Genomic DNA, 46,539 nt, shown 5'->3' on the forward strand with positions numbered 1-46,539 from the left:
CGCCAGCCTGGTGTCACCCATCCATCCAGGAGAGCGACCCAGGACCAGCCACGTCAGGCGAACCCCAAAACCTGAAACAGAACACGACTCACGAGGCGAGCCAAGACCTCAAAACCAGATCACTAGTCCGAGAGGCCCGCCAGGTCGCGGAGGCGGCGGGACTGGGCCGCGCGCTCGGCGGCCCGCTGGTCGTCGTACGTGCGTGAGCCCGCTCCGCGCAGCAGCGCCTTCGTCTCGATCACCGCATCCCGCGGCGGAGCCAGCAGTGCGGTGGCGAGGTCCTGGACGGCCGCGTCGAGGTCGGCGGCGGGGACGACCAGGTTCGCGAGCCCGATCCGTTCCGCCTCCTCGGCATGCACGAAGCGGCCCGTCGCGCAGATTTCGAGCGCGCGGGCGTAGCCGACCGCCGAGGTCAGCGGTTGGGTGCCGCCGAGGTCGGGCACCAGGCCGAGCCCGGTCTCGCGCATGGCGAACTGCACGTCGTCCGCGACGACGCGCAGATCGCACGCGAGGGCAAGCTGGAAACCGGCACCGATCGCGTGCCCCTGGACGGCAGCGACGGAGATGATGTCGTTACGCCGCCACCAGGTGAACGCCTCCTGGTACTCGGCGATGGTGGAGTCGAGCAGTTCCGCCGAACCGCGCGCCAGGTCAAGGAACGACGGCTCGCCCTCGAAGCCTTCAGGGGTGAATGCCTGCCGGTCGAGCCCTGCGGAGAAGGACTGCCCTTCGCCGCGCAGCACGACGACCCGGACGGTGCCCGGCAATGACCGTCCAGCCTCCGTCAACGCCCGCCAGAGCGCGGGGGATTGAGCGTTTCGCTTGGCCGGATTGGTCAGTGTCACCGTGGCGACCGTGTCGTCGACGGTGAGCCGTACGCCGTCCTTGTCGAGCAGAGCCATCTGTGTGCCTCCGGTGGTTGTGCGGTCGTTCGGCCGTGATCTCGGCCTAAGTGACTGCACAGTAACCACCCAGCCGGCCATGGAGCCGGCCGGGGGTCACCGAAGGACGGTGGAACTGGAACAGGTGAAGCTGAATACGGAAAACCGTTGGAACCAAGTGGAACCAGATGGTCAGGCCGTAGCCGCCTTTTTGCCACGTGTCGCGCCACCGCGACCTCGCAGCGTGACTCCGGACTCGCTGAGCATCCGATGGACGAATCCGTAGGACCGGCCTGTCGATTCGGCCAGCGCCCGGATACTCGCACCGGAGTCGTATTGCTTCTTCAGGTCTGCCGCGAGCTTGTCGCGCGCGGCGCCGGTTACCCGGCTGCCCTTCTTCAGAGTTTCGGCCACCCGTGCCTCCTCATGGGAAGTGCGCTCTGGACTTCTCATGATCACCCCTCCCCGGCTTCCTGGCCACCCATTCAGCAAGGTCGGTACGGCGGCATTTCTTCAGCCGTCGACACCCGAGCAGAACGGAATCTCCTCTTCCGCTGCATGACCTCCGTCACATTTCCGCTCGGCGGGTATGAATCACCAGGTCAGGGGCCGGAGCGGGAAAGCGGAAGGCCCCGGCCGCGCATCTTGGGAGATGCGGCCGGGGCCTTCGCCGAGCACGGAGCGGTATGAGACCGTCTCACTCAGATGATGGATCACGTCTGAGCCGAATGATCCATAAGCGGCTGGATCACGTAAGCGGAGGCTCAGGCGAGCGACACGAGGTCCCGGTAGTCCGGGCCCCAGAGGTCCTCGACACCGTCCGGGAGCAGGATGATCCGCTCCGGCTCCAGCGCCTCGACGGCGCCCTCGTCGTGCGTGACGAGGATGACGGCGCCCTTGTACGTGCGCAGGGCGCCCAGGATCTCCTCGCGGCTGGCGGGGTCGAGGTTGTTCGTGGGCTCGTCGAGGAGCAGCACGTTCGCCGAGGAGACGACCAGGGTCGCCAGGGCCAGACGGGTCTTCTCACCGCCGGACAGGACGCCGGCGGGCTTGTCCACGTCGTCGCCGGAGAAGAGGAACGAGCCGAGAGTCTTGCGTACGGAGACCAGGTCCAGGTCCGGTGCCGAGGAGCGCATGTTCTCCAGGACCGAGCGCTCCGGGTCCAGGGTCTCGTGCTCCTGGGCGTAGTAGCCGAGCTTGAGGCCGTGGCCGGGGACGACCGAGCCGGTGTCGGGCTTCTCGGTGCCCGACAGCAGGCGCAGCAGCGTGGTCTTGCCCGCGCCGTTGAGGCCGAGGATGACCACGCGGGAGCCCTTGTCGATGGCCAGGTCGACGTCGGTGAAGATCTCCAGCGAGCCGTACGACTTCGACAGGCCCTCGGCGGTCAGCGGGGTCTTGCCGCAGGGCGCCGGGTCCGGGAAGCGCAGCTTGGCGACCTTGTCGGAGACGCGGACGGCGTCCAGGCCGGCGAGCAGCCGGTCGGCGCGCTTGGCCATGTTCTGGGCGGCGACCGTCTTGGTGGCCTTGGCGCGCATCTTGTCGGCCTGCGAGTTCAGCGCCGCGGCCTTCTTCTCGGCGTTCTGGCGCTCGCGCTTGCGGCGCTTCTCGTCGGCCTCGCGCTGCTGCTGGTAGAGCTTCCAGCCCATGTTGTAGACGTCGATCTGGGCGCGGTTGGCGTCCAGGTAGAAGACCTTGTTGACGACCGTCTCGACGAGGTCGACGTCGTGGGAGATCACGATGAAGCCGCCGCGGTAGTTCTTCAGGTAGTCGCGCAGCCACACGATCGAGTCGGCGTCGAGGTGGTTGGTCGGCTCGTCGAGGAGCAGGGTGTCGGCGTCCGAGAAGAGGATGCGAGCGAGCTCGACGCGGCGGCGCTGACCGCCGGAGAGGGTGTGCAGCGGCTGGCCGAGGACCCGGTCGGGCAGGCCGAGGGCGGCGGAGATGGTCGCGGCCTCGGACTCGGCGGCGTAACCGCCCTTGGTGAGGAACTCGGTCTCCTGGCGCTCGTACTGGCGCATCGCCTTGTCGCGGGTGGCGCCGGCGCCGGAGGAGATGCGCTCCTCGTTCATCCGCATCTTCTTGAGCAGTACGTCGAGTCCGCGCGCGGACAGGATCCGGTCGCTGGCCAGCACGTCGAGGTCGCCGGTGCGCGGGTCCTGCGGGAGGTAGCCGACCTCGCCGGAGCGGGCGATGGAGCCGGCGGCCGGCGTCCCCTCGCCCGCGAGGCACTTGGTGAGGGTGGTCTTGCCGGCTCCGTTGCGGCCCACGAGGCCGATGCGGTCGCCCTTGGCGATACGGAAGGACGCGTTCTCGATGAGGATGCGGGCGCCGGCGCGCAGCTCGATGCCGGTGGCGGTGATCACGGAAATACTCCAGGGCGGGTCGGGACGGCGGAAGGGGGGCAGGACGCGATGCTTCGACGCCGCTAATCCGCGAGGAGATTTGCCATGGGAGTCATTCTACCGGGGGTCCGCAACTACTTTCGGGCCCGGCCGCCCCCCGCGGAACCAGCCCCTCCCCCGTCGCCGCGTCCCCCGTTCGGCCCACGGAACACGCCTCGCGGCCGGAGGGCGTACGACGATGAACGGGTTGATACTCGCCGCAGGGGCGGACACGTACCCCCCTTGGTCAGGAATGGAGGGCGGTGCGGGATGCAGTTCGACGACGACGCCAATCTGGACACTTCCGAGGTCAAGGACGTACGCGGCAGCCGCGTCCCCGGCGGGAGGGCCACGATCGGCGGCGGCATCATCGGGTTCATCGCGCTGGTCATGGGCCTGCTCTTCGGGGTCGGCCCGGAGCAGCTGGGCCTGTCCGACGGAAGCCCGGATCCCGCGGCCACCTCCTCTTCCGCCGCCCAGGTGCAGCAGAGCTGCAAGACCGGGCAGGACGCGAACACCAAGGAGGACTGCCGGCTCGTGGCGGTGATCAACAGCACCCAGGACTTCTGGAAGCAGGAGTTCGCGCGGCGCGGCGCCCAGTACACCCCGGCACAGACGGTGTTCTTCACCGGCAAGGTGGGTACCGCCTGCGGGGCGGCCACCTCGGCGGTCGGCCCCTTCTACTGCCCCGGCGACCGGCAGGTCTATCTGGACCTGGGCTTCTTCAACGAGCTCCGCACCAAGTTCGGCGCGAGCGGCGGCCCCTTCGCCCAGGCGTACGTGGTGGCCCACGAGTACGGGCACCACATCCAGAACCTGACCGGCACCCTACAGAAGGCCCAGGACGGCCGGCAGGGCGCGAACAGCAATGCGGTACGGGTCGAGCTGCAGGCCGACTGCTACGCCGGGGTCTGGGCCCACAACGCGACGAAGACCCCGGACGAGTCCACGGGCAAGCCCCTGATCACCAGCCTCACCGACCAGGACATCAAGGACGGCCTGGACGCGGCGGCCGCGGTCGGCGACGACCGGATCCAGGAGAAGTTCCAGGGCCGGGTGAGCCCTGAGTCCTGGACGCACGGCTCGGCCGAGCAGCGCCAGCAGTGGTTCTACCAGGGCTACCGCACGGGCGACATGGCCCAGTGCAACACCTTCCGCTGACTTCTCGTGGCGCCTGCCATGCTGTGACGTGGCTCACCGTCCATCCGCGGTACGAGAGGGAGTGATCGTCATGGCAGGCGTTCCGTCCATCTGCCCGACCCTGCTGTACACCGATGCCAAGGCCGCCATCCAGTTGCTCACCGAGGCCTTCGGCTTCACCCAGATCGCGGCGTACGAGGGTGAGGACGGCGCCGTGATGCACGCCGAGCTGTCCTACGGGAACGGCATGGTGATGCTCGGCAGCAAGGGCCGCGGCGGCGCCTTCGACAAGGCCATGGAGGCGGCCGGCCCGGCCGGGGTCTACGTACTCGTCGACGACGTGGACGCCCACCACCGCCGGGCCGTCGATCACGGTGTGGAGATCCTGATGGAGCCGACCGACCAGGACTACGGCTCGCGGGACTACATGGCGCGCGACGCCGAGGGCAACGTGTGGAGCTTCGGGACGTACGCGCCGCAGGTCTGAGCCCCGCGGCGCGTACGCACTCAGCCGTACGGGGCGCTACGCGCCGCCGGTGTGCACCTGGAAGGCGGCCCGGCGCACCGCCTTGGCCAGGGCGGGATCGGGATGGGCGGCGGCCAGTGCGACCAGCACCTGGACCGTGCGCGGGTGCCCTACCGCGCGGACCTCGTCCAGCAGCCGCGGAACCGTGGTCCGTACGGCCGAGTCCAGGTGACGGGCCAGCAGCTCGGCCTCGCCGTGGTCCGCGATGGCGGCTGCGGTGTCCACCCAGAGCCAGGTCTGCTCCTCGGCGGTGAGCACGTCCTGCGCCTCGTCGGGGTCCACCCCGTCGTGCTCGGCGAGCCAGAGCAGGGCGTAGGGGCGCAGCGCGGCCTCGCGGGAGGCCCCCCGCACCTCCGGCTCGGCGGGGGCTCCGACCACGCGCAGGGCTTCGAAGGCGAGCCCGCGCAGCAGGGCGTCCTCGCCCCGGGCGGCGTGCAGCAGTTCGGACACCGCGTGGCCGACGGGCCGGGCGGCCAGCCAGGCCTGGTACTCGGCGCGGGCCGGGCCGGGGGTGAGCCGGGCGCAGCCGTGGAGCATGGCGGCGGCGGACTGCTCGATGTTCCCGGCGGGGCTCTGCGCGGCGACGCAGATCTGCTCGAGCTTGACCCAGACGGCCCAGCTTCCGAGCGGGGTGAGGGTGGCCCGGGCGGGGCCGAGGGTGACTGCGTCCACGGCGGCGAGCCCGCCGAGCGCCCAGCGCAGCAGCCGGGCGAGCGGGACGGGCGGCGCGGCCGGCGCGGGGCCGGTGTGCGGAGCCCCGGCGGTCCCGGCGGCTCGGGGGGCCTCCACCGAGTCCGCGGCCTGCGCCGTGGTCTCGTAGGGGACCTCGCACCGCTCGTCGCGCAGTTCGTCGACGCGCTGTCCGAGCAGGTCCAGCAGGTCGGGGACGGTCACGGGACCGGCGGAGAGCTGGAGCAGGGAGAGCAGCTGGGGCATGGCCTCGACCACCTCGGCGACGGCCGCGGGGGCGATGTCGGCGGGGGCCGGGTGGACCAGTGACCAGGCGTCGAAGAGGGCGACCCAGCCGCGCAGTACGGCGGCGTCGTCCCGGTTCCAGGCGCGCAGGCGCCAGCCGGGGCGGGCGTGTCCGCCGTGCATCTCGATCAGGCCGGCGAGCCGGGCGCGGTCCCAGCCGACCCGGATCTGGCCCGGCGTCAGGCTCAGCTGGGTGGCGGCGCGTTCGGCTTCGGCGGCGGGCAGCGCGCCCCCCGGGGTGGGCCCGGCGTCGTCCGCGACGCCGAGGTGGAGCTCGGCCCAGCGGGCGAGCCGTACCGCGTCGGAGAGGGAGGCGCGGGCCCTGTTCGCCAGGTCGGCCGTGGCGGGGGTGCCCGCCGGAGGCCGCGGGGCGGTCCGGGTGCGCCGGTCGGTCACCGCCTTGCGGGCCGTGGCGACGGACCGCGGGGCGACGAGTCGGAGTCTGGAGTCGCGAGCCAACTGCTCATCAGGCTTTCGGGACGTCACGGGAGCAGTCTCGCCCGTCACTGGCCGAAAGCCCAAACGGAACCAGCCATTGCCACAAGGCCCGGTAAGGACAGAACGGGACAACCCGCCCCTCCGCCCTGCCAGTCCGGCATTCTTCGGACAACTCGTCCGACGGCCCGTCACACGGTCTGTCACATGAGCGGGGTCAGGAAGCGGCGCAGCGCCTCTTCGTACGCGGCTGGGTCGGCGTTCCACATCGCCCCGTGGGCGGCGTCGGAAGCGGAGTGCAGGGTGACGAGGTCGGGGCGAGCCGCGGCGAGCCTGCGGGAGGGGGCCCAGGGGGCGATCGTGTCGTCGGGGCCGTGGAAGATCAGCACGGGGACCTTCAGCGCGGCCGGATCCGACCCCGGTGCCCGCCTGCCCGCGCGCAGGCCCGCGCGGCCTTCGGCGGCCTTGACGGCGAACGGGAGCAGGGGCGCCGGGGTGCGGCGCGCGGCGGCGAGGGCGCGCAGGGTGGCGTGCCAGTCCAGTACGGGCGAGTCGAGGACCAGCCCGGCGATCCGGTCGGCCAGCGCCGAGCGCTCGGCGGCGTGCAGAGCCATGGTGGCGCCGGTCGACCACCCGTGCAGGACCACGCGGCGGGCTCCGTAGCGCAGGGCGTAGCGGATGGCGGCGTCGAGATCGCGCCATTCGGACTCGCCGAGGTGGCCGAGGCCGTCCGGGGACCCGGGGGCGCCGAGGTCGCCCCGGTACCCGAGGTCCAGGACGGGGACCTTGTTGCGGTGGAGGAAGGGCATGACCACCATCGGGTGCTCGCGGGTGGCGCCGAGCCCGTGGACGGTGATGACCCAGGTGTCGCGGGCCGCGGGCACGAACCAGGCGGGCAGGGCGCCGAGCTCCCCGGGGATGTCCACGTCGGCGTGGTCCAGCCCGAGAGCGGCGCCCGGGTTGCCCAGGTGGATCTGGGGGGTGAGGGTGACGCGGGTCCCGGGGTCGAGGCTGCCGTGGGTGACGGCGACGAGCCGGCGCACCACGGTGTCGGGGCCGTGCGGGGCGTCCGGGAGGACGGGCCCGACCACGGCGTGCACGCCCGGCGCGGTGAGCCCGTAGGTGCCGGGGCGCAGGGAGGCGAGCGACCTGGTCAGCTCGACCCGGCCGGCCGCGGTGGAGTGGACGACGAGCCGGGGCCCGCCGGGCAGTGGGCGGCCGGGCTCGGTCCGCAGGGCCGCGTCGGCGGCGTACCGGCCGGCGAGCGCGGCGGCGGTGACGGCGGCCGCGCCGGCGCCGAGCAGGGTCGTAGTGACGGCCACTGCCGTCGCTGTAGCGGTACGCACCGCTCCAGTGTCGAGGCGGATGGGCGGGCGGGCCACCGGAGGGAACGATTCCGGGCGGCGGCCCGGCGAGGCGACCCCAGGGGTGATCTAGGTCTCTTCGGGGTTCCGCTCGTATGCAACGGCCTACCGGAAGTCCCGTCCCGGAGGGCGCGGCCACCCGGCCGTGACGTGCACCAATCGCTGTATTCGCACCCCTCTCGGGACGAAGGTCCCGATCGGGTGCCGCATCGATACACCGGACGACCCCTGCCAGTTCACCTTCCGTTCATCCAGATTGCCTACGGTCCACGAACCACTGACGTCAAACAGAAGCCTGGGTAAATGGAGCACATAACGCTTCTCCTCGGGATCGTGATCATCACCGCTCTCGTGTTCGATTTCACGAACGGTTTTCACGACACGGCCAACGCGATGGCCACCACCATCTCGACGGGCGCCCTCAAGCCCAAGACCGCGGTGGCCATGTCCGCCGTACTCAACCTCGTCGGCGCTTTCATGTCCGTGGAGGTCGCCAAGACGATCTCCAAGGGCCTGGTCAACGAGGAAGGCATCCAGCCGGAGGTCATCTTCGCCGCCTTGGTCGGCGCGATCCTCTGGAACCTCGTCACCTGGCTCGTCGGACTGCCCTCCAGCTCCTCGCACGCCCTCATGGGCGGACTGATCGGTGCGGCCGTGGCCTCCGCCGGCATGGGCGCGGTCAACGGCAGCGTCGTCGTCACCAAGGTGCTGATCCCCGCGATCGCCGCGCCGCTGGTCGCCGGCATCGCCGCGTACCTGGCCACGAAGGTCACGTACAAGGTCGGCCGCGGCATGGGTGAGAAGACCTCCGCCAAGGGCTACCGCGCGGGCCAGATCGCTTCCGCGGGCCTCGTCTCGCTGGCGCACGGCACCAACGACGCGCAGAAGACGATGGGCATCATCACCCTGGCGCTCATCGCCGGGAACGCCCTGCCGGCCGGCGCCAACCCGCCGGTCTGGGTCATCGGCTCCGCCGGTATGGCCATCGCGATGGGCACCTACCTGGGCGGCTGGCGCATCATCCGCACCATGGGCAGGGGCCTGACCGACCTGCAGCCGCAGCAGGGCTTCGCCGCCCAGACCTCGGCCGCCAGCGTCATCCTGGCCTCCTCCTCCCTGGGCTTCTCCCTCTCCACCACCCACGCGTGCTCCGGCGCGGTCATGGGTTCGGGTCTGGGACGCAAGGGCGGCGTGGTCCGCTGGTCCACCGCCTCCCGCATGTTCATCGCCTGGGGCCTGACCCTCCCGGCCGCCGCTCTCGTCTCCGCCGGCGCCGAGCTGGTCATGCGCACCGGAGGCATCGGCGTCGTCTGCGTCGCAGTCTTCCTGGTCGCCTCCTGCGTCGCCATCTACCTGATCTCACGCCGTCAGGTCGTCGACCACACCAACGTCAACGAGGTCCAGGCGGCCGACGCCGAGGAGCCTGGTGTGGTCACCACGGCCATCGCGGCCGTCACCGTCCCGCCGACCTCCGCCGCCACGGGCAGCACCGCCGCGGTGACGGACGAGGAGCTCAAGGCCACCATCCTGGCCGCGGCTCCGGCCGCCGCGGTCTGACCCCGAGAACGACAGAGGATTCAGCGGTATGAAGATCGACTGGGAAGCCCTCGGCTCCGTCTTCGGAGTCAGCCTCTCCGCCACCGTCGCCCTCGTGACCCTGTTCACCCTGGGTCTGATGGGGCTCTCCAAGCACGAGGCCGCCACCGAGCAGGGCGGCGCGGCCACCCTGGCCCGCAGCGGCGCGTACGCCTGCTTCGCGGTCTGCACGGCGGCCGTGACCTACGGGATCTACCTGATCGTCGCCTGAGGCGCCGGACAACACGCACGAAACAGCACGCACGAAGGCTCCCTCCGGGTCCGTCCCGGAGGGAGCTTTCGCATGCCCAGGACCCACCACCCCACCGCAGGTCAACGGCGAGTTGACGGGCCTTCGCGCTGCGTGGTGGACTGCCCGAGCCATTACGGCGGCATGGAGAGGAAGTCCGGTGCGAATCCGGCGCGGTCCCGCCACTGTCACCGGCGCACGCGGACCCCAGGGCCGCGCGCGGCCGGGAGCCAGGAACTCTCGCCGCCGGACACGTCGAACCAGGGCGCGGACCCTGAGTGAGGACATACCTGCCACCATGCGTGCCGATCGCGTCTTCGCGTACGGCGTCACGGCGGGCCTGATCGGCGACCGGATCCTCGGGGATCCGCGCCGAGGGCACCCCGTGGCCGCCTTCGGACGAGCCGCCGCCGCCGTCGAACGCGCCCTGTGGCGCGACGACCGCGCGCGGGGCGCCCTGCACACCCTGCTGTGCGCCGGAGGCGCGGCCGCCGTCGGCGCGCTGGGCGCCCGCGCCGTGCGCTCCCGGCCCGCGGCCGCCCGTATAGCCCTGACCGCCGCCGCCACCTGGGCCGTCGTGGGCGGCACCTCGCTGGGCCGGGAGGCCCGCGCCATCGGCGGCGCGCTCGCCGCCGGGGACGCCGACGTGGCCCGCGAACGGCTGCCCCACCTGTGCGGTCGCGACCCGCAGGCACTGGACGAGCAGCAGATGGCCCGGGCGGTCGTCGAATCGGTCGCCGAGAACACCTCCGACGCGGTGGTCGGGGCCCTGGTGTGGGGCGCCGTCGCGGGCGTCCCCGGCCTGCTGGCCTTCCGCGCCGTGAACACCCTGGACGCGATGGTCGGCCACAAGTCCCCCCGCCACCTGCGCTACGGCTGGGCCTCGGCCCGGCTCGACGACGTGGCCGGCTGGCCGGGCGCCCGGCTGACGGCCCTGGCCGCCGTACTGGCCGGTCCCGACCGACGGGGAGCCGTACGGGCCTGGCGCGCGGACGCCGCCAAGCATCCGAGCCCCAACGCGGGGCCGGTGGAATCCTCCTTCGCCGGGGCGCTCGGCGTACGGCTGGGCGGGACCCTGGCGTACGGGGGGCGGGTCGAACACCGGGCCGTGCTCAACGGAGCGGCCGGGCGGCCCGTGGAGGTCGCCGACATCGAACGGGCGGTACGGCTGTCGCGCCGGGTGACGTGGGTGGCGCTGGGAGCCTGTGTGGCCGCGCGCACGCTGGTCTCGCGGACAGCACGTACGCGTACATCACGAAGGGGACGCGCATGAGCGGCGCGAGGCGCGGCGGGGGACTCCTCGTCGCCGGTACGACATCCGACGCGGGCAAGAGCGTGGTCACGGCGGGCATCTGCCGGTGGCTGGCCCGGCAGGGCGTGAAGGTGGCGCCCTTCAAGGCCCAGAACATGTCGCTGAACTCCTTCGTCACCCGGGAGGGCGCCGAGATCGGCCGCGCCCAGGCCATGCAGGCCCAGGCGGCCCGGGTGGAGCCGACCGCGCTGATGAACCCGGTGCTGCTCAAGCCCGGCAGCGACCGGAGCAGCCAGGTGGTGCTGCTGGGCAAGCCGGTGGGCGAGATGAGCGCCCGCGGCTACCACGGGGGCCGCCAGGAACAACTGCTCGGCATCGTCACGGACTGCCTCGAGCAGTTGCGGGGCACGTATGACGCCGTGATCTGCGAAGGGGCGGGCAGCCCGGCCGAGATCAACCTGCGCCGGACCGACATAGTGAACATGGGCATCGCGCGGGCCGCGCGGTTCCCCGTGGTCGTCGTCGGCGACATCGACCGGGGCGGGGTCTTCGCCTCGTTCTTCGGTACGACGGCGCTGCTCTCGCCCGAGGACCAGTCGCTGATCGCGGGCTACCTGGTGAACAAGTTCCGCGGTGACGTCACGCTGCTGGAACCGGGCATGGAGATGCTGCGGGGTCTGACCGGGCGGGCGACGTACGGCGTGCTCCCCTTCCAGCACGGTCTGGGCATCGACGAGGAGGACGGCCTGCGGGTCTCCCTGCGGGGCGCGGTACGGGAATCCGTGGTCGCCCCGCCCGTGGGCGAGGACGTGCTGCGGGTCGCGGTCTGCGCGGTGCCGCTGATGTCGAACTTCACGGACGTCGACGCGCTGGCGGCGGAACCCGGCGTGGTGGTGCGGTTCGTGGACCGGGCCGAGGAACTGGCCGACGCGGACCTGGTCGTCGTCCCGGGTACCCGGGGCACGGTCAAGGCCCTCGCCTGGCTGCGCGAACGCGGGCTGGCGGACGCGCTGGTGCGGCGGGCCACCGAGGGCCGGCCGGTGCTGGGCATCTGCGGCGGGTTCCAGGTCCTGGGCGAACACATCGAGGACGAGGTCGAGTCGAAGGCCGGCTCCGTGCCGGGGCTCGGGCTCCTTCCCGTACGGGTCCGCTTCGAGCGGGAGAAGACCCTGGCCCGGCCCGTCGGCTCGGCACTGGGCGAGCCCGTCGAGGGCTACGAGATCCACCACGGGGTGGCCGAGGTCCTGGGCGGCGTCCCCTTCCTGGACGGCTGCCGGTCCGGATCGGTGTGGGGCACGCACTGGCACGGCTCGCTGGAGTCGGACGGCTTCCGCCGGGCCTTCCTGCGCGAGGTCGCGGCCGCCGCCGGGCGCCGCTTCGTCCCGGCCCCGGACACGTCCTTCGCCACCCTGCGGGAGGACCAACTGGACCTGCTCGGCGACCTGATCGAGGAACACGCGGACACCGGCGCGCTGCTTCGGCTGATCGAGTCCGGCCCCCCGCCGGGCCTCCCGTTCCTGCCGCCGGGCGCGCCGTGACGGCCCGCGCCACGCACGACCGCCCGCGCACGCGTACCCGTACCCGTACCCGTACCCACGCAGAAGGAGGGGCCACCGCATGAGCACGCCCTACCCGTTCACCGCACTGGTCGGCCAGACCGACCTGCGCCTCGCGCTGCTGCTCAACGCCGTGAGCCCCGCGGTCGGCGGCGTCCTCGTGCGCGGTGAGAAGGGGACCGCCAAGTCCACCGCCGTCCGCGCCCTGTCGGCCCTGCTGCCGCAGGTGGACGTGGTCCCCGGCTGCCGGTTCAGCTGCGCGCCCGCCGCCCCGGACCCGGTCTGCCCCGACGGCCCCCACGAATCCGGTCCGGCCACCGCGCGCCCCGCCCGCATGGTGGAGCTGCCCGTCGGCGCCTCCGAGGACCGTCTCGTCGGCGCCCTCGACATCGAACGCGCCCTCTCCGAGGGCGTGAAGGCCTTCGAGCCCGGTCTGCTCGCCGACGCGCACCGCGGCATCCTGTACGTCGACGAGGTCAACCTGCTCCACGACCACCTCATCGACCTCCTCCTCGACGCCGCAGCGATGGGCGCCTCCTACGTGGAGCGCGAGGGCGTCTCCGTACGGCACGCCGCCCGGTTCCTCCTCGTCGGCACGATGAACCCCGAGGAGGGCGAGCTGCGCCCGCAGTTGCTCGACCGGTTCGGGCTGACCGTCGAGGTCGCCGCCTCCCGGGAGCCCCTCCAGCGGGTCGAGGTGGTCCGTCGCCGGCTCGCCTACGAGGACGACCCCGCGGGCTTCGCGGGCCGCTGGTCCGGGGACGAGGAACAGGTGCGCGCCCGCGTGGTGGCCGCACGGGCGCTGCTCCCCCGGGTGGTCCTCAACGACATCTCGCTGCTGCGGATCGCCGCGACCTGCGCCGGTTTCGAGGTCGACGGCATGCGCGCCGACATCGTGATGGCCCGCACCGCGACCGCGCTGGCCGCCTGGGCCGGACGGACCGAGGTGCTCAAGGAGGACGTGCGTCAGGCCGCCCTGCTGGCGCTCCCCCACCGCCGCCGCCGCAACCCCTTCGACGCGCCCGGCCTCGACGAGGAGAAGCTGGACCAGATCCTGGACGGGTTCCCGGACGACGAGCCGGAGCCCGAGCCCGAGCCGGAGCCCGAGGGCCCGGGCGAGGGACCGCAGGACGACGGCCCGGACGGCGGGGGCCCCGACGGCGGGGGCGGCGTACCCCCGCAGGGCTCCGGACCGGACGCGCCCGAGGCCGAGGCGCCCGCCGACCCCGGGCCCGAGGCGCCGGCCGAGCCCGAACAGCGGCCCGAGACGCAGCCCTCCGCCCAGGACAGCGGGGCGGCCGGTCCGGCCGAGCAGGCACCCGTACGGGCCGCCGAGCCGTTCCGAACCAAGATGCTCAGCGTCCCTGGGCTGGGTGAGGGCGCATCCGGCCGGCGTTCGCGCGCCCGTACCGCGCACGGCCGTACCACCGGCGCCCAGCGCCCCCGCGGCCAGCTGACGAAGCTGCACCTGACGGCGACCGTCCAGGCCGCGGCCCCGCACCAGAAGGCGCGCGGGCGCACCGGGCGCGGGCTGGTCGTCCGCAAGGACGATCTGCGGCAGGCGACCCGTGAGGGCCGCGAGGGCAACCTCGTGCTGTTCCTCGTGGACGCGTCCGGCTCGATGGCCGCCCGGCAGCGCATGAGCGCGGTCAAGGGGGCGGTGCTGTCCCTGCTGCTCGACGCCTACCAGCGCCGGGACAAGGTCGGCCTGATCACCTTCCGGGGCGCCTCGGCCGAGCTCGCCCTGCCGCCCACCTCCTCCGTCGACGCCGCCGCGGCCCGGCTGGAGAACCTGCCGACCGGCGGCCGCACCCCGCTCGCCGCCGGGCTGCTCAAGGCCCACGAGGTGCTGCGGATCGAACGGCTGCGGGACCCGAGCCGACGGCCGCTGCTCGTGGTCGTCACCGACGGGCGGGCCACCTCGGCCGGCGCCCTGGGCGGGGATCCGCGTGCGCTCTCGACGCGCAGCGCCCGGCTGCTGGCGGCCGGCGGGGTCGCCTCCGTCGTCGTGGACTGCGAGTCGGGGCCGGTCCGGCTGGGGCTGGCCGCAGTACTGGCCACCGATCTGGGCGGCCCGGCCGTCACCCTCGACGGGCTGCGGGCCGATTCGCTGGCCGGGCTCGTGAAGAACGTACGTACCCCATCCCCGACCCTCAGGAGGGCCGCGTAATGCCGCAGGGACAGCCGTCCGTCGTTCCGGACGACGGACTCACGACGCGTCAGCGCCGCAACCGCCCGCTCGTCTTCGTCCACACGGGGCCGGGCAAGGGCAAGTCGACGGCGGCCTTCGGTCTGGCGCTGCGCGCCTGGAACCAGGGCTGGCCGATCGGGGTGTTCCAGTTCGTCAAGTCGGCGAAGTGGAAGGTCGGCGAGGAGAACGCGCTGAAGGTGCTCGGCGCCTCCGGCGAGGGCGGCTCCGTCGTCTGGCACAAGATGGGCGAGGGCTGGTCCTGGGTCCAGCGCGACGCGCAGCTCGACAACGAGCAGGCGGCCAAGGAGGGCTGGGAGCAGGTCAAGCGCGATCTGGCCGCCGAGACGCACAAGCTGTACGTGCTGGACGAGTTCGCGTACCCGATGCACTGGGGCTGGATCGACGTCGACGAGGTCGTCGAGGTGCTGCGCAGTCGTCCCGGTACCCAGCACGTGGTGATCACCGGCCGCAACGCGCCGGAGAAGCTGGTGGAGTTCGCGGACCTCGTCACCGAGATGACCAAGGTCAAGCACCCGATGGACGCCGGCCAGAAGGGCCAGAAGGGCATCGAGTGGTGACCTCGATCAACGTACCGAGACTGGTCGTCGCCGCGCCGTCCTCCGGCAGCGGCAAGACGACCGTCGCGACGGGCCTGATGGCGGCCTTCTCGGAGCGCGGCCTCGCCGTGTCCCCGCACAAGGCCGGGCCCGACTACATCGACCCCGGCTACCACGCACTGGCCACGGGCCGCCCGGGGCGCAACCTGGACGCCTTCATGTGCGGGCCGGACCTGGTGGCCCCGCTGTTCGCGCACGGGGCGGCCGGGTGCGACCTGGCCGTCGTCGAAGGCGTGATGGGGCTCTACGACGGGGCCGCGGGGCGGGGCGAACTGGCGTCGACGGCGCAGGTCGCGAAGCTGCTCCGGGCGCCGGTGGTGCTGGTCGTCGACGCGTCCTCGCAGTCGCGGTCGGTGGCGGCGCTGGTGCACGGTTTCGCCTCCTTCGACCCGCAGGTGCGCCTCGGCGGCGTGATCCTGAACAAGGTCGGCTCCGACCGGCACGAGGCGATGCTGCGGGAGGCACTGGAGGAAGCGGGGATGCCGGTGCTCGGCGTCCTGCGGCGGGTTCCCCAGGTGGCCGCGCCGTCGCGGCACCTGGGGCTGGTGCCGGTGGCCGAGCGGCGGGCGGACGCGGTGTCCTCCGTGGCCGCCCTGGCCGACCAGGTCCGGGCCGGCTGCGATCTGGAAGCCCTGATGGCGCTGGCCCGTTCCGCGCCGCCGCTGGCCTGCGAGGCCTGGGCTCCGGAACATGCGCTGCTCCCCCACCCCGCCCCTGCCCGAAACCGGCCCCTGTCCGGGCCCGCGCCGGCGTTCGAGGCTCAGGGGTCCGGGAGCGCAGCCCCCGGCAGCGGCGCCGCACCGGTCATCGCCGTCGCGGGCGGGCCGGCGTTCACGTTCTCCTACGCCGAGCACGCGGAGTTGCTCACCGCGGCCGGGGCGCAGGTGGTCACCTTCGACCCGCTACGGGACGAGGCGCTGCCCGAAGGAACCACCGGCCTGGTGATCGGTGGCGGCTTCCCCGAGGTGTACGCCCCGGAGCTGTCCGCGAACGAGCCGCTGCGCAAGGCCGTCGCGGCCTTCGCCGCGGCCGGCCGGCCGGTGGCCGCCGAGTGCGCGGGGCTGCTCTACCTCGCCCGTTCGCTGGACGGGAAGCCCATGTGCGGGGTGCTCGACGCCGACGCGCGGATGTCGGAGCGGCTCACGCTCGGATACCGCGAGGCGGTCGCCGTCTCCGACAGCGTCCTGGCCGTGGCCGGGACCCGGCTGCGCGGGCACGAGTTCCACCGGACGGTGATCGAGCCGGGCGCCGGCGCAGCGCCCGCATGGGGCTTCACCCATCCGGAACGCCGGGTCGAGGGCTTCGTGGCGGGCGGTGTGCACGCCAGCTACCTGCACACGCACTGGGCGGCGGAGCCCTCCGTGGCCCTGCGGTTCGCCGAGGCCGCGGCGGCGCGTCCGGCAGCTCTTCGGTGAACCACAGACCTCCGGGGCGCCACCGCTCCGCCCGGCCCCTCCGGCCGGTCCGGTCCCACCGGCCGGTCCGGCCCCACCGGGCGGTCCGGCCTCTCCGGTCGCTCCAACCGGTCCGGTCACTCCGCCAGGCCCACGACCAGCCAGATCCCCGCCACCCCGCCCACGGTGCACATCAGGGTGGACAGCGCGGGGTGCTTGTGGTGGGCCTCGGGCAGGATCTCGGCGGCGGCCAGGTACAGCAGGACGCCGCCGAAGAAGCCGAGGTAGGCCCCGAGCGGTTCCTCCGGAAGGGTGAACAGCAGAGTGGACGCGGCGCCCACGACCGGGGCGGCCGCGTCCGCGAAGAGCATGAGCAGGGCCTTGCGGCGGGCGTTCCCGTACAGCCGGGTGAGGGTGTACGTGTTGAACCCGTCGGCGAAGTCGTGGGTGACGACGGCCAGCGCCACGGCCACGCCCATCCCCCCGCCGACCTGGAACGCGGCGCCGAGGGCCACCCCGTCGGCGAGGCTGTGGGCGACCATGGCCGCGGCGGCCGTCAGGCCGACCTGGGGGACCCTGCCCTCGTGGTCCGCGTGCCCGTCGCCGTTCCGGCCCCCGTGGGAGGCCTGGCGGACGGCCAGCAGGCGTTCCACGCAGTGCGCGGCGAGGAACCCGCCGACGAACAGCAGCAGGGCGAGGGGGACTCCGAAGAGTTCGTCGCCGGCCGCGTGCATGGCCTCCGGCAGCAGGTCGAGGCCGACGACGCCCAGCATCAGCCCGCCGGCCAGGCCCAGCACGAGGTGGCGGCGGTCGGTGACGCGCTGCGCCGTCCATCCGCCTGCCAGGGTCATCAGGAACGCGCCCAGCGCCACGATCACGGCCATGTGCCCCTGCATACCGACTCCGCGCCGCCCGCGCACTTCCGCAAGCGGGTGGCGGACCACGGAGGGTTGACGGGCCCGCCGCACACGGAGTCCGCGAGCGCGGCCGTCTGTGCGGGCACGACCACGAGCGGCACCACGAACACGACGACGGAGAACGGGTGAATCTGTTGGACGAGTACGCGACGCAACTGGTCGTCGGGGTCGGCGGCCGCGCGGGTGTGTCCGTGGCGGAGGTGTGCGCTCTGGTGGAGGAGACCCTGCGCGGCGCCGGGCTGACGGTGGAGGCCGTGACGGCCCTGGCCACCGTGGAGGCGAAGGCGGTGGAGGCGGGGATCGCGGGTGCGGCGGAACGTTTCGGCGTGCCCTTGCTGAGCTACCCGGCCGAGCTGCTGGCCGCGATGGCGGTGCCGCACCCCTCGGACGCCGTACGGGATGCCGCCGGCACCCCGTCGGTGGCGGAGGCCGCAGCGCTCGCCGGGGGCGGGGAACTCCTCGTACCCAAGCGGCGTTCGATGGCGGCGACCTGCGCCGTCGCCACGGCCCATACGCACGACCTGCGCCACCACGGGGACGCGGAGGTGTCGGACGGGGGTGCGGGGCTGGTCGACCTCGCCGTGAACGTACGGTCCAACACCCCTCCGCAGTGGCTGAAGGACCGGATCGCGGCTTCGCTCGACGTTCTGTCCGCCTACCCCGACGGCCGCGCCGCCCGCGCGGCCGTGGCCCTTCGGCACGGGCTGCCTGTCGAGCGGGTGCTGCTGACGGCGGGGGCCGCGGAGGCGTTCGTACTGATCGCGCGGGCGCTGGGCGCCGTACGGCCGGTGGTGGTGCACCCGCAGTTCACCGAGCCGGAGGCGGCCCTGCGCGACGCGGGCCACCGGGTGGAGCGCGTGGTGCTGCGGGCCGCGGACGGCTTCCGGCTGAACCCGGCGGCGGTACCGGAGGAGGCCGACCTCGTGGTGGTCGGGAACCCGACCAACCCGACCTCGGTGCTGCACCCGGCGGCGACCCTGACCGCGCTGGCCCGGCCCGGGCGGATCCTGGTGGTGGACGAGGCGTTCATGGACGCCGTACCCGGCGAACGCGAGGCGCTGGCCGGGCGGACGGACGTACCGGGCCTGGTGGTGCTGCGGAGCCTGACCAAGACCTGGGGCCTGGCCGGGCTGCGCATCGGCTACGTACTGGCCGAGCCGGGGGTGATCGCGAAGCTGTCGGCGGCGCAACCGCTGTGGCCGGTGTCCACGCCCGCGCTGGTGGCGGCCGAGGCGTGCGTGACCCCCGCGGCGCTGGCCGAGGCCGAGGCCGCGGCACGGCAGATCGTGGTGGACCGGGAGCACCTCCTGGCGGGGCTCGCGGAGTTCGAGGAGATCTCGGTGGCGGGCACGGCCGAGGGGCCGTTCGTCCTGATCCGGATCGAGGGCGCCGCTGAGATCCGCACCCGCCTGCGCGCGCTGGGCTTCGCCGTGCGGCGCGGCGACACCTTCCCGGGCCTGGACGACTCCTGGCTCCGGCTGGCTGTCCGCGACCGGGCGACGACGGGCCGCCTCCTCCAGGCCCTCGACCTGGCCCTCGCGGCGCGCTGAGACTCGCGGACGGGAGCGGCCCGCAAGCCGCGAGTCTCACTCCGATGGCGCGTTTGCGCGGGTCGCGTATGGCGGCGCCCACACCGGTGCGGGACTATTTCCGCAGGTAGTGACCATGCGATGGCGGGGGTACGGGGATGAAGGCAGTCGGCAGGACAGGTGTGGCCGTGGCCGCGCTGGCCGTGGTGGGGGGCGCCGCGTACGGCGTGACGCACCTGCCCGGCGAGGACGGCGGCGCAGTGGCCGAGCAGCGGCTGCGGGCGAAGCCGGAGGCGGCGGCGAGTCCGAGTCGGAGCGCCGCCGCCGAAGCCGCGGCCGTGGCCGGCGGGAAGCCGTTCACCCTCGTCGGGACCGGCGACATCATCCCGTACCCGTCGATCATCCAGCGGGCCGCCGACGACTCCGCGGAAGGGGGCGGCTACGACTTCCGGAAGATATTCGCCGGGGTCAAGCCCCTCGTCTCCGCCGCCGACCTGGCGATATGCCACCACGAGATACCGTACGGCCGGCCCGGCGGCCCCTACACCGGATACCCCCTCTTCAAGGCCCCGCACCAACTGGCCGACGCCCTCGCGGACTCCGGCTACGACAGCTGCTCGACCGCCTCGAACCACACCTTGGACGACGGGTACGACGGTCTCGTCCGCGTCCTCGACAACCTCGACCGCGTCGGCATCCGCCACGTCGGTTCGGGCCGCAGCGCCGAGGAGGCCAAGGCCCCGGCCCTGCTCGAGGCCGGCGGGGCCAAGGTCGCACAGCTGGATTACACCTACGGCACGAACGGCGTCCCGCTCCCCGCCGGCAAGCCCTGGGCCGTGAACCTGATCGACCAGGAGCGGATCGTCTCCGACGCCCGCGCCGCGCGCGCGGCCGGCGCGAACGTCGTCGTCCTCAGCGTCCACTGGGGCTCCGAGTGGCAGACGGCGCCGGACAAGCAGCAACTGGACCTGGCCCAGGCCCTGACCGCGTCGCGCGGGGCGGACGGCCTCCCCGACATCGATCTGATCCTCGGCACCCACAACCACGTGCCGCAGCCGTACGAGAAGGTCAACGGCACCTGGGTGGTCTACGGCATGGGCGACCAGGTGGCCAGCTTCTACGAGGCCCAGAAGGCCCGCGGCAACATGTCCTCGGTCCCCCGCTTCACCTTCGCCCCGGCGGCCGCCCATCCGGGGCGCTGGGAGGTGGTGAAGGCCGAATACCTCACGCAGTACTCGGACATGCGGCCGCCGTTCCGCGTCGTCTGCACCTCGTGCGAGGCCTCCACCGCCTCCGCCGACAGCACGTACGCCGCCGCCGACCGCGAGGTCACGCGGGCCGTGATGTCACGTGGCGCCGGGGAGCAGGGGCTGACCCGCGCGACGAAGTAGGCGCACGGCCTACGAGGCCTTGCCGCGCCGGGTCATGACCAGCGCGGCGGCGCCGAAGCCGAGCAGGATCAGCGCACCGCCCGTCACGAACGGGGTGAGCGAGCCGCCGCCGGTCTCGGCGAGGTCGGCCGGGGTCTGCGAATCGCCCGCGGTACCGGTCTGGGGTTTAATGTCGGGCAGCTTCGAGGGGCTGGGGGCGGGGGCGGCCGGGGACTCGCAGCGGGCCTCGGCGAGCACGATCTCCCCTTCGACCTGGGCGACGTTCAGGTCGAGCGGGTTGACCGACACCTTGAGCCGCAGCGCGGCCGCGGCGGCCGTGGTGGAGGTGGTCTCGGTGGCGGAGAGCTCCAGGCTCACCCGGCCGACCATGGGGACCTCGACCTTGGTGGGGCCGCCGGCCGAGAGGGTGACCTTCTTGCCGAGGACGGTCACGGCGCCCAGGACGTTCGAGGTGGCGACCGGCTTCCTGCCCGCCTCGCAGACGGCCTTGGAGCTGACCTTCTCCACCTCGATCAGGGAGAGCAGCGGCAGGCCCGGTACGTGGATCCGGGCCTTGGCGAGGTTGGCCTCCGCCGCGGCCCGGTCGGTGTCGGCGGTGGCCTTGGAGGTGGCGACGTCGGCGCGCAGGATGCTCACCGGCTTCCCGCTCTCGACCCCGTCGAGGGTGACGGTCAGCGCCGTCTTCGCGGCGTCCGCCGGGGCGCTGACCTCGTTGAGGGTCGCCTTCAGCGGGATGTGCACGGTCTTGTTGAGCAGGCCCACGTCCAGCGTGGTGCGCAGGACGACGGCGCCGGCCTTGCCTCCGCCCGGGTGGGAGCCGGTGGGACCGGTGGAGCCGGTGGCGAAGGCGGGCGGTGCGGCGAGCAGGGCAACCGCTCCCGTGGCGACGAGTGCGGCCACGGGCATGCGGAAGGTGTTGCTGTTCAAGGTGGTGGAACCCCCAGGGAGATGGGAGCCGTCGCGCCGCCAATGGGGGACATTGCGCGCGCCGACGGCCTCGACCCCGGAATCTTTACGCACTGAGAGTGAACGGGGGCCTACCTGACGTGAGTTCACCCCAAAGGGTGGTTTCCAGGCATAGGTTCGAATAAATACGCCCCACCCGGAACGGGAGTTCCCTCCCATCACGGAAATCTCGCCTCCCGGCCCCGCGCAGGGCGTACACAACGACCGTGCGGCCGCCGGCGTCACGCCCCGTCAACTCCCCCGCGCTCCTGGGGCGCTCACGCCCTCAGGCCACCACCGTCCCGTTCACCACCACCCTCAGCGGCTGCGCCAGCGCCCGTACGTCGGCCCGCGGGTCGCTCCCGTAGACCACGAGGTCGGCCGGCGCCCCCTCGGTGAGGCCGGGCCTGCCCAGCCATTCGCGTGCGCCCCAGGCCGTCGCCGAGAGGGCCTCCAGCACCGGGATCCCGGCCTTGACGAGCTCGGCGACCTCGGCGGCGACCAGGCCGTGCGGCAGGGAACCTCCCGCGTCCGTGCCGACGTAGACCCCGATGCCCGCGTCGTAGGCGGCGCGGACGGTGTCGTAGCGCCGCTCGTGCAGTCTGCGCATGTGCGCCGACCACCGCGGGAACTTGGCCTCGCCGCCCGCGGCCATCTTCGGGAAGGTCGCGATGTTCACGAGGGTGGGGACGATGGCCACCCCGCGCTCCGCGAACAGCGGGATGGTGTCCTCGGTGAGGCCCGTGGCGTGCTCGACGCAGTCGATGCCCGCCTCGACCAGGTCCCGCAGGGAGTCCTCGGCGAAGCAGTGGGCGGTGACGCGCGCCCCGAGGCGGTGGGCCTCGGCGATGGCCGCCTCGACCTCGGCGCGCGGCCAGCAGGCGGTCAGGTCCCCGGCCTCGCGGTCGATCCAGTCCCCGACCAGCTTGACCCAGCCGTCGCCGCGCCTCGCCTCGCGGCCCACGTACTCGACGAGGTCGGCGGGCTCGATCTCGTGGGCGAAGTTGCGGATGTAACGGCGGGTGCGGGCGATGTGCCGGCCGGCCCGGATGATCTTCGGCAGGTCCTCGCGGCCGTCGATCCAGCGGGTGTCGGACGGGGATCCGGCATCGCGGATGAGGAGGGTGCCGGCATCCCGGTCGGTCAGGGCTTGGCGCTCCGCGGTGTCCGCGTCCACCGGCCCGTGGGCGTCGAGTCCCACGTGACAGTGCGCGTCGACCAGCCCGGGCAGCACCCACCCGGAGACCTCGGTGACCTCCCGGGCGCCGCGCGGGCGCTCGTAGGAGATCCGGCCGCCGACCACCCAGAGCTCGTCGCGGACGTCATCGGGCCCGACCAGCACCCGCCCCTTCACATGCAGAATCCCCGACCTTGCCCTGTCGCCGTTGACGTCGTCACTCATGGCGGCACTCTATGTGCGGGCTCGGTAGGCTCTCCAGACCGGTCCGGACGATTCCGGACGAACGACCCCGGGCGACCGGCCTGTACGACCGGCCCCGGACGACCCCGGACAAGAGAACGAAGAGAGCGGCGCCGTGAACCACCCCCTCCTGGACCTTCCGCCCCTGACCGCCGCGCGGTTCGCGTCGATCGAGCGGGGGGTCGCGGAGCTGCTCGGGACCCGGGCCGACGTGGTGATCACCCAGGGCGAGGCGCTGCTTCCGCTGGAGGGGTGCATCCGGTCGGGCGCGCGGCCCGGTTCGACCGCGCTGAACGTGGTCACCGGCCCCTACGGCACCACCTTCGGCAACTGGCTGCGCGACTGCGGGGCGAGCGTCGTGGACCTGGAGGTCCCCTTCGACACGGCCGTGTCCGCCACCCAGGTGGACCGGGCCCTGTCCGCGCACCCGGAGATCGACTTCGTCTCCCTGGTCCACGCGGAGGCGGCCACCGGGAACACCAACCCGGTGGCGGAGATCGGCGAGGCCGTACGGGCCCACGGGGCGCTGTTCATGCTGGACGCGGTGGCCTCGGTGGGCGCGGAACAGCTGTTGCCGGACGCGTGGGGCGTGGACCTGTGCGTGATCGGCGCGCAGAAGGCGATGGGCGGGCCGGCGGGGGTCTCGGCCGTGTCGGTCTCCGACCGGGCGTGGGCCCGCTTCGCGGAGAACGCCGCCGCGCCGCGCCGCTCGTACCTCTCCCTGCTGGACTGGAAGGAGCGCTGGATCGACGGCGGGCGCACTGCCCTGCCGCACGCGCCGGCGCAGCTGGAGATGCTGGCGCTGGAGGCCTGCCTGGACCGCATCGCGGCCGAGGGGCTGACGGCGGTGACGGCCCGTCACGCGGCCGCGGCGGCCGCGACCCGCGCGGGCGCGGTGGCGCTGGGCATCGCCCCGTACGTCGGCGCGGCCGCCGCGGCGGCCCCGGTGGCCACCACCCTGCGGGTCCCGGAGGCCTCGCTCGTGGTGGCGAAGGCTCTCGCGGCGGACCCGGCGGCCCCCCTCGCGGCGGGCGGCGGCGCGCTGGCCCGGGAGATGGTCCGGGTCAACCACTACGGCACGGCGGCCTCCCTGGACACCGTCGGATCCTGCCTGACGGCCCTGGCGGCGGCGCTTTCGGTGGACCCGGCCGCGGCGCTCGCGGCGGCCGGCTCGGCCTGGTCGGCGGCGCTGCCGGGCTGACCGGGGCGGCGGGGTCAGTCCTCCAGGACGTTCAGCAGCCGGTCCACGTCCGCCTCCGTGTTGTAGAGGTGGAAGGAGGCCCGCAGGTGGCCGGCGCGGGCAGCAGTGGCGATGCCCGCCGCGATCAAGGCGCTTTGGCGGCCGGCCAGTCCCGGGACGGAGACGATCGGGGATCCGCCCGCGACGGGCTCGTGGCCCAGGCGGGTGAGACCGGCGCGGTAGCGGGTGGCCAGGGCGGTGTCGTGGGCGTGGACGGCCCCGATGCCGATCCGCTCCAGCAGGGCCAGCGAGGGCTCGGCGGCGTGATAGGCGAGGAAGGCCGGGGACTCGTCGAAACGGTGGGCCCCGTGGGCCAGTCCGCGCAGCGGGCCGTAGATGGTGTCCCACCGGGAGTCGAGCGCCACCCAGCCGGCGTGCAACGGGGTCAGGGTGTCCTGGGCCTCCTCCGAGACGGTCAGGTAGGAGACTCCGCGCGAGGCGAGCAGCCACTTGTACCCGGCGGTGACCGTGTACTCGTACGGGCTCGCGTCGAAGGGCAGCCAGCCGGCCGCCTGCGAGGCGTCCACCAGCATGCGCGCCCCGTGCGCGGTGGTCGCGGCGCGTACGGCCGCCAGGTCCGCCGTACGCCCGTCCGCGGACTGTACGGCGCTCAGTGCCACCAGCGCGGTACCCGGACCGACCGCTTCGGCGAGGGATTCCAGTGGGGCGAAGCGGACCTTGAGGTCGTCGCGCACCACGAAGGGGTTGATGATCGAGGCGAAGTCCCCTTCGGGGCACAGCACTTCGGATCCGGCCGGCAGCGCGGCGGAGACCAGGCCGACGTGGGTGGCTACGGCCGAGCCGACGGCCACGCGGTCCGCGGCGACCCCGACCAGGCGGCCGAACGCCTCGCGGACCCGGTCGACGCGGTCGAAGTCGCCGAAGCCGGCCGGGATTCCGGCCCCCGCGGCCTCGGCGAGCCGCCGCACCTCGGTGACGGCGGCTCGCGGGAGGACTCCGCAGGAGGCGGTGTTGAGGTAGGTGGTGGAGTGCGCGAACTCGCCACGGACGGCTTCGGGCGACAGGAGGGCCATGACGTTCACTCTGCGCCAGGGCCAACCCAAAGTCCATTGGTGTGATTTACGGGTCACACCAAAGGATTACTTACCCTCTCGCCTCAGGCCCGCGGGACCGCGCACGCGCCGTCGGGCTCGCACGCCTCGCCCTCGGGGGCGGCGGGCGCGAGCACTTCGCGACCGGCCCAGGCCTGCTCCAGCGCCTGGGTGAACACCTCGGCGGGCTGACCGCCGGAGATCCCGTAGCGGCGGTCGAGCACGAAGAACGGTACGGCGTTGGCGCCCAGTTCGGCGGCTTCGCGCTCGTCGGCGCGCACCTCGGCGGCGTACGCGGACTCGTCGGCCAGCACCGCGCGGGCCTCCGCCCCGTCCAGTCCTGCCTCGGCGGCGAGGGCGACCAGCACCTCGGGGTCGAAGACGGAGCGCTCCTCGCCGAAGTTGGCGCGGTAGGCGAGGTCGAGCAGCTCCTCCTGGCGTCCGCGGTCGGCGGCCAGGTGCAGCAGGCGGTGGATGTCGAAGGTGTTGCCGTGGTCACGGCCCTCGGTGCGATACGTCAGCCCCTCGGCGCGGGCGCTCGCGGCAACGTGCTCCTCCATGCCGCGGGCCTCCTCGAGGGTGCGGCCGTACTTCTTGGCCAGCATCTCCAGCACGGGCGCTACCTCGCCCTTGGCGCCGTTGGGGTCGAGCTCGAAGGAGCGGAAGACCACCTCGACCTCGTCGCGGTGTGCGAACCCGTCCAGCGCCTTGGCGAACCGGGCCTTGCCGATGTAGCACCACGGGCAGGCGATGTCGCTCCAGATCTCGACGCGCATGTTCCCTCTTCCCTCCACGGAATCAACTGTTCCGGCTTCAACCATTTACTGCCGCGTCTCATTCCCCGGACGGGTCCTGCACCGTGAGCCACAGCGTGCGGTGGGAACCCGAGTGGGTTCCGGCCGGGTCCGGGAGCCAGCCGTGGGTGGCGTAGAAGGCCTGGGCGCGGAGGTTGTGCTCATAGACCTCCAGGCGGACCTTCTGGATACCCGCCCGGCGCCAGGCGTCGAGGCAGGCGGCATGCAGCGCCGCCCCGGTGCCCCGGCGCCAGTGCACCGGGTCCACGTGCAGCTGGGTGAGGGTGGTCTCGCCGTCGGCGGTGCGGAAGGCCGCCACCCCGGTCAGCTCGCCGTCGCTCTCGGCGCAGAGCACCGCGCCGGCCGCCTCGGTCCGTGCGACCGCCCGGGACCAGCCCTCGCGCGTGCGCGCCAGCTCGGCCGCGCCGCCGTAGGCCTCCTCGGATATCCGGCCCTGGTAGTAGGTGGCGCGGGCCCGGGTGTGGAGGGCGGCGATGGCATCGAGGTCGGCGGGGTACGCACTGCGGATCATGGGAAAGAAAACGCGCCGGGAACCCTGACGGTTCCCGGCGCGCGTCCTGCGCCTCCCGCACCCACCGGATTCGGCCACGCGTACGAGCCGTCCGGCGCGAGGCCGCGGGCGCGGCCACTACTTCAGCCAGGCCTGCATCATCTTCTTCGCGACGGGGGCGGCCAGCTTGCCGCCCCCGATCTCGGAGCGGTCGGTGTCCGAGTTCTCGACCACGATCGCGACGGCGATCTGCTTGCCGTTCAGCTTTCCGTACGAAGTGAACCAGGCGAGCGGATCGAGGCTGTTGTTCACGCCTCGCTGGGCGGTACCGGTCTTGCCACCCACTTCGGCGCCCGCGACCTGGGCCGGCCGGCCACCGCCCTCGGTCGCCACCGTGATCATCGCGGCCCGGATCATCGCGGCGGTCTTCGAGCTCATCACCTGCTGGGACTTCGGGTTCTTGAAGCTCTCCAGCACGTTGCCGTTGGAGTCCGTGACCTCGGAGACCTCATACGGGGAGACCAGCTTGCCGCCGTTCTCGATCGCGGCCGTGACCATCGCCATCTGCAGCGGGGTGGCCTGGACGTCGAACTGGCCGATACCGGTCTGCGCGACCTGGTCGACCGACATCTTCTTCTCCGGGTACCTGCTGGTCGGGCTGGTCCAGACGGGGACCTTCTGCACCACGTTGAATCCGAGCTTCTCCGCCATGGCGCGCATCTTGTCCTGGCCGAGCTTGTGGGCGAACTCCGCGAAGACGTTGTTGCAGGAATACCTCAGCGCGGTCCGGGGGGAGGCGTTGTTGCAGGTCGCGTCGCTCGCCTCGCTGCCGAGTCTGGTCCGCGTGCCGGGAATCGTGTAGTCGCCGGGGGTCGCGGTCGGCGTGTCGATGTCCGTGACCAGGCCGTTCTCGATGGCCGCCGCCAGGGTGACCAGCTTGAAGGTCGATCCGGGCGCCTGCGGCTTGCGCAGCGCCGTGTTCTCCATCGCCTTGCCCTTGTCGGCGCTGAGCGCCTCCCACGCCTTCTGGTCCGCCTCCCCGGCGCCGGCGATCGTGCCCGGGTCGAAGGACGGGTTGTTCACGACGGCCAGGATCGCGCCGGTCGCCGGATCGATCGCCACGGCGGAACCCTGCTTGCCCTTGAGGGCGTCGTAGGCCGCCTTCTGGACGTCCTCGTCGATCGTGGTCACCACGTTGCCCGGGGACCCGCGCTTATTGGTGAGCGTGTCCATGATCGTCTTGAGCCGGCTGTCGGAGCCGTTGAGGATGTCTTTGTAGACGCCCTCCAGCATGCTCGACCCGAACGCCTGGGAGCTGTAGCCGGTGACGGGTGCGTAGAGCGGCCCATCGGTGTAGGTCCGCTTGTACGCGAAGTCCTTGCCCCCTGTGTTCGTGGAACCGGTGATCGGCTTCCCGCCCACGATGATGTTCCCCAACGGGTTCTCGTACTGCCCGATGAGGTTGCGCCGGTTGTTCTTGTCGTCTGCGAGGGCCTGGCCTTGATATGCCTGCACCCAGGTGACCCGCACCAAAAGGGCAAGCACCAGAAGCAGACAGAAGACCGACGCACGCCTGATCGTCTTGTTCATCCCCCAGAAGGACGTCCCAGCCGTCCCAGCCGTTCCGCTCTGCCCCGATTGTGGCGGAGTTCTCAGCCTTTCTTCATGAGGAAGCCTCCCTCGTACGCCGCGATGACCGCCTGGGTGCGGTCCCGTGATCCGGTCTTGGCCAGGACCGCGGCCACATGCGTCTTGACCGTCTGCGGGCCGACCCCGAGACGCTGGCTCACCTCGTGGTTGGAGAGCCCGGTGGCCATCAGGCGCAGCACGTCGGCCTCCCGGTCCGTGAGCCGGGCGACCCAGGGCGCGTCGGCCGGACCGGCCCCGGGCGGGGCGTGGGCGGCGGCCAGGGAGCGGACGGCCGCCGGGAAGAGCAGCGAGTCCCCGCGGGCCACGAGCCGGATCGCGGCGGTCAGCTCGTCGGGGTCGGCCCGCTTGAGGAGGAACCCGGCGGCTCCCGCGCGCAGCGCGTCGTAGACGTACGAGTCGTTCTCGAAGGTGGTGACCACCACGATCCTGGGCGGCTCGGCCATGGTGGCGAGGATCCGCTCCGTGGCCCGGATGCCGTCTATCTCCGGCATCCGGACGTCCATCAGCACCACGTCGGGGCCGAGCGCGCGGACCACGGCCACGGCCTCGGCCCCGCCGGCCGCCTCCCCGACGACCTCCATATCGGGCTCGGCGTCAAGGATGACCCGCAGAGCGGTACGAACCATCCGCTCGTCATCGGCCACGACGACCCGCAACGGGGTCCGGTCCGCCGCCTTCACCGCACACCCCCGCCGTCCGGCAGGGCAAGGTCCGGCAGGGCGAGGTCCGGCACGACCCGGGCCGCCGGGACCCGGGCCGACGGGACCGTCCTGAGCCGCGGCGAGACGACGCCACGCGGCGAGGGGCCTGCCGGGCGGGCGATCGCAGGCCCCGGCGAACCGGCGACGGGCGGCGAGGCGCCGGCCTGGCGGGTCATCGCGGGCCCCCGCCGAGCGGGAGGACCGCCCGCAGCTGCCAGCTGCCCTCGCGGGGGCCTGCCTCGACGCGGCCGCCGAGCAGCGCGGCCCGTTCGGCGACCCCGCGCAGTCCCCGGCCCCCGGTGGTGCGGGACTCCGGAGCGGTGGCCGGATCGTTCGTCATGGTGATCTCCAGTTCCTCGTGTCCGCCGCGCATCCGTACGAGGATGCGCAGGTCGACCGGGCCCTCCCCGTGCCGCAGCGCGTTGCTCAGCCCCTCCTGCACGATCCGGTACCCCTCGCGGGAGGTGATCGCCGGAAGCCGCCCCCAGTCCCCCACCGGTCCCGGGTCCTGGCGGGCGGTGATCAGGATTCCGCAGGCCCGGCTCCGGTCCAGCAGCCCGTCGAGGTCGGCGGCCAGCGTGGGCGCGGGCCCGGCGGCCCCGGCGCCGGCGGCCACCCCGTCCCCCTCGCGCAGCAGGCCGAGGACGGCGTCCAGCTCACCCACCGTGCGCCGGGTGGTGTCCTCGATCGCGGCCAGCGCCTCCCGTACGAAGCCGGGGTCGCTGTCGAGCACCCGCCGGGCGGCGCTCGCCTGGAGGGTGACCGCACTGAGCGCGTGCCCTACCGCGTCGTGCAGCTCCCGGGCCAGGCGGCCCCGCACCGCCAGATCGGCGGCCCGCTCCTCGGCCGCTGCCAGCCGGTCGGCCGCAGTCGGCCCGAGCAGTACGGGCGCCAGCCGGGCCAGCAGCGCCCCCGTCCCGGCGGCGCACAGGACCACCCCGGCCAGCAGCCCGATGCCGAGCACGGGGGCCACGTATGGCTCGGCCCCCGTGTTGAACCAGCCGAATCCGAGCGGGAGCTCCCGCAGCGCGCTCACGAACGGCAGGGCGATCAGCACCACCGCCATGGGCGGCACCGCCAGGCTGATCCCGCTGACCAGCGCCCCGACCCCCAGGTGCAGGGTCCACCAGGCCGAAGTCCGCCACCGGGCCGCCCAGGTCCGGGCCGGCCCCTCGGCGAGCCGGTCACCCGGCACCCCGCACAGGGCCCTTGCCGCGGCCACCGACATCGGCCGGACCAGCCCGAACAGACCGGTCGCGGCGATGAGCGGCAGCGCGGCGACATACGCGGCGAAGCTGAGCGGCAGGGAGTCGAGCGCGTTGACCCCGCCGCCATAGGCGCCCACCGCCACCTGCGCCAGCAGGAAGTACGGCATCAACAGGGCCCCGCCGAGGATCAGATGGACCCAGCTCAGACGAACCCGGCTCGAAGCCACCCGCCTCAGGCACCCCCACCTGGGGCGCTCCCGGCCCGGCCGCGTCCGGCGCGGCCACATCCGGCCCGGCCGCATCCCCACCCCGGGCGACCGCTCCACCCCGGCCCGCCGTCAGGCCGCGCGGCGGCCGGCGAGGAACCGTCCCACGACGGCGGTTGCGAGGAGGGCGGTGATCATTTGGCCAGCGTAGATCAGGTAGGTCGCCGTGGTGGTCCGTTCGTCCGGGCCCGGCTCCCCACCCGTGAAGGCGGCGAGCATCCCCATCCCCCAGCACAGGGTCGAAGCCGCCCCGGTCCACGCGACGGCCAGCGGCCACCCCGCCCGCCGGTCCCCGCCCCTGGCGAGCAGCAATGCCCCCGCCCCGGCGGTCAGCGCGCATATCCCGTGAACCGCGGAGCCCACGCCCGTGTCCGACGAGTACTGCGCGATCTGCGCCGCGTTGTGCCCGACCGTGCCACCGAAGGCCCAGTAGAAGTGCGCCGCCGAAACCACCACCGCCAGTGCCGCCGCGGCTCCCGCCACCCCCCCCGTGGGTGAGGGGAGCCGCGCGCCGAGAGGCCCTTGCCAGCGCCCGCCCCAGCGCTCCCGCGCATAGGGCACGAACAGACCGGTCAGGGCCAGCGCCTGAACGATGAAGCCCGAGTAGACGACCTGGAAGACCCAAGGGTCGAGGAAGGGCTCCTTGGCTGCCTGCTCGGCCGCGTCGGGCCCCAGACCCAGCGTTGCCAGGAGCAGCTGGCCGGGGAACGCGAGCACGATGGGTGTGAGCAGGCCGGTGGCGACGAAGGCCGGGACGATCAGCAGCCAGGGCGGCAGCCTCACGCCCCAGGGTCTGGTGAGCACCAGCACGAGCGCGATCACACTGGCGTCCATCAGCACCGTGACGGCATTCGCCACGGTGATGAGCAGTCCGGGCTCCAGCAGGACGCTGCCCGCCGGTATCCCGATGTGGCTCCCGGCCAGCCAAGAGGTCTTCAGCGCCAGGTACGGGACGGTGGCGGCGACGGCCACCGAGGCCAGGATCCTGTGTCCGCCCCCCGACCGGGGGGCGGACGGCTGTGTCGCGTCATACGGCGGTCGTCGTGACCGCGGCGGTTGAACGGCTCGTGTGGTCATGTCTCAACGGTCCCGTGTCCGCGCCCCCGCCACCTCCCCCTTGAAGGGGAACCGCCTCCCCCGCCCGGGGGAGGAACCGGCCCCTCCGCCGCACCACCCGCGCCCGCGCCCGCCCGCACCCGCCGCACCGCACCGCACCGCACCCGCACCGCCGACTTCTGCCCGTACCAGGCCACATCCGGCCACATCCGGCTACATCCGGCTACATCCGGCGAGTCACCACCGACAGCCGGTCGCGCGCCGCGAACAGCGCCGCCTTGATGCCCCGTTCGTGCCCCGGTGTCAGCCGCGCCACCGGCACCGAGCAGCTCACCGCGTCCCGCGCCGGCGTCCGGTACGGCACCGCCACGCCGAAGCAGCGCAGTCCGAGGGTGTTCTCCTCCCGGTCCACCGCGTACCCCTGTTCCCGTACCAGTGCCAGCTCCTCGATGAGCCGGCCGCGGTCGGTGATGGTGTGCTCGGTGACGGATTCCAGCTGCCGCGGCAGCAGTCGGCGTACCTCGTCGTCCGTGTACGTGGCCAGCAGGGCCTTGCCGAGCGCCGTCGAGTGCACCGGCAGCCGCCGCCCGACGCGGGTGAAGGGCCGCAGGTAGTGCTGGGACTGCCGCGTCGCCAGGTAGACCACGCTCGTCCCGTCCATGCGGGCCAGGTGGATCGTCTCCGTCGTATCGTCGGAGAGCCGGTCCAGCGTGGGCCGCGCCGCCGCGACCACCTCGTCCCCGTCGATGTACGAGCTGCCGACGAGCAGCGCCCGGACGCCGATGCCGTACCGCGTGCCCGACGCGTCCGTCTCCACCCAGCCCAGGTTCACCAGGGTGCGCAGCAGCATGTAGAGGCTGGATTTGGGCAGGGAGAGGTCGCTCTGGATGTCGGCCAGGCTGTGCAGCCCCGGCCTCGATGCGAAGTGCTCCAGCAACAGGACCGTTCGTACCGCCGACTTGACGGCCGCCGGTGCGCCCGCGCCCCCCGACTCAGCTGTGGTCATCCGCCTTCGTGCCCCTCTGTCTCTTGCTGTCTCTTGTCAACCCGTAAGACACGGAAATAGAGTCCGCGGTGGATGTGATCATTCATTCAACGGAACAGCGTTCACAATACTGAACGCATCCGCGCGGGTCAGCGTAGATCCAGGAGGCAGTTCGCCATGGCAGCAACACCAGTCTGGAGTGTGGACCCCCGCACCGGGAAGCACCGCGAGCAGGTTGCGGTGGAGGCCACATCCCGGGAGGTGGACGAAGCCGTGCGGGCGGCCCACGCCGCACGCGGCTCACTGGCCGACCCCGCCAGGCGGGCCGCCTTCCTGCGCACCGCCGCCGCTCTGCTCGACGAGGCCGTTTCCCACGTCATCGAGGCCGCCGACGCCGAGACCGCGCTGGGCCCCGGCCGGCTCACCGGCGAGCTCGCCCGCACCACGGGCCAGTTCCGCGCCTTCGCCGACGCCGTGGACGAGGGCTCCTACCTCGACATCCGCATCGACCGCGCCGATCCCGCCGCCGCCCCGCCCCGCCCCGAGCTGCGCCGTTACAAGGTGCCGCTGGGCGTGGTCGCGGTCTACGCCGCCTCCAACTTCCCCCTCGCCTTCTCCGTGCCCGGCGGCGACACCGCCAGCGCCCTGGCCGCCGGCTGCCCGGTCGTCGTCAAGGCGCACCCCGATCATCCGGCCACCTCGGAGCTGTGCGCCTCGCTGCTGCGCCGGGCCGCCGTCGCCGCCGGCCTGCCGGCCGAGGTCGTCGCCGTGGTCCACGGGTTCGACGCGGGCCTGGAGCTGATCCGGCACCCGCTGATCAGCGCCGCCGGGTTCACCGGGTCCATCCGGGGCGGCCGGGCACTGTTCGACGCCGCCGCCGCACGGCCCGTACCGATCCCCTTCCACGGGGAATTGGGCTCCCTGAACCCGGTCGTGGTCACCCCGGCGGCCGCCGCCGAGCGCGCCGAGGAGATCGGCGGCGGGCTGGCCGGCTCGGTGACGCTCGGCGTCGGCCAGTTCTGCGTCAAGCCCGGCCTGGTCCTCGTACCCGAGGGCGCGGACGGGGACCGGCTCGCGGGCGCGCTGACCAAGGCGCTCGGGGAGACCGAGCCCGGGGTACTCCTCGACCACCGGATGCGGGAGAACTTCGTCTCCGGGGTCCGCGAACGCGGCGCCCTGCCCGGGGTCGACTCGCCGGTCACCCCCGGCTCGGGCGGCGAGCACACCGTCGGCGCGGGCTACCTGAGCGTGCCCGCGCGGACCCTGCTGGAGGGCGGGCCCTACGAGGTGCTCCTGGAGGAGTGCTTCGGCCCCGTCACCGTGCTCGCCCGGTACGCCGGCCAGGACGAGGCCGCCGCCCTGCTCGGGCGGCTCCCCGGGAACCTCACCGCGACCCTGCAGCTGTCGGCCGCCGAGGCGGACGGCGGCCCGGGTCCGGCGGCAGAGCTGATCTCCCAGGTCACGGCACTGGCGGGACGGGTCGTGGTCAACGGCTGGCCGACCGGCGTGGCGGTGGCCCCGGCCCAGCACCACGGAGGCCCCTACCCGGCGGCGACCTCCCACTCCACCTCGGTCGGCGGCACCGCGATCGAGCGCTGGCTGCGCCCGGTGGCCTACCAGTCGGTCCCGGACGCCCTGCTCCCGGCGGAACTGCGCGAAGCCAACCCCCTGAACCTCCCGCGCCGGGTGACGGGCGGCTAGGCCGAGTCCTCCTTCGGGTCGGGCGGATCGGCCCGCCCGACCCGAAGGGCGCTCACGCGCCGAGGACCCGGGCCTTCTCCGCCGCGAACTCCTCGTCGGTGAGCAGGCCCTTGGCCTTCAGTTCGGCCAGCGCGGTGAGCTGGCCGACCCGGTCGGCCGCGGGAGCCTGCGCGGCGGCCGTACCCGCCACGACCGCGGTGCGGGCCATCGTGCCCAGCAGACCCGGACGCCCCATACGTCGACGCATGACTCTCCTCCCTACTTCTCGGCCAGTGCGGCGACGGCTCGTTCGACGCCGTCCCGTGGAACGCGTTCCATGAAGAGCACCTGCCCGTTGGACTCCCGTACCGCCGAGGCCAGGCGCGTGGCCCAGGCGTTCTCCCACACCAGCACGAGCGCGGAGGACTCCGGGGCGAGGCCCTGCGCCACGGTCTCCAGGTCCTCGTCGCTCAGCAGGTCGAACTCGTCGCCGAGGACCCGCTCGAACTGCTCGGCCACCTCGGAGTCGGCGAGCTCGATCACGGACACCGTGCCGTCCCGCTCCTTGCGGACGAAGGTGAGGTCGAGGACGCGCACCACTCCGCTCTCCTGGAGCTCCCGCAGGGCCGGGGCGACATCGCCGTTGAACCGGTTGCCGTCGAAGGCGATCACGGCCACGTCCACCGGGCCGATCGATTCGGCCGTATGAGCTGCAGCAGGCATGAGCAAAACCTCTCCCCTAGCGCATTAAATCACTGCAAAAGGGATCTTCCTTGGCGGAGCTGGCACCGCATCGCGAGGCCGGTCTGCGCATATTGCGTTGCCGCCCGCCGGTCGGGCGCGGCAGGCTCGACCCCATGCCCAAGCCTCACGGATTCTCGTACGAACAACGGGGCGACCAGAGCGTCGTCATCACCCACCAGGGCCGGTCCGCGGCCACCCTCCGGAGCGGGCGGGCCGCCGCCTTCCTGGCCGAGGTCGAATCCGGCGACGCCCAACTGGTGATGGCGCGCTGGACCGGCTCCTACAAGTTCGGCAACGAGCGGATGGCAAGGAACCACCCCCGCAACCGCGGTCGCGCCTGAGGAACCGGCGAGGAACCGGCGAGGAACCGGGCCAGCCGACCAGGCGGGGACCGGGCAATGGCCTGGCGGACAACCGGACGGACAACCGGACGCAGAAGCGGGCGGGGAACCGCGCGTAGAGCCGGGCGAAAAACCCGTCGAAAGTAAGGGAACGGCAAAGGGACCTCGGTCGTTCTCCCGGCATGACCGCTATGACCCCTGGTTCCAACCTGCCGCTCAATACCGTCCGCGTGACGGTGGACGTGGCTGCCCCGGTGCGGCTCGACGTGTCCGCACTGCTCCTCGCCGCCGACGGCAAGGTGCGTTCCGACGCCGATTTCATCTTCTTCAACCAGCCGTCCGGCCCCGGCGTCAGCTACCGGTCCGGCGGCGGCACGGCGCCGGACTCGATCACCGTGGACACCGGTTCGGTCCCGCCCGGCATCGAGCGGATCGTCATCACCGCCAGCCCGGACGCCGCGGGCCAGACCTTCCAGGGCATCGAGCCCACCGCCACCGTGCGGGACGCCGCCAGCGGAGCGGCGATCTCCACCTTCACCCCGCCGCAGCTCGGCTCGGAGACGGCCCTGGTGGTCGTCGAGGTCTACCAGCGCGGCGGCGTGTGGAAGGTCCGCGCGGTCGGCCAGGGGTACGCGAACGGCCTCGCCGGCATCGCGACCGACTTCGGGGTCTCGGTGGAGGAGGAGGCGCCTCCTGCGGCCGCCGCCCCGGCCCCCGTCGCCCCGCCCGTACCGCCCGCCCCGCCGGCTCCCCCGGCGCCGACCGCCTACCCGGCCTCCCCCTGGCTCACCAGCGGCGCACCCGGGGCGACCCCGGCCCCCGCGCCGGCCACACCGGCCGCACCGGCACCGGCGCCGGCCGCCGCCCCCGGTGCCGGGAAGATCAATCTCGACAAGGGCCGGGTCAGCCTCCAGAAGAACCAGACCGTGTCCCTGGTCAAGGGCGGCCGCCCGCTCCTCTCCCAGGTGAAGATGGGTCTCGGCTGGGAGCCCGCGTTCCGCGGCCGGGCCATCGACCTGGACGCCTCGGTCATCGCGTACGGCCCGCAGCGCAACCACATCGACAGCTGCTACTTCGGCAAGCTGTCCATCCTGGGCGGCTCCGTCAAGCATTCGGGCGACAACCTCACCGGCGACGGCGCCGGCGACGACGAGGTGATCGTCGTGGACCTCGGCCGCCTGCCCGCCGACGCGACGGGCCTCGTCTTCACCGTCAACTCCTTCTCCGGCCAGAAGTTCACCGAGGTCGCCAAGGCCTACTGCCGCCTGATCGACGCCGCGAGCGGCGAGGAGCTGGTCCGGTTCGACCTCACCAGCGCCGAGCCGCAGACCGGCGTGATGATGGCCAAGCTGATCAAGCAGTTTTCCGGCGAATGGGAGATGACGGCCATCGGCGAGTTTGTGAAGTCGCGCACAGTGCGCGGCATGGTCAAGCCCGCCGCGCAGGCACTCTGAGCAGGTGAGCGGGCACATGGAGCGACGGACGGCCTCGTCAGGTGATCTGTTCCACCCTTAATGCGGAGGTCGCTGTCAGTGGCCGCCCGTAGCCTTGGACCCATGCACCAGACACTCCAGCCCGCGGGCCCCGCGCGCCCGTCCGCCGCCGAGGCGAACGAGGCGATCCGGCAGCTCGTCGAGAGCCGGGTGGACGGCGAGTGGCCCTCCGAGGCGTATGAGTTCCTTCTCGAGGAGTGGGCCGCCGCCAGCCGCGCCGAAGCTCAGTGATCCACCGGTAGACGCCGGTGGACGCCGATAGGTGAAGTACACGCAGTCGAGCACGTGAAATGAAGTGAGGAGAGCCGCCGGAGCCCAAGGGCCCGGCGGCTCTCCTCATGCCTGGGGTGCCGGATCAGCGGCCGCGCCGCCACGGTCCCGTGACGGCGAGCATGATGCCCGGGTCCTGGAGGTTGGCGAACAGCGTCCGCCCGTCCGGCGAGAAGCAGACGCCGGTGAACTCCGAGTACTCCGGCTCCTGCTCCGTCCCCAGGTTCATCTCGTTGCGGGCCAGCGGGTACGTGCGCCCCGACTCCGTCGCGCCGAAGAGGTGCTGCAGCCCCGAGCCGTCCTCGGCGATGACGAGGCCGCCGTACGGGGAGACCGTGATGTTGTCGGGCCCGTCGTAGCCGCCGTCCACCGACGGGTCGGCGTTCACGCCGAGCAGGACCTGCAGCCGCACCGTGCGCCGCTTGGGGTCGTAGAACCACACCTGGCCGTCGTGCGGCGCGCCCGGGCTCTCCTCGCGGGCGTAGGAGGAGACGAAGTACGCCCCGCCGTCGGCCCACCACATGCCCTCCAGCTTGCGCCCGCGGGTCACCTCCGTCGCCCCGAACTGCTTGCGCACCGCCACGGTGCGTGCGTCGCGGTCCGCGACCGGCACCCAGTCCACCCCGTAGGTGGTCCCGATCTTCGTCGCCCGCGAGAGGTCGTCGACGAACAGCCCCGCCTTGTCGAAGCACTTGGCGGCCGCCAGCACACCGGCGTCGTCCGCGAGCTGACGGAGCTTGCCGCGCCCGTGCCGGAAGCCGCTCGGCGGGGTCCATCGGTAGAGCAGCCCGTTGGGGCCGGAGGCGTCCTCGGTGAGGTAGGCGTGGCCCTGCCTGGGGTCGATGACGACGGCCTCGTGGGCGTACCGGCCGAAGGCCTTGACGGGCTTCGGGTCGCGGTTGGCGCGGCGGTCGTGCGGGTCCACCTCGAAGACGTAGCCGTGGTCCTTGGTCATGCCGTTCTTGCCGGCCAGGTCCTCGTTCTCCTCGCAGGTCAGCCAGGTGTCCCAGGGGGTGGAGCCGCCGGCGCAGTTGGTCGACGTACCGGCGATCCCGACCCATTCGGCGACCTCGCCGCCGCGCCGGACCTCGACGACCGTGCAGCCGCCGGCCGCGGCCGGGTCGTAGACGAGGCCCTCGGTGAGCGGGACGGGGTGCTTCCAGCCGGTGCGCGGGCCCTTCAGCTCGTGGTTGTTGACGAGGAGGGTAACGCCCCGGTGGCCTTCGAAGGCGGCCGTGCCGTCGTGGTTGGACGGGGTGCTCTCGCCCGAGTCCAGCGTGGTGACTCCGCTGTGCGTGATCACGCGGTACGTGAACCCGGCGGGGAGGGCCAGGATGCCGGCCGGGTCGGGGACGAGCGGGCCGTAGCCGGGACCGTGACCATGGCCGTGGCCTCCGCGGCCCTGCTCCGCGCCCGCGCCCTGCCGCTCGCCGTCGTCCGCGGCGAGGGCCCCGGGGGCGGTGGCGAGTGCGCCGACCGTTCCGGTGAGCGCGACTCCCGCACCGGCGAGTGCGGTACGGGCGGTGAAGTCTCTACGGCTGAGCGGCATCGGGTCTCCAGGGGGTGGGGAGGTGCTGCGCTTGTCGTGCGGTCGTCGGCGCACACGCTCCCGCCCGCACGTGAACGCCGACTGAACTACCCGGGAAAACGAATCGACCCCTTACCCGAGCCCCCGTTGGCCGACTCCCTTTCGGGAAAGGCTGGTTACCATCGCCTCACACGCCCCGGGAACGCGCCTTGAACGCGGCCTTCCGCGCCTCCTTGGCGGCCTTCTTGTCGGGGTGCAGCCGCCCCATCGCCTCCAGCACGTGGGCCGTCGCCGGGTGCTCCACCCGCCACACCTGCTCGAAGAACCCGGTGTGGTGGGCGGTCAGCGATTCGATCAGCAGGGGCAGCTCCGACGCCTCCGCGCCCTCGTCTCCCCCGCCGCCCGTCGCGAGCTGCGCCGCGATCGTGTCGACCGTCAACCAGAACACCATCTCCTCGTCCGGCGCCGGTACGTCGCTCACCCCGTGCTCGGCCAGCCAGACCCGGGCGAGCCCCCCGAGTTCCGCGTCGTCCAGTACCGCGCGCACGGCCGGCTCGGCCTCCGCTCCGGCGGGTGCGAGGGCCTGCTGGCAGCGCAGCCGGCGCAGCGGGGCGCCCGCGTCGGCGCCGCGCGCGGCGGCGAGCAGTTCTTGGGCGGCCTCGGGTACGGGGCGGCCGGCCAGCCATTGTTCGATCTCGGCCTGGGCGGCGGCCTCGGAGTAGTGGGAGACCACGTCGAGCAGTACGTCCGCGCCCTTGTCGGCCAGTTCGCCGACGGCCGGGGCCTCGACGCCCGCCTCCAGCATGCGCGCCCGGATCCCGTACAGTCCGAGCGGGGTCAGCCGTACCAGTCCGTACCGGGAGACGTCCTCCTCGTCGGGAAGCGCGCCCGCGCTCGTGAGGAACTCCTCGTCGTCGGCCTCCGCCATCAGCTCCTCGTCGACGGGGCGGAACTCGACCAGCCCGATCGGTTCGAGCTGCCGGAACTGGTCGTCGAGGCGCATCATCGCGTCCGAGACCTGCTCCAGTACGGCGTCGGTCGGATCTCCCATGTCGTCCGGCACCACCATCGAGGCGGCGAGCACCGGGAGCGGCACCGGGCCCTCGGCCGTGCCGCCCTCGGCGACGGCGAGCAGGTAGAGGTTGGCGAGGACCCCGTCGAGGAAGTCGGCTTCGCGGCGCGGGTTCCAGTCGAGCTGGTCGAAGTCGATCTCGCCGCCCGCGTCGAGGGCGTCCACGAGGTCGTCCAGGGCGGGCACCGCGGCGTCCGCGAGGACGGTGTCCAGGGCGGCCAGCCACAGGTCGAGCACGTCGCCGGGGGTTCCGCCGGTCACCAGAGCCAGGTCCTCTCCTGGCTCGGCGGTGCCGAACTCCGCGCCGGCATCGGCCGCTTCCCCGGAGTCGGAGTCGGAGTCGGAGTCGGCGGCGGAAGCGGAGGCGGAAGCGGAGGCGGAGGCGTCGGCGGAAGCGCCGTCCTCCTCCGGCTCGGTGACCTCGACGAGGCCGGTGTCGACGGCCACCCTCCAGGCCTGGCTCGCATACGCGCTGGAGTCCTCGTCGGCGGGGTCCAGGCCCAGCAGGGCCACGGCCTCGGGCAGTTGCCCTGCGACGAGTTCGCCGCCGATGTCCACGCGGGTGTCCGGGCCGGCCCAGCGGGCGAGGCGCACGGCGCGGGCGAACAGCGGGGCGGCCAGGGCGTCGCGGGCCAGTTCCGCGTCGGAGAGCAGCCGTACCGGCGGCAGCGTGGGGTGCGAGTCTGCGGACATGGGGCGGTTCTCCTCGCGGGCACGGGTGGTTCGGGTACGGGTCTTACGGCGCCCCAGGGTAGACGCATTTCGGGCGCGCCCGGCCGCCTCTCCCCTTTGGTTCATCCCACAGTCAACCGGCGTATCCCCTGTAGGGCTTGACAACTTTGCCGGCCACGAAGGAAATTGACGCGCGTAGATATTTGCCTTCCCCTCCACACACCGGAGTTCCCGCCCATGCGCTCCTCGCATCCCCGTTCCGCCGCCGTCGCGGCCCTCGTCGCCACCGCGCTGGCCACCGGCCTGCTCGCGGGCACCGCCGACGCGGCCGAAGGCGCCGCGTCCGCCGATCCGATACGCATCCACGACATCCAGGGCACGACCCGGATATCCCCGCTGGCCGGCCAGCAGGTCACCGATGTCGCGGGCGTCGTCACGGGCGTTCGTACGTACGGTTCGCGCGGCTTCTGGATCCAGGATCCGGACACGGACGACGACGACGCCACCAGCGAGGGCGTGTTCGTCTTCACCAACGCGGCCCCGACCGTCGCGGCCGGTGACGCCGTCACGGTGTCCGGCCTGGTCGGCGAGTACATCCCCGGCGGCGTCTCGTCCGGCAACCAGTCGGTCACCCAGATCTCCAAGCCCGTCGTGACGGTGGTCTCCTCCGGCAACGCGGTGCCCGCTGCCACCGCGGTCAACGAGTACTCGGTCCCCTGCGCGTACGCCCCGGCCGGCGACCCGGCCGCCGCCGGCAGCGTCAACGCTCTGACGCTGGAGCCCTCGCGCTACGCCCTGGACTACTACGAGTCGCTGGAGGGCATGAACATCGCGATCGGCAACTCGCGCGTGGTCGGCGCCACCGACCCGCACGCGGAGCTGTGGGTCACGGTGAAGGGCTGGGAGAACACCGCCAAGCGCGGCGGGACGGTCTACGGCTCCTACGAGTCCCAGAACACCGGACGCCTCCAGATCCAGCAGCTCGCGCCCCTCGCGCAGCAGCCCTTCCCGGTGGCCAACGTCGGCGACAAGCTGACCGGCCGCACCGAAGGCCCGCTGGACTTCAACCAGTTCGGCGGCTACACCCTGGTGGCCCGCACCCTCGGCACGCTCAAGGCGGGCCCGCTCGCCCCGGAGAAGACCGAGGCGCAGGCCGCGAAGGAGCTCGCGGTCGCCACGTACAACGTCGAGAACCTCGACCCAACAGACCCGCAGGAGAAGTTCGACAACCTCGCGAAGGCCGTCGTCGAGAACCTCGCCTCCCCCGACATCCTCGCCCTGGAGGAGATCCAGGACGACAACGGCGCCAAGAACGACGGCACGGTCTCGGCCGGGGCCACGCTGGCGAAGTTCACGGCGGCGATCGAGGCCGCGGGCGGCCCCGCGTACCAGTGGCGCACGGTCGACCCGGAGGACAAGAAGGACGGCGGCGAGCCCGGCGGCAACATCCGTCAGGTGTTCCTCTTCAACCCGGCGCGGGTCTCCTTCACCGAGCGGGCCCCGGGCGACGCCGTGACGGCGACCGGTGTGGTGCAGGAGAACGGCAAGGCCGCCCTGACCCACTCCCCCGGCCGGATCGACCCGGCGAACCCCGCGTGGGCGGACAGCCGCAAGCCGCTGGCCGGCGAGTTCGTCTTCCGCGGCAAGACGGTCTTCGTGATCGCCAACCACTTCGGATCCAAGGGCGGCGACGAGGGCCTGACCTCCTCGCACCAGCCTCCGGTGCGCTCCTCCGAGGCCAAGCGGCTGCTGCAGGCGCAGGCGGTGAACGGCTTCGTGAAGGACATCCTGGCGGTGGAGAAGAAGGCCGCGGTCCTCGTGGTCGGCGACATCAACGACTTCGAGTTCTCGGCCACGGCGAAGGCGCTGGAGGACGGCGGGGCGCTGTACGCGGCGGTCAAGTCGCTGCCGAAGTCCGAGCGTTACTCGTACGTCTACCAGGGCAACGCGCAGGTCCTCGACCAGATCCTGACGAGCCCGGGCATCAAGCAGTTCAGCTACGACAGCGTGCACATCAACGCGGAGTTCGCGAACCAGAACAGCGACCACGACCCGCAGATCGTGCGCTTCCGCCCGTAGCGGCGCCTAGGGGGCCGGGCCGCACCGCCGCCCGGCCCCTTTGGCATGATCCCGGCATGATCTTCCGTACCGCAACGCGTCAGGACCTGCCCGCCGTACTCGCCCTGCTGGCCCAGGACGACACGGCGCAGGCGGCCCCCGTCGAGGCCACCGCGGTCTGCGAGGCCCACGAGCGGGCTTTCGCGGCGATCGGGGCGGACCCGCGCAGCGAGATGGTGGTCCTGGAGGAGGACGGGGTCGTCCTCGGCTGCCTGCAGCTGACGTACATCCCGGGGCTCGGCCAGGGCGGCCAGGAGCGGGCCCTGGTGGAGGCGGTACGCATCCGCGCGGACCGGCGGGGCGGGGGCCTCGGCGCCGACCTGATGCGGCGGGCGGCGGAGCGGGCCCGCGAGCGCGGCTGCGGCCTGATGCAGCTGACCAGCAACAAGCGCCGTGGCGCCGCACACCGCTTCTACGAACGTCTGGGCTTCGCGCGCAGCCACGAGGGCTTCAAACTGCCGCTGGCCTAGGTCGTCCTTTCAGGGTCGGGCCGGAACGGCCCGTCTCAGCAGCCGGTCGGGACGGCTGGGGCCAAGGACGGGACCTTTGGCCCTGGCGTGACGCTCGGCACATCCCTACCCATTCGGGCGGTTCTGGTGTTGAGTGTCTCCACGCCCGATCTTGTACGCACTCCTTTGGAGGACCGAGTGTTCCCCTCCATCTCCCTCGCCCAGGAAATCGGCATCGCCGTCCTGCTCGTGGCAGCCGTCGTCTGGCTGATCGGTCTCGGCCACATGCTGTGGGACAGCCGTTTCCACCACCCGGAGCCAGGTGCCTTCGAAGGCCTCACGGTCATCCCCGGACAGCGCGGCGCCTCCGCGCATCCGATGGAGTCGGTGGAACTGACCGAGGCGGAGCAGCAGGCCTTCGCCGGCCTGGTCCGCACGATCCCCCTGCACTGACCGCCGCCGGCCGGACCCCCGGCCCGCGAAGGCCCGCTCAGGTCAGCGTGTGCGAAGCCCCTCCCCCGCTCGGGGCGGGAGGGCGCTCGCCACGCACGGTGCCCTCCCACCCGGTCAGGGTGGGAGGGCACCGGTACGGCCTGACCGGGGAGGGTCAGTTGTGGCTGTGGAGGACCTCGTTCAGGCCGCCCCAGGCCGCCTTGTACGGGCGGGCCTCGACGGCGCCGGTGACCGAGTTGCGGCGGAACAGGATGTTGTTGGCTCCGGAGAGTTCCAGGGCCTTGACGACCTGGCCGTCCGGCAGGGTGACGCGGGTGCCCGCGGTCACGTACAGGCCGGCCTCGACGACGCACTCGTCGCCCAGCGCGATGCCGACGCCCGCCTCGGCGCCGATCAGGGTGCGCTCGCCGATCGAGATGATCTGCTTGCCGCCGCCCGACAGGGTGCCCATGGTGGACGCGCCGCCGCCGATGTCGGAGCCGTCGCCGACCACGACGCCTGCGGAGATGCGGCCCTCGACCATGGACGTGCCCAGGGTGCCGGCGTTGAAGTTGACGAAGCCCTCGTGCATGACCGTGGTGCCCTCGGCGAGGTGCGCGCCGAGACGGACCCGGTCCGCGTCGGCGATGCGCACGCCCTTGGGGGCGACGTAGTCCGTCATCCGCGGGAACTTGTCGATCGAGGTGACCTGGAGGTGCAGGCCCTCGGCGCGCGCGTTCAGGCGGACCGTCTCGACCTGGTCGATCGCGACCGGGCCGAGCGAGGTCCAGGCGACATTGGCCAGCAGGCCGAAGACGCCGTCCAGGTTCTGGCCGTGCGGCTTGACCAGGCGGTGGCTGAGCAGGTGCAGGCGCAGGTACGCGTCGTGCGCGTCCAGCGGCTTGTCCTCCAGGGAGGAGATCACGGTGCGGACGGCTACGACCTCGACGCCGCGGACCGCGTCCTGGCGGATCGCCTTGGGCGCGGAGGCGCCCAGCAGCTCCACGGCCTGTTCGGCGGTGAGGCGCTCGGTTCCGGCCGGGCCGGGTTCGGCGACCAGCTGGGGGGCGGGGAACCAGGTGTCGAGGACGGTGCCGTCGGCGGTGATGGTGGCAAGTCCGGCGGCGACGGCGCCGGTGGTACGCGTAGCAGTCATGCCCGAAACCTAACCGGCGACGGCCCGCGGTCGCGAACCGGTCTCATGTGCCGGGCGCGGGTCGTGTCGCGCCGGGCCGTCCACGGGGCCGGGCGCCGCCTCCCGCACCGACATCCACAGCACCGCCCCGCCGGCTGCCGCCGCCAGTGCCGCGCAGAGCGGCCACAGCAGCCCGGGCGCAGCGGAGTACAGGGCTCCGCCCAGCGGCCCGCCCAGTACGACGCCACTGGCCGAGACCCCGGCGTACAGGCTCTGGAACGTCCCGATGGCGTGCGCGGGCGCCCGGTCGGCCACGTAGGCGGTGGCGGGGGTCTTGTAGAGGATCTCCCCGAGGCTCAGCAGCACCATCATCGCCACGGCGGCTCCGATCCCGGCCCCGAACAGCAGCGCCCCGTATCCGGCGCCGACCAGCAGCAGTCCGATGCCGACGACCCTCAGTGGCGGCCGGGCGCGCAGGGCGACGGCGGCCGGCAGTTCCAGGACGAGGATGACGGCGCCGTTCAGGGCGATGATCAGTCCGTAGACGCCCGTGTCCAGGCCGTGGTCCGCCAGGTAGACCGGGAAGGTCGAATACTGCTGGCGGTAGATGACGTCCACGACGAGGATCGCGGCCAGCATGACGAGGACGGCGGGCCTGGCCCGGAGCTCCCCCCACACGCCGCGGCCCAGACCCCCGTCCGGGGCCGCGGCGGGGGTGTTCGCGGCGCCGCGCGCCGGGACGACGCGGGCGGTCCACAGGGCGAAGACGAGGGTGCCGACGCCGTCGGCGGCGAAGAGCCAGTCGTAGGACAGGCCCGTCGCGATCAGCGCGCCGAGCGGCGCGCCCAGAGTGAAACCGCCGTTGGAGACGCAGCGGACGACGGCGAAGGACTGGCGGCGCGCCCCCTCGGGGACGAGCACCGCGACGAGCGCCGCGTTGGCCGAGCGGATCGAGCCGATGGCGTACTGGGCCGGCGGCAGGGCGACGTAGAGCGCGGCGGTGGGCAGCACCGGCAGGAGGATCAGGGCGCCACCGGCGAGGGCTGAGGCGATGAGCAGGACGCGGCGGTGGCCGTAGCGGTCCCCGAACCCGCCGCCGGTGAAGTTGCCTGCGATCAGGCCGATGCCGCCGATCCCGGTGATGAGGCCGGCCTCGGCGACGGAGAGGCCGCGCGGGCCGGTCAGGTATACGAAGACGAAGACGAAGGTGAAGCTGGAGACGGCGTTGACGAACACGCCCGGCGAGAGCAGCCAGACTGCTCTCGGCACCTCTTTGAACCCGTGCAGCAGCACCCGCATCCCTCTGACCCCCGAGTTAGTTCCCTTTGGGAACGGACTATGTCAGCATGACAATCTCGGGTCAACGGACATAAGGAGCGCCCATGGCCCAGCGCACACACCTCGACGACGCGGACTGCTCGATCGCCCAGGCCCTCGACGTCGTGGGCGACTGGTGGACGCTGCTGATCGTGCGCGACGCGGCGCGCGGCGTGCACCGCTTCGACGAGTTCCAGCGCGAACTGGGCATGTCACGAAAGGTCCTGACGGAACGGCTGAAGCTGCTGGTGGAGGCGGGCGTGCTGACGCGCGAGCCGTACCAGGAGCGGCCGGTGCGCCACGCGTACCGACTGACCCCGCGCGGGCGCGCGCTGCTGCCGGTCCTGGTCGCCCTCCAGGACTGGGGCGACACCTGGGTCCTGGGAGAGGGAGAGATGACGGCCACGACGGAAGAAGCCTCGCGGGAAGCGGTACGAGTCCACGCGCTGCGCGGCACCAGACTGCCGGAGCTGCTGCTGGCGGACCGCTTCGGCGAGCTCAGCGACCCCGTGGCGGACACGCCGTTCACCGTCCTGTACTGCTTCCCGGGCGCCTACGCACGGGCCGAGTCCTACCCGCCGGGGTGGGGCGGGATCCCCGGGGCCCGGGGATGCACCCTGGAATCGTGCACGTACCGGGACCAGCTGGCCCAGTTCACGGCGGCGGGCGCGACGGTGCACGGGGTGTCGACCCAGCGACCGGACGAGCAGCGGGAGTTCGCTGAGGCGGAGGGACTCCGCTTTCCGCTCCTGTCGGACGCGGAACTCGGGCTCGTGGCGGCGCTGCGGCTGCCGACGTTCCGGGCGGGGGGCGTCAGCCGGCTGAAGCGCCTGACGCTGGTCGTGGACCGCGAGCGCACCGTCCGCGAGGTCTTCTACCCGGTCCGGGACATCGAGGCGAGCGTGGCCGCCGCCCTCGCGGCGGTCCGCGGGGCCAGGCCCGCCCCGAAAGAGACGGCCTAGGTTCTGTTTCCTGGATCTCCTGACGTGATCATGCTGTCTGGTTCAGGCTGGTCAGCATGGTGGGGCGGGGAGATCTGACGAACGCGGAGTGGGAGCGGCTGGAGCCGTTCCTGCCCCGCGGTGG

Annotated in this window: 43 protein-coding genes and 1 riboswitch; of the genes, 21 read left to right on the forward strand and 22 right to left on the reverse strand. The window is 72.8% G+C overall.

What is annotated here, in order from left to right:
- Positions 1-122 precede the first annotated feature (122 nt).
- The 3 genes from OTB20_RS35085 to OTB20_RS35095 form a co-directional block, all read right to left on the reverse strand.
- Positions 123-902 carry an enoyl-CoA hydratase/isomerase family protein gene (locus tag OTB20_RS35085; protein WP_267823840.1) on the reverse strand — a complete coding sequence of 260 codons (780 nt, stop codon included), beginning with the start codon at positions 900-902 and terminating at the stop codon, positions 123-125.
- Between the two features lie 171 nt (positions 903-1,073).
- On the reverse strand, positions 1,074-1,295 hold the full coding sequence (locus OTB20_RS35090) for a helix-turn-helix domain-containing protein (RefSeq protein ID WP_204357858.1): 222 nt from the start codon (positions 1,293-1,295) through the stop codon (positions 1,074-1,076).
- A gap of 350 nt (positions 1,296-1,645) precedes the next feature.
- Positions 1,646-3,244, reverse strand: a complete 1,599-nt coding sequence (locus OTB20_RS35095) for an ABC-F family ATP-binding cassette domain-containing protein (protein WP_267823842.1) — start codon at positions 3,242-3,244, stop codon at positions 1,646-1,648.
- Positions 3,245-3,532: 288 nt separating this feature from the next.
- Here OTB20_RS35095 and OTB20_RS35100 point away from each other — a divergent pair, with 288 nt between their 5' ends.
- A complete protein-coding gene (locus OTB20_RS35100) occupies positions 3,533-4,423 on the forward strand; it encodes a neutral zinc metallopeptidase (protein ID WP_267823843.1) in 891 nt (296 codons plus the stop codon).
- 70 nt (positions 4,424-4,493) lie between these two features.
- Positions 4,494-4,889 (forward strand): VOC family protein, encoded by a 396-nt coding sequence (locus OTB20_RS35105; RefSeq protein ID WP_267752430.1) that lies wholly within the window; start codon positions 4,494-4,496, stop codon positions 4,887-4,889.
- 36 nt (positions 4,890-4,925) lie between these two features.
- On the opposite strand, the gene OTB20_RS35110 is transcribed toward OTB20_RS35105, so the two are convergent.
- A complete protein-coding gene (locus OTB20_RS35110) occupies positions 4,926-6,389 on the reverse strand; it encodes a hypothetical protein (RefSeq protein ID WP_420716548.1) in 1,464 nt (487 codons plus the stop codon).
- A 152-nt stretch (positions 6,390-6,541) separates the two neighbouring features.
- Positions 6,542-7,684, reverse strand: a complete 1,143-nt coding sequence (locus OTB20_RS35115; protein ID WP_267823844.1) for an alpha/beta hydrolase family protein — start codon at positions 7,682-7,684, stop codon at positions 6,542-6,544.
- A gap of 321 nt (positions 7,685-8,005) precedes the next feature.
- On the opposite strand from OTB20_RS35115, the gene OTB20_RS35120 reads away from it, so the two are divergent.
- The 7 genes from OTB20_RS35120 (at position 8,006) to OTB20_RS35150 (ending at position 16,558) form a co-directional block, all read left to right on the forward strand.
- On the forward strand, positions 8,006-9,259 hold the full coding sequence (locus OTB20_RS35120) for an inorganic phosphate transporter (RefSeq protein ID WP_267823845.1): 1,254 nt from the start codon (positions 8,006-8,008) through the stop codon (positions 9,257-9,259).
- 28 nt (positions 9,260-9,287) lie between these two features.
- Positions 9,288-9,509, forward strand: coding sequence for a hypothetical protein (locus OTB20_RS35125; RefSeq protein ID WP_267823846.1), 222 nt, complete (start codon positions 9,288-9,290; stop codon positions 9,507-9,509).
- Positions 9,510-9,675: 166 nt separating this feature from the next.
- Positions 9,676-9,767, forward strand: a riboswitch (cobalamin riboswitch).
- 58 nt (positions 9,768-9,825) lie between these two features.
- Complete coding sequence (locus OTB20_RS35130; protein ID WP_267752425.1) at positions 9,826-10,800, forward strand: cobalamin biosynthesis protein; 975 nt, start codon at positions 9,826-9,828, stop codon at positions 10,798-10,800.
- Complete coding sequence (locus tag OTB20_RS35135; RefSeq protein ID WP_267823848.1) at positions 10,797-12,317, forward strand: cobyric acid synthase; 1,521 nt, start codon at positions 10,797-10,799, stop codon at positions 12,315-12,317. The genes OTB20_RS35130 and OTB20_RS35135 overlap by 4 nt, the downstream gene beginning before the upstream one ends.
- A gap of 79 nt (positions 12,318-12,396) precedes the next feature.
- Positions 12,397-14,505, forward strand: coding sequence for a putative cobaltochelatase (locus OTB20_RS35140; RefSeq protein WP_267823849.1), 2,109 nt, complete (start codon positions 12,397-12,399; stop codon positions 14,503-14,505).
- Positions 14,505-15,104, forward strand: coding sequence for a cob(I)yrinic acid a,c-diamide adenosyltransferase (cobO, locus tag OTB20_RS35145; protein WP_267752421.1), 600 nt, complete (start codon positions 14,505-14,507; stop codon positions 15,102-15,104). The genes OTB20_RS35140 and cobO overlap by 1 nt, the downstream gene beginning before the upstream one ends.
- Positions 15,105-15,109: 5 nt before the next feature.
- On the forward strand, positions 15,110-16,558 hold the full coding sequence (locus OTB20_RS35150; RefSeq protein ID WP_267823893.1) for a cobyrinate a,c-diamide synthase: 1,449 nt from the start codon (positions 15,110-15,112) through the stop codon (positions 16,556-16,558).
- 116 nt (positions 16,559-16,674) lie between these two features.
- On the opposite strand, the gene OTB20_RS35155 is transcribed toward OTB20_RS35150, so the two are convergent.
- Positions 16,675-17,421, reverse strand: coding sequence for a ZIP family metal transporter (locus tag OTB20_RS35155; RefSeq protein WP_267752420.1), 747 nt, complete (start codon positions 17,419-17,421; stop codon positions 16,675-16,677).
- Here OTB20_RS35155 and OTB20_RS35160 point away from each other — a divergent pair, their 5' ends adjacent.
- The 3 genes from OTB20_RS35160 (at position 17,422) to OTB20_RS35170 (ending at position 20,374) form a co-directional block, all read left to right on the forward strand.
- Positions 17,422-17,583 (forward strand): hypothetical protein, encoded by a 162-nt coding sequence (locus OTB20_RS35160; RefSeq protein ID WP_267823851.1) that lies wholly within the window; start codon positions 17,422-17,424, stop codon positions 17,581-17,583.
- Complete coding sequence (gene cobC, locus OTB20_RS35165) at positions 17,580-19,004, forward strand: Rv2231c family pyridoxal phosphate-dependent protein CobC (protein ID WP_267823852.1); 1,425 nt, start codon at positions 17,580-17,582, stop codon at positions 19,002-19,004. The genes OTB20_RS35160 and cobC overlap by 4 nt, the downstream gene beginning before the upstream one ends.
- 137 nt (positions 19,005-19,141) lie before the next feature.
- The gene (locus OTB20_RS35170; protein WP_420716550.1) at positions 19,142-20,374 is read left to right on the forward strand and encodes a CapA family protein; all 1,233 of its coding nucleotides are present in this window, start codon (positions 19,142-19,144) and stop codon (positions 20,372-20,374) included.
- A 9-nt stretch (positions 20,375-20,383) separates the two neighbouring features.
- Here OTB20_RS35170 and OTB20_RS35175 read toward each other — a convergent pair whose 3' ends face one another.
- Positions 20,384-21,301 carry an SCO1860 family LAETG-anchored protein gene (locus OTB20_RS35175; protein ID WP_267823856.1) on the reverse strand — a complete coding sequence of 306 codons (918 nt, stop codon included), beginning with the start codon at positions 21,299-21,301 and terminating at the stop codon, positions 20,384-20,386.
- Positions 21,302-21,605: 304 nt separating this feature from the next.
- Entirely contained in the window at positions 21,606-22,721 is a 1,116-nt protein-coding gene (locus OTB20_RS35180; RefSeq protein ID WP_267823858.1) for an amidohydrolase family protein, read from the reverse strand.
- 133 nt (positions 22,722-22,854) lie between these two features.
- Between OTB20_RS35180 and OTB20_RS35185 the strand changes: the two genes are divergently transcribed.
- Positions 22,855-23,940: a pyridoxal-phosphate-dependent aminotransferase family protein gene (locus OTB20_RS35185; RefSeq protein WP_267823860.1), complete on the forward strand. Its 1,086-nt coding sequence runs from the start codon at positions 22,855-22,857 to the stop codon at positions 23,938-23,940.
- A 14-nt stretch (positions 23,941-23,954) separates the two neighbouring features.
- Here the strand turns inward: OTB20_RS35185 and OTB20_RS35190 are convergent, their stop codons facing one another.
- From OTB20_RS35190 to OTB20_RS35225, 8 genes are all read right to left on the reverse strand, one after another.
- Positions 23,955-25,013 (reverse strand): aminotransferase class V-fold PLP-dependent enzyme, encoded by a 1,059-nt coding sequence (locus OTB20_RS35190; RefSeq protein ID WP_267823862.1) that lies wholly within the window; start codon positions 25,011-25,013, stop codon positions 23,955-23,957.
- Between the two features lie 83 nt (positions 25,014-25,096).
- A complete protein-coding gene (locus OTB20_RS35195; RefSeq protein ID WP_267823864.1) occupies positions 25,097-25,807 on the reverse strand; it encodes a DsbA family oxidoreductase in 711 nt (236 codons plus the stop codon).
- A 58-nt stretch (positions 25,808-25,865) separates the two neighbouring features.
- On the reverse strand, positions 25,866-26,357 hold the full coding sequence (locus tag OTB20_RS35200) for a GNAT family N-acetyltransferase (RefSeq protein ID WP_267823866.1): 492 nt from the start codon (positions 26,355-26,357) through the stop codon (positions 25,866-25,868).
- A 117-nt stretch (positions 26,358-26,474) separates the two neighbouring features.
- A complete protein-coding gene (locus OTB20_RS35205) occupies positions 26,475-27,926 on the reverse strand; it encodes a peptidoglycan D,D-transpeptidase FtsI family protein (protein WP_267823868.1) in 1,452 nt (483 codons plus the stop codon).
- Positions 27,927-27,988: 62 nt separating this feature from the next.
- Positions 27,989-28,642 carry a response regulator transcription factor gene (locus OTB20_RS35210; RefSeq protein WP_267823894.1) on the reverse strand — a complete coding sequence of 218 codons (654 nt, stop codon included), beginning with the start codon at positions 28,640-28,642 and terminating at the stop codon, positions 27,989-27,991.
- A 217-nt stretch (positions 28,643-28,859) separates the two neighbouring features.
- The gene (locus tag OTB20_RS35215) at positions 28,860-30,131 is read right to left on the reverse strand and encodes a sensor histidine kinase (protein WP_267823896.1); all 1,272 of its coding nucleotides are present in this window, start codon (positions 30,129-30,131) and stop codon (positions 28,860-28,862) included.
- Between the two features lie 102 nt (positions 30,132-30,233).
- The gene (locus OTB20_RS35220; protein WP_267823869.1) at positions 30,234-31,133 is read right to left on the reverse strand and encodes a hypothetical protein; all 900 of its coding nucleotides are present in this window, start codon (positions 31,131-31,133) and stop codon (positions 30,234-30,236) included.
- A gap of 307 nt (positions 31,134-31,440) precedes the next feature.
- Positions 31,441-32,223: an IclR family transcriptional regulator gene (locus tag OTB20_RS35225; protein ID WP_267823871.1), complete on the reverse strand. Its 783-nt coding sequence runs from the start codon at positions 32,221-32,223 to the stop codon at positions 31,441-31,443.
- 156 nt (positions 32,224-32,379) lie between these two features.
- On the opposite strand from OTB20_RS35225, the gene OTB20_RS35230 reads away from it, so the two are divergent.
- Positions 32,380-33,903 (forward strand): aldehyde dehydrogenase (NADP(+)), encoded by a 1,524-nt coding sequence (locus tag OTB20_RS35230; RefSeq protein ID WP_267823872.1) that lies wholly within the window; start codon positions 32,380-32,382, stop codon positions 33,901-33,903.
- Between the two features lie 52 nt (positions 33,904-33,955).
- Here OTB20_RS35230 and OTB20_RS35235 read toward each other — a convergent pair whose 3' ends face one another.
- The gene (locus OTB20_RS35235; RefSeq protein ID WP_267823874.1) at positions 33,956-34,150 is read right to left on the reverse strand and encodes an SHOCT domain-containing protein; all 195 of its coding nucleotides are present in this window, start codon (positions 34,148-34,150) and stop codon (positions 33,956-33,958) included.
- 11 nt (positions 34,151-34,161) lie between these two features.
- Positions 34,162-34,605: a DUF6325 family protein gene (locus OTB20_RS35240; RefSeq protein WP_267823876.1), complete on the reverse strand. Its 444-nt coding sequence runs from the start codon at positions 34,603-34,605 to the stop codon at positions 34,162-34,164.
- A 134-nt stretch (positions 34,606-34,739) separates the two neighbouring features.
- Here OTB20_RS35240 and OTB20_RS35245 point away from each other — a divergent pair, with 134 nt between their 5' ends.
- The 3 genes from OTB20_RS35245 to OTB20_RS35255 all read left to right on the forward strand — a co-directional run bounded on the left by OTB20_RS35245 (position 34,740) and on the right by OTB20_RS35255 (position 36,691).
- On the forward strand, positions 34,740-34,967 hold the full coding sequence (locus OTB20_RS35245) for a hypothetical protein (RefSeq protein WP_267823878.1): 228 nt from the start codon (positions 34,740-34,742) through the stop codon (positions 34,965-34,967).
- 191 nt (positions 34,968-35,158) lie between these two features.
- On the forward strand, positions 35,159-36,421 hold the full coding sequence (locus OTB20_RS35250) for a TerD family protein (protein WP_267823898.1): 1,263 nt from the start codon (positions 35,159-35,161) through the stop codon (positions 36,419-36,421).
- 102 nt (positions 36,422-36,523) lie between these two features.
- The gene (locus OTB20_RS35255) at positions 36,524-36,691 is read left to right on the forward strand and encodes a hypothetical protein (RefSeq protein ID WP_243338429.1); all 168 of its coding nucleotides are present in this window, start codon (positions 36,524-36,526) and stop codon (positions 36,689-36,691) included.
- A gap of 124 nt (positions 36,692-36,815) precedes the next feature.
- Here OTB20_RS35255 and OTB20_RS35260 read toward each other — a convergent pair whose 3' ends face one another.
- Both OTB20_RS35260 and OTB20_RS35265 read right to left on the reverse strand, forming a co-directional pair.
- Entirely contained in the window at positions 36,816-38,279 is a 1,464-nt protein-coding gene (locus tag OTB20_RS35260) for an alkaline phosphatase PhoX (protein ID WP_267823880.1), read from the reverse strand.
- Between the two features lie 166 nt (positions 38,280-38,445).
- Complete coding sequence (locus OTB20_RS35265; RefSeq protein WP_267823882.1) at positions 38,446-40,023, reverse strand: hypothetical protein; 1,578 nt, start codon at positions 40,021-40,023, stop codon at positions 38,446-38,448.
- Between the two features lie 216 nt (positions 40,024-40,239).
- On the opposite strand from OTB20_RS35265, the gene OTB20_RS35270 reads away from it, so the two are divergent.
- The 3 genes from OTB20_RS35270 (at position 40,240) to OTB20_RS35280 (ending at position 43,022) form a co-directional block, all read left to right on the forward strand.
- Entirely contained in the window at positions 40,240-42,081 is a 1,842-nt protein-coding gene (locus OTB20_RS35270) for an endonuclease/exonuclease/phosphatase family protein (protein WP_267823884.1), read from the forward strand.
- 56 nt (positions 42,082-42,137) lie between these two features.
- Positions 42,138-42,590, forward strand: coding sequence for a GNAT family N-acetyltransferase (locus tag OTB20_RS35275; RefSeq protein ID WP_267823886.1), 453 nt, complete (start codon positions 42,138-42,140; stop codon positions 42,588-42,590).
- A 177-nt stretch (positions 42,591-42,767) separates the two neighbouring features.
- Positions 42,768-43,022: a hypothetical protein gene (locus OTB20_RS35280; RefSeq protein ID WP_267752394.1), complete on the forward strand. Its 255-nt coding sequence runs from the start codon at positions 42,768-42,770 to the stop codon at positions 43,020-43,022.
- 154 nt (positions 43,023-43,176) lie between these two features.
- Here OTB20_RS35280 and dapD read toward each other — a convergent pair whose 3' ends face one another.
- Complete coding sequence (gene dapD, locus OTB20_RS35285; RefSeq protein WP_267823887.1) at positions 43,177-44,157, reverse strand: 2,3,4,5-tetrahydropyridine-2,6-dicarboxylate N-succinyltransferase; 981 nt, start codon at positions 44,155-44,157, stop codon at positions 43,177-43,179.
- 9 nt (positions 44,158-44,166) lie between these two features.
- Entirely contained in the window at positions 44,167-45,435 is a 1,269-nt protein-coding gene (locus OTB20_RS35290; protein ID WP_420716551.1) for an MFS transporter, read from the reverse strand.
- Positions 45,436-45,518: 83 nt separating this feature from the next.
- Between OTB20_RS35290 and OTB20_RS35295 the strand changes: the two genes are divergently transcribed.
- Entirely contained in the window at positions 45,519-46,415 is an 897-nt protein-coding gene (locus OTB20_RS35295) for a winged helix-turn-helix transcriptional regulator (RefSeq protein ID WP_267823889.1), read from the forward strand.
- Positions 46,416-46,539 lie beyond the last annotated feature (124 nt).

The organism is Streptomyces sp. H27-H1 (assembly GCF_026627445.1).
Classification (GTDB): domain Bacteria; phylum Actinomycetota; class Actinomycetes; order Streptomycetales; family Streptomycetaceae; genus Streptomyces.

Coding starts and splice junctions, on each gene's coding strand:
- OTB20_RS35275 (WP_267823886.1), top strand. CDS start 42,138: ATGATCTTCCGTACCGCAACGCGTCAGGACCTGCCCGCCGTACTCGCC.
- OTB20_RS35180 (WP_267823858.1), bottom strand. CDS start 22,721: ATGAGTGACGACGTCAACGGCGACAGGGCAAGGTCGGGGATTCTGCAT.
- OTB20_RS35135 (WP_267823848.1), top strand. CDS start 10,797: ATGAGCGGCGCGAGGCGCGGCGGGGGACTCCTCGTCGCCGGTACGACA.
- OTB20_RS35190 (WP_267823862.1), bottom strand. CDS start 25,013: ATGGCCCTCCTGTCGCCCGAAGCCGTCCGTGGCGAGTTCGCGCACTCC.
- OTB20_RS35200 (WP_267823866.1), bottom strand. CDS start 26,357: ATGATCCGCAGTGCGTACCCCGCCGACCTCGATGCCATCGCCGCCCTC.
- OTB20_RS35140 (WP_267823849.1), top strand. CDS start 12,397: ATGAGCACGCCCTACCCGTTCACCGCACTGGTCGGCCAGACCGACCTG.
- cobO (WP_267752421.1), top strand. CDS start 14,505: ATGCCGCAGGGACAGCCGTCCGTCGTTCCGGACGACGGACTCACGACG.
- OTB20_RS35255 (WP_243338429.1), top strand. CDS start 36,524: ATGCACCAGACACTCCAGCCCGCGGGCCCCGCGCGCCCGTCCGCCGCC.
- OTB20_RS35265 (WP_267823882.1), bottom strand. CDS start 40,023: ATGTCCGCAGACTCGCACCCCACGCTGCCGCCGGTACGGCTGCTCTCC.
- OTB20_RS35230 (WP_267823872.1), top strand. CDS start 32,380: ATGGCAGCAACACCAGTCTGGAGTGTGGACCCCCGCACCGGGAAGCAC.
- OTB20_RS35155 (WP_267752420.1), bottom strand. CDS start 17,421: ATGGCCGTGATCGTGGCGCTGGGCGCGTTCCTGATGACCCTGGCAGGC.
- OTB20_RS35260 (WP_267823880.1), bottom strand. CDS start 38,279: ATGCCGCTCAGCCGTAGAGACTTCACCGCCCGTACCGCACTCGCCGGT.
- OTB20_RS35240 (WP_267823876.1), bottom strand. CDS start 34,605: ATGCCTGCTGCAGCTCATACGGCCGAATCGATCGGCCCGGTGGACGTG.
- OTB20_RS35250 (WP_267823898.1), top strand. CDS start 35,159: ATGACCCCTGGTTCCAACCTGCCGCTCAATACCGTCCGCGTGACGGTG.
- OTB20_RS35085 (WP_267823840.1), bottom strand. CDS start 902: ATGGCTCTGCTCGACAAGGACGGCGTACGGCTCACCGTCGACGACACG.
- OTB20_RS35195 (WP_267823864.1), bottom strand. CDS start 25,807: ATGCGCGTCGAGATCTGGAGCGACATCGCCTGCCCGTGGTGCTACATC.
- dapD (WP_267823887.1), bottom strand. CDS start 44,157: ATGACTGCTACGCGTACCACCGGCGCCGTCGCCGCCGGACTTGCCACC.
- OTB20_RS35225 (WP_267823871.1), bottom strand. CDS start 32,223: ATGACCACAGCTGAGTCGGGGGGCGCGGGCGCACCGGCGGCCGTCAAG.
- OTB20_RS35100 (WP_267823843.1), top strand. CDS start 3,533: ATGCAGTTCGACGACGACGCCAATCTGGACACTTCCGAGGTCAAGGAC.
- OTB20_RS35270 (WP_267823884.1), top strand. CDS start 40,240: ATGCGCTCCTCGCATCCCCGTTCCGCCGCCGTCGCGGCCCTCGTCGCC.
- OTB20_RS35125 (WP_267823846.1), top strand. CDS start 9,288: ATGAAGATCGACTGGGAAGCCCTCGGCTCCGTCTTCGGAGTCAGCCTC.
- OTB20_RS35170 (WP_420716550.1), top strand. CDS start 19,142: ATGAAGGCAGTCGGCAGGACAGGTGTGGCCGTGGCCGCGCTGGCCGTG.
- OTB20_RS35290 (WP_420716551.1), bottom strand. CDS start 45,435: ATGCGGGTGCTGCTGCACGGGTTCAAAGAGGTGCCGAGAGCAGTCTGG.
- OTB20_RS35105 (WP_267752430.1), top strand. CDS start 4,494: ATGGCAGGCGTTCCGTCCATCTGCCCGACCCTGCTGTACACCGATGCC.
- OTB20_RS35120 (WP_267823845.1), top strand. CDS start 8,006: ATGGAGCACATAACGCTTCTCCTCGGGATCGTGATCATCACCGCTCTC.
- OTB20_RS35295 (WP_267823889.1), top strand. CDS start 45,519: ATGGCCCAGCGCACACACCTCGACGACGCGGACTGCTCGATCGCCCAG.
- OTB20_RS35245 (WP_267823878.1), top strand. CDS start 34,740: ATGCCCAAGCCTCACGGATTCTCGTACGAACAACGGGGCGACCAGAGC.
- OTB20_RS35235 (WP_267823874.1), bottom strand. CDS start 34,150: ATGCGTCGACGTATGGGGCGTCCGGGTCTGCTGGGCACGATGGCCCGC.
- OTB20_RS35130 (WP_267752425.1), top strand. CDS start 9,826: ATGCGTGCCGATCGCGTCTTCGCGTACGGCGTCACGGCGGGCCTGATC.
- OTB20_RS35205 (WP_267823868.1), bottom strand. CDS start 27,926: ATGAACAAGACGATCAGGCGTGCGTCGGTCTTCTGTCTGCTTCTGGTG.